Below are 57,268 nucleotides of genomic sequence, written 5' to 3' on the forward strand. Positions count from 1 at the left end.
TCAGTTGTTCAGAATCACGTTTTTGCTTGCCCAGCGGAGCTCGCTCAAATAGTACGGAAGCTTCTTCCCAGTCCACGGCCTTCAACGAGTCACTAAAAGTAAGATGTGAAGTGTCTGCAGGAAAATCATCATTTACCATTGCTACTCCGTAATTACAAGCACCTATCAGTTTAAAGCTCTTTCACATCAAAAAATAGAATTGAGACAAATAGGTCTGCCCCGTAAAATCCTCTTACCCGTGCTTACGTGAAGCCTGCCAGTGGTAGGATGAAGAGAACGTTGTATTGCTGAAACTCTTGCCTGTAATACTGCAACCGCAACTGTTAAAAATTCCATTAAGACCATGGACAGTTCCTCAATGAACCCTGAGGACCTGCTGACTATAGCCAGGCCTGCAGTCATAACACTATAATTTATCAAGGTGAGGGAACCTGGGAGTATGAATCATCCAGAGTAGTAGAATTAGGGGATTTACTCCTTTGCCTGAATGAAGAGGAAATTGTTGAGAGGGAGTACAACAAAAAGAATTCTGTATTCTCATCTATTTTTTGGGGGCGGGTCTGATGGCACCAGAATCAAACGCCTTCGCTACCCGGAACGGTTGCCTTATTGAGAAGATTGTCAGAACTCTATATCCTGCTGCTCATTTCAGAACTCCAGGATATCTCTGGCAGCTCCTTAAATATTTGAAAAACAAATTCCTAAAATTATCAGTTCATAAAATATTTTAAATTATATATTGCTCGATCTTTAATATACCACTTTGGCGGTTTTTGCAAAAACACCCTAATTATAAATAGGATAATGAACCTTAATATGCCTTTTATGGTAATTACAGCAGGGGACGCTATGAATACAAAAGGAGAAGCAGTGGTCTCCATTCGCGATCTAACCATGAGCTATGGTGCCAATCAAGTATTGCGTGGCATCAACCTGAATGTCTTTCAAGGGGAAATCATCGGTTACATTGGACCCAACGGTGCCGGCAAGAGCACCACGGTTAAAATAATATTGGGCCTCATAGATGGTTTTAAGGGGCAGGTTAAAGTCCTGGGGGAGGACATAGCCGGCGGCGGGATTGAATACAAGCGTAAAATCGGCTATGTTCCCGAAACAGCCGAGGTCTATGACACCCTTACCGCCCATGAATACCTCACATTTATCGGGGAAATGTACGGCATGGACTTCAGGCTGGTAGACCGGAAAGCTCAGAAGCTCATGGCCTTATTTGATATTGCCGATGTGTATCATGCCCGCATCGCCTCCTATTCCAAAGGCATGAAGCAAAGGCTGCTAATAATATCCAGCCTCCTGCACAATCCGGACATCCTGTTTTTTGACGAGCCTTTAAGCGGGCTGGACGCCAACAGCGTAATGGTGTTCAAGGAAATCATGACCGACCTGGCCGCCCAGGGTAAAACCATTTTCTATTCCTCGCACATCATGGACGTAGTGGAGAAGATAAGCAGCCGCATAATCCTGATAAATAACGGACAAATAGTGGCCGACGGCTCATTTGATCAATTAAGCCAGAAATGCCGCGAGGGATCCCTGGAAGAAATATTCAACCAGATTACCGGTTTTAACCGGCATAAAGAAATAGCTGATGAATTCATCGCTGTGCTGGGCGAGGCATAGTATCATGAAAGATTTCACCGTATTAAAATTGCTGGACAGATTCTATTTCCTCTTTAAGAAAATGGGGGTTGATTACCCCACCATGCGCCGGATTCTGCAGGTGCAGCTCACCATGGATGAGCGCCGGGTGCCCACCATTCTGACCGATCAAAAAAAGACCCGAAGCGGCAACTTCTTTAAATCATCGCTAATTACATACGGAATTCTGGGGTTTTTTATTGGCCTGTTGATGCTGGTTCCTTTTCCGCTCTTTTATAAAATGAACCTGGCTTTCGGGATTATTATATTTATGGTGATGGCCACCATGATTTCAGACTTTTCCACCGTTCTCCTGGACGTAAAGGATAAAAACATCCTGCTGCCCCGCCCGGTTGACGCCAGAACCATCAATACAGCCAAATTACTGCATATTGTAATCTACCTCTTCACCATTACCATGAGCATTTCAGGGTTGGCTCTACTGGCCGGGCTGTTTAAATATGGGGTGGCCTTCGCTCTAATCTTCATGTTCGAACTGGTGTTGATCTGCTGCCTGGTAGTCTTTTTCACTTCGATTTTGTACATGGCTGTTTTATCCTTCTTTGACGGCGAGAAACTGAAGGATATGATCAATTATATTCAAATACTGCTTTCGGTTTTTATGCTGGTCGGCTACCAGTTCATGGGGCGGATATTCAACCTGACGCGCCTTACCGTCACCTTCCATCCCGCCTGGTGGCATTTCCTCATCCCCACCACCTGGTTCGCCGCCCCTTTCAGCCTATTTATCGAGCGCAACTCCAGCCAGTACTTCACTGCTTTAAGCCTGCTCGCCCTTATCGTCCCGACCGCAGCTACGGTCTTATACATGACCCTGGTTATTCCCTATTTTGAAGGCAAACTGCAAAAATTGAACAGCAGCAGTATGCGCGCTAACAAAGGTGCAGCCATCAGAGAAAAAATACAGCGGGCAGCCGCCAACCTGCTTTGCTTCAGTCGGACGGAAAAGGCTTTTTATCAATTCACCCAGAATATGCTGTCCAATGAAAGAAAACTCAAGCTGCAGCTGTATCCACAGCTGGCTTTCGCCATGGTCATGCCCTTTTTAATGCTGCCCGGAATAATAAGGGGTGGGGTTTCTTGGTCTGACATTTTAGTTGACCTCGCCAACAGCAAACTTTATCTGGCTGTTTACTGGTCCGCTATTTTTCTGGCTTTTACAGCCACCATGATCAGCTCCAGCGAAAATTACAGTGGTGCCTGGATTTACCGGGCTTTGCCAATAGAAAGCCCTGTTCCGCTTTTAAAAGGTTCCTTAAAGGCTTTTATAGTTAAATTTGTCATCCCAATTTACCTGTTGATCGCCTTAATATTCGTCCTCTTATGCGGCTTAAAAATCATCCCCGATCTTATCCTTATATTTATAAATATGATTATGGTCCTGCTCTTTATTTTTAAACTGAACCGCAAGGAACTCCCCTTCTACCGGGATTTTCAAGTCACGCAGGGTATGAACCGGGTGGGGATTATGCTGACTTCAATGCTGGTATGCGGGTTATGCGCCCTTGTTCACCTGCTGCTTACCTATGTCCCTTCCGGGGTAATTCTGAATATTGTCCTGTCGCTGGTTATCGTCATGGTTTTATGGCGCAAAAGCTTCAACATCACCTGGAAGGAAATAATTAAAGACGCCATATGACAGAATATATTGGAGAATATATAGACATTTGATTTTTGAATTTACAGAAAAACTTATACACTACCGTAAGGATTCTAACATCTTTTATATAAAAAATGTAAAGATTCAGAATCTTTTTCATAACCTGATTTAGGGTATTTCACCAAAAAATCACCAAAGTAATGGATACACAGATTTTATTTGAACCTGCATATTTTTGATGTTTTTGAGCTAAAATAACAGTATACTTACACTAAACTGCATAAAATACACAGGTTTTACAACTAAACCTGCGTGTTCTATGAAATGTGAATTTACAGAATTTGCGGTACACTGCCATCCTTACCCCCAAAGAATATGAAGCACTAAAAGCCACTATTCCAAGAGATCAGCATAAAACAATTTTAGATATTTTTTTAATTACAGGTATGCGATACGCGGAGTTTTTGAGGCTCTATGATAATCCTGCCTGGTACGATGAAAAAAGAAATATAATTCATCTCCCGGAAGAGGCACAAAAGAAACACAAAAAAAGGCAATTAGAAAGAACTATTCACCCTCTTCCTTCCATGTTCCATTATCTTCTAAAGGACTTTTGGCAGGCCCGTAAATCTCCCTTAGAAAGTACATGGAAAAGAATCTTCAGAGATGGGCTCTATTTGCAGGCATGAACCCTTATGGACTCTCGGTAAAGTCAAGTAGAAAAACATTGGAATTCTGCTTAATTGCTTCCGGGGTTGTTGAATCAACTGTATGTTTACGTCAGAGACACGATTCATTAACCAGTATGAGACATTATCAGGGTCTTGCCTTTTCAGAGGATGAATAAAAGCTAAGTATGGCTTGAAAGACAAAAGTGCTGCTATAATGCATGGAAGCTGAATATGAAAAAGAGATTATGGAGCCTGAACTTAGGACTGAGTTTATTGAAAAGGCTCAGGAAATCATGAAACAGGAGCCTATAGATGTGGGAACGGTTGAGAACTGGAAAAAGATGCTTGACTGTTGATCTTGCATGTATTGGCTACAAGTAAGGCCAGAAGTTCAAAAAATCGTTGAAAAGCTGGCAAAAAAAGACAAAAAGCAAGTTGAAATCATATTTAGCAAGGTAAACGAGATCCTTCAGGATCCTCATAGGTACAAAAATTTGAGGTCTCCTCTCAATCACTGGAAAGAGTACATATCGATTCTCATTTTGTTTTGCTTTTTTCTGTGAATGAAAAAGAAAAGATTGTCATTCTGGAATATTACGGACATCATGATGATGTATATTGATAATTTTTTTCTTAGAAGCTATTCAGAAACTCTGCAGCTGCAGGGCATTCATTGAGGGGAGATGCCAAGAAAGAGGCTATTGTGTATACGACCACATCACACCAGAGGAACTGAAAGAAAATTACATGAAATACGTTCCAAAGCTTGGAATTAAGATCTGATTTTTTAATGTTGCCGATCTGAGGGGGTGGGGTGACTCAAAAAAACAAGGATTAAAAACTCATGTACTAAACTTAACTACATTTTTAGAAAAGGCCTGAGAAGATACGCCGAGGGGGAGATTTGAACTCCCGAGGGGCTAAGCCCCACAAGCTTTCCAGGCTTGCGCCCTACCGCTAGACTACCTCGGCACAGAGCTTATGGCACGGCTTATACCATAACGGAATAGTGATATATAAATCTTATTCTAGGAATGTATAAGGAAGAAAGAATTTTTAAGTCAGAGAGAAAGAATTTTAGGGGTTAGAGCTGGACATTCCTCTCTTTTTTAGTCCAGCCCTTTGGGTAAGTTCCTGCTTCCATAAGTACACGGATAGGAGAAGCTGCAATACCCGTAGAAGCTTTGAGGATCTCTTCCGTGGTCATTTCAGCCTTTGCAAGCGCAACAAGTTCCCCTTTCAATGTAAAAAGAGCAATCAGCTCTCCTTTAGCCAGATTGGAGTCCAGGCTCGTAATGCCGGGGACTGCCAGAGAAGCGCCTGAACAGATCGCATCCACTGCACTGTCCCGCAGGATAATTTTGGGGAGGTGGGATACAGCCGATTCCATTGGCCGGATAACTCTTCTCAATTCGGATTCATCTCCGTCCTCTTTCCAGAACACATAGGCGTCCTTCAATTCATGGAGAGTGATAAGAGTTTTTTCAGTGAACGGACCTGCTTTAGTCCTGCGGAGTTCCTGCATATGCCCGCCACAGCCCAGGGCAAGCCCTATGTCGTGGCAGAGTTTCCTGATATAAGTCCCTGCCTCACACCCGACACGGAAGAGTACTGACGTGCCCTCAATCTCAAGCACCTCGATATAATAGATTGTCCTTACCCTTATTACCCGTTTAACAGCAGATTTGATGGGAGGCATCTGGTAAATGGGGCCTGTAAATTCTTCGCAGACCTGGCGGACCAGCTTTGGAGGCATTGCCCTGTGAAGTTTCAGATGGCAGATATACTCTTTTCCTGAGAGGCGCAGGGCAGGTACAGCCAGAGTAGCTTTCCCTAGCAGCGTGGGAAGAAGTCCTGTAACCTTGGGGTCAAGCGAGCCTGCATGCCCTGCCGTGTGTACGCCAAGGATAGCTTTTACCCAGGCTGCAACCTCATGGCTTGTAGGTCCGCTGGGCTTGTCAATATTCACCACCCCTTTTTCGATGTATTCGAGAATAGGGCGCTTTTCCGGAGGACAGCCGTATGATGGATTTGTCCAGGCGCCGGACTTCCGGATAAGAGTTCCTTCAACTTCGGATGGCAGTTTGCCGGCGGTTGACATGGTTTTTTCAAAACTCCTGAGTTGTGGTTCTGGATTCAAATATGCAATGCGTAAAGTGGGTGATGCCTAAAGATCGGAAATACTCTTCACGAAAACGCTCTTTAAGTTGGAAATAACTCTCAGATTGGAAATGTTATATCCGAAGTATTCAAGCAAATGTAAAACTCCGTAACAAGCCTGTAATTTCAGGAAGGAACGGCAGTTTTCAGTAAAGGATTTAGAGTAAAGATGTACCTGTATAGCAATCAATAAAGAGCAAACGTCATAATGATCGCAAGATTTAACGGATATATATGATCAGACAGATATCCGGCAAGTAGTAGATGCCAGGTGTAGATACATAATATCAGGGTTAGGCAGATAAAACCCTGTGCTTGGGTTTAATCTGACCTGGCAAATGACCGGTATAAATCAGCGGCTGGTGAAAATTACTCCGGCCCGACAAGAGAGTCGATAGCAACTCTGAGGATATCAAGAGTCTGATACTGGTTCCATTTTTCAGAATCGATAACAATGTCGTAAATAGAGAGGTCTGCAATATCAATCCCGTAATAGTTTTTATACCTGAGGGCTTCGGACTTCTCCCTTTCCACCGTTTTTTTCAGTTCTTCGTCAAAAGATATTGATTTTTCACGCCTCTGGATACGTTTTACCCTTGTCAGCATAGGGGCTTTTATCCAGACTTTAAGTACATTGGGCCTCCCTTCGGCCATATGTCCCGCAAGCCGGCTTTCGAGGATGATATTGTCCTGGCTATGAATGATAGCTTTCTGGTTTTTGTCAATGTCAAGGTCAATGAAGGCATCTCTTTCAGCCAGAGCTCCGAACTCAGACAGGCTCATTCCTCTTTCCCTTGCCATCTTTCTGAAGATTTCGCCAGAGGAGACCAGCTCAAGCTCATAGTACTCAGCCAGGAGCTTTGAGAGGGTTGTTGTCCCGCTTCCGGGAAGCCCGCTCACTGTGATTTGCATTAGACCCCACCGATATTAAGAGCCTTCCTGATAAGCTGGCTGACCCCAAGAGAGGATATAAAATACCAGTAGATCCAGTGCTGGAAGGGACCAAAAGCCGAAGTAGTCAGCAGCTGCTCGCCCCAGAAGGGAAAGACCATGGTAGCAGCTCCGTGCCCGCTAATGTAATAATAAGCCCACATGAAAAGAGGCAGGGAGATGATACTGATATAAGCCATAGGCTTGAACTGCTGCTTGGACATCTTCATCTGGTCTTCCATCATCTCTTTGCGCTGGTCTTCAAGTTTTTTCAGCATATAGGTATTCTGGGAAAGCTGTGCCTCCCTGAACTCTTTCTGGAAAACCTTCATGCGCTCCTGAGTGTTTCTCATGAGCTCCCAGTCAATAGTGTACTTCTGGATAAGGGATGCATAAATGGCAGTGATAGCAGCCATAACTAATAGGACCAGATGGAAGTTCTGCTCCCCGACCAGCGTGAGCACGGGGTCCATTAAAACCCCTACCGCTTCCCCTACAGCCTGCCTGAATTCCTGTCCAAGGATCATTATCCCGAACATAAGGGAAAAACCGAAAGCCAGCAGGAACCGGTCAATTTGCTTTTTTAATGTCTCCGAAACCAAGTTGTCCTCACCATTAAGGTTCAATAAATGTAAGTCTGAAGAATTCAAGTATGGAAGAACCATGATATAAAGTCTTAATAGTAAATAAATTTTGAAATGAATGAGCTAAAGCTTTACTGGATTGAATTAAGACTTCAATGAACTGTGTCTTCACAGGTCTGAAACACCAGTAAACGGCCAGTAAATCAGTTCAGACTGCACGAGCTATTTTAAGACATTACACAGGTTTTTCTGGTTAATAAGTTTCGATGTATATATAAGTTATACTATTCGGAAATGCCAGCAGGGATCAGGTTGTAAATGCCCTTTATTTCGGCCTTTTATACGATCATTACTTCTCAAACGGGTTAGCCACAGATACAGCCCACTGAAATAAAAACATGACTATCAGAAAGTTCCTGATCTGGAGATTCGATATCTGAAAGAACTTACTGAAAGAGCCAGACATGGTAAAATGAGATTTGAAAGAGCAGGCATTTCTGCCAGATTCGAAAGAGCCGATATTTCAACCCGGGATCTTGCTCTCGCGTGAGGCTTCAGGAAAAAATATTGAAGCATAATTTTAAGGTTTCATGCTCAAAACATAGCTTTAAATAATTTCTCATAATTTATCATAAAAAGCTTCGAGGTCTTAGAACAGAGAGCCTGACCTGAAAAAATCAAAATCGATTCATGAAAAAGATCCAGCAGAGCACTTCCAGAATCAAGAAGGAGTTTAAAATGCATCTTCCAAATCCCTATAAACAGCACCCGAAAGTCAGCGAAAAGGCATGGATATCAGAAACTGCAGTAATAATCGGAAATGTAAATATCGAAGATGATGTATTCGTTGGGCCCAATGCAGTCCTCAGGGCAGACGAGCCCGGATCGTCCATAACCGTTCACAGCGGCAGCAATGTACAGGATAATGTTATTGTCCATGCCCTTTCACATTCCGAGGTCCTGATCGGAAAAAATACCTCCCTTGCTCACGGCTGTATCGTACACGGCCCCTGCAGGATAGGAGAAGGCTGCTTCATAGGGTTCGGAGCAGTGGTGTTTGACTGCAATATAGGGAAAGATACGCTTGTCCTCCACAAATCCATTGTCCGCGGAGTAGATGTTTCCTCAGGCAGAATGATACCTGACGGGACCGTAATCACCAGCCAGACCTGTGCAGATGCTCTTGAGGATATCACAAAAGACCTGACCGATTTTAAAAGATCAGTAGTCAGGGCCAATATTGACCTTGTGGAGGGTTATATAAGGCTTGGAGAAGAGGGTTGAAGGCAAAAAGCAAGTTGCCTGTTCAGAAGTGTCAGAAACCTGGAGATATTCAGAGATGGGCTGGAAATATATAGAGACATCCAGAAATATTATAGAGAAAAAAAGGAGTAGTTCGAATCAAAAGGGTCTGATCGGAATTAGAGATATTTTCCCTCCAGTTTTTCCAGAACCTCTTTCCCTTTATCCGTAAGCATGTATTTTTTCCAGGTCGTTTTCTCAGGAGTCAGGCATTCGATCAAACCCATGTCCTCAAGTTCTTTTAAAGCGCGGCTAATATTCTGCGTAGACCTGCTTGCTTCGTGAGCAATATCCGAAGCTCTTACTGCAGTATGTCTTTTCATAGATTCCATCAGTATGAGGCGCCGGTCAACACTAATGACCCATTTTATCAGTTCGTCTATTGAATTTTCAGTCATGTTAAGTCAGATTCTCCAGCAAAAGCTTCCTACTGAGATAAGCAGTCCCATAATATTTAAAATTTAATCACTCTGTTACTTAAAGAGCTGTCAGATAAAGGCAATTCAAGCGATTAAAGAAACTACATATAACGGCACTCAAAGAGTGACCGAATCATAGAGAGTGATAACCAGTCGAGGGAGAATATAATCATGAAATTATATAACTGCCGGTGAAAAATAAAGAGCTGAAAAATGAGAAGTTGAAAAAGCAAGAAACTGAAAAACAGGGTTTCGGGGCTGCTGAAAGGATACTTAAAATGGATTCATCCTGTTCAACCTGTTAATTCAGCCTGTTAATTCAACCTCTACACTAAGTTATCAGCTTGCTACCCTGCCAGCCGGGACAAGTTCATCCAGCAGACTTAGCTGAGTTTACAGGAACCCCGATTACAGGCTTTATCGTGCTCGAAGCCACAACTCCGGGCAGATGGGCAGAGAGTCCGGCAATAGCTTACAATTAGATAAGAAACCAGAATAATCGCTGGCCCAAAAACTTCAGTCTGGAAATATTGACCGTTAGCAAGGGAGCAGAAAACAGAAAATAAAAGCAGAACCAGGAAAACACAAACAAAACAGAAGACAAAAAACAAAGCAAAGAAAAGAAAAAAAATGAAAAAAAATAGAACAAAGTAAAGAGGAGAAGGAATTCAGGCAAACTTTGCCAGAATTGCCTTAATATCCTCAAAGACCTCATCAATGTCCTTTGTACCGTCAAGGGTGACAAGAATGCCTTTTTCTTTATAATAGTTTATAAGTGGCTGGGTCTGCTTTTTGTAGACATCCAGACGGTTCTGGACAGCTTCTGCTTTGTCGTCGGCACGCTGGAAGACTTCGCCACCGCAGATATCACAGATATTGTCTTTCTTTGGCGGGTTGGAAATAACGTGGTAGCTTGCCCCGCACTTGCACATGAGGCGCCCACTTATTCTTCCTACAAGCTCTTCATCAGGAACCTCAAGGTTGAGGACGACATCGATGGGTTTGTTAATTTCCTCAAGGATTGTTTCCAGGGCATCAGCCTGGGGGACAGTCCTCGGGTATCCGTCAAGAATGAAACCCTTTTCGCAGTCTTCCTCTTTCAGGCGGTTTTTAATGATGCCAATAAGTACCTGATCAGGGACAAGTTCTCCTTTGTCCATATATGCCTTGGCTGCAAGTCCCAGTTCTGTTCCTTCTCTAACGTTCGCCCGCAAGATATCCCCTGTGGAAACCTGCGGAATTCCGTAGAAATCAACCAGTTTTTTGGCCTGGGTACCTTTGCCGGCACCCGGGGGCCCGAAGAGTATTATATTCATTCGAAGATCCCCTTTTTTATGTCCTTTATTTGATTTTTTTTACCTTATGATCTCTTTTTCAGTTATCCCTACTAGAGGGTTAAGACGCCTTACTGCTCCCCGAAGAAGGAACGGATCATCGGGTGCATTTCCATCATCTGCTCGGAAGCAATGTCCTCATACAGACGGTACACAATACTTACCGTAAGCAGCAGTCCGGTACCTCCTGCACTTCCTAGAGTACCGAGCAGACTTGCAACCAGAGTAAGGAGTCCTATGAAAGCTCCACCTATTACGGTAACCTTTGGAATATAGCGCTGCATGACTTTTTCAATACTGCTGATGTTCCGCCTGAAACCAGGAATCTGCATTCCCGAATTGAAGATCTTCTGAGCTGTGGGCTTTGCACCCATACCTGTGGTTTCTATCCAGAAGAGAGCAAAGATAATTCCGCCTCCGATCAGCATTATAGCGTCTGTTATGACATGCAGTCCTATCTGCCACGTAGCCGGAGAAGTTGCTCCATAGCTTGCAAAAGACTCACGCACAAGGGATGGAATCCAGTCATAGGGACTGTGTATGGGAGCCATGTAATACATGATCCCGTTCAGGGGCTTTGAGCCGCTGAATTCTCCAAGGAAGTTAATCCCTCTGCTGGAAAGAATGATTCCGACCATCTGTATGTTAGCCTGAAGAGCCCTCACCAGGATCATCGGCAGGACTGATGCATATATTAGTTTGACAGGGAAACGTCCTCTTGCCCCTCTAACCGCACTGTGGGCGAGAGGGATTTCTATTCTTGTACTTTCTACGTAAACCACAAGCAGGAAGATGACAACCGTGCTAAGGAGAGCAAGTATCCCTCCATTGACCAGCAGGAACATTAAACCCTCACCGGATAAGAGGTAGTCTGCCCCCGAATTCTGAGCTATGTAGATCCATTTGGGAATAAGTCCTACAGGAAGTCCGTTTGCAAACTCCCAGTTGAATATACCTGTAACGATTTGCTGGGAGATTCCCGCAACTATGAAAAGCCCGACTCCTGATCCGATACCCCATTTGGAAACAACTTCATCCATGAAGAGGATCAGTGTGCCTCCGATAAAAATCTGGACAAGGAGCAGTAAAGTGATCACTCCCAGACCTACACCAAGAGTAGAAGCAAGCCCCGGATCCGGCTGGATGTATCCGCCAAGAAGCTGCGGTAGAGCCTCCAGAATGATCATGACAAAGACCAGGAACTTCTGAGCACCCTGGAAAAATGACTGATCTCTGGGGTCCGAAAGGTCCAGTTTGATAATATCTGCCCCGACAAGAAGTTGCAGGACAATGGAAGCCGTAACAATTGGCCCTATACCGAGAAGGATTAAAGATCCAGAAGCCCCGGCAAAGAAGGCACGATAAGATTCAAAAAGGTCAATAGAATCCTGAGACATTCCGAAGAGCGGCACATTTGCAAGCGCAAAGTACAGCACCAGAACTCCCAGAGTCCACCAGAGTTTATCCTTGAAGTGGACGTGTTTTTCCGGACTTGCTACTGCAGGTAACTTATTAAAAAACGGTTCTAAGGTATCCCTGAGAGTCATCGATTACACCATTCAAAGTATACATTTATATTTATTTTAAATATTAGAGTATGTTTTACCGTAAAGATAAATGGTATATAGCACATCTAATATAAAAAGTTACTAAAAGAATGAAATAAGTAATGTCAGAGTGACACTACTTATTCGGCATCGATGCAGCTTCCACCAGCATTTTCGATCTTTTCGCGGGCAGAGGCGGAAAACTCCTCTGAAGTGACCACAAGGTTCTTTGTGACACGTCCGCTTCCAAGAACCTTCTCGATTCCGAGATTTTCAAGGTTAATGTGGTATGCCCCGTCCTTAACTTCTGCAAGCCCTTCTTCAACAAGATAGGGAGCAAGTTCGTCGAGCTCTCCAACATTTACTATGGAAACGTCTTTGGATACTTCATCAGGACGCTTGAAACCGTGCTTTCCGTAGCTGTACCCACGCATCATCGCTCTTACGAAGTGGTGTTTGCAGCCACCGGCTTTCCCACGGCCTCCGCGATTTCCGGCCCCACGCCTGTTTTTATGGGTCCCGCCACCGCAGGTCCTGGACCCTCTGAACTTCTTAATATCCATTATAAACCACCTTATCTCATCTTGTGCAGAAGCACGTTGATTTCTTCTTCGTGGTTTCCGAGTACGCCGCCCTGCTGGACTGTCCTCTTAATCCCTGCGTGCCCTTTTCTTGGCGGGTGAAGCCTGAATACAGGCTTCAGTTTGGGGACATCCTTAAGGGAAGCTTTTCCCTCGACAACAGCTTCGGCAAAGGCCTGTATGGAATCATAGTCCGTGTTTTCACGGATATATTCTTCTGTGAGGCGGGTGTCGCCTTCAAGCCTTCCGCGGTTTTCGAGGACTTCTGCAAGGGTCTTTGCATCAATTTTTCCGTATGCAACGTAGTCCTTTACTTTCTGGACCATACCCTTGTAGTGAGGATTTTCCGGCACAAACACGCAGTGGTTAACTTTGTGCAGGCGGAGCATCTTCATGGTGTCCTCAATGGTATAACGTACGTTGACCTGGCCTCTGAGTCTCACAACTGCATACATCTCAGACTTCCTCCTTACAGTACGCAGGCAGCCTTACAACATTCACCTGATTAAGGGCTTCGTAGGTAGCCTTTGCGAAGTTGAGGGTTGACCTGGTAGTTCCGAAGGTCTTGGTCCATACGTCTTTAATACCGGCTTTTTCAAGCACTTTGGTTGCAGTGTTTCCTGCAGCAATCCCGAGACCTCTCGGAGCTGGAATGAGGGTTACACTTACACTGCCTGCCTTCCCTGTAACCTCATAAGGTACGGTGTGCGGCAGTCCACAAGCGCATTCCCAGGAACCGCAGCCTCTGCGGATGTAGGTAATGTTGAGTTTTGCAGCATCAATTGCCTTGCGGATAGCAGGCCCGACCTGTACGTCTTTTGCCTGTCCGAGCCCTACATAGCCGTTTCTGTTTCCTACGATTACGGTTGCTCTGAACTTTACACGGCGTCCTGAGTCAGTCATCCTCTGGACCATGTTGATATCGAGCACCTCATCTTCCAGGTCAGGAAGCAGCATATCAATTATCTGGGGTTCTCTAATAGGCAGGCCTGATTTGATTGCTTCGTCCATGGAAGCAACCTGTCCTTCAACGACCAGCTTTCCAAGCCTGGTTTTCGGAACCCAATCTTGATCGAATGCCATTTAATCACCTTAACTAAATTCAGCAAAGATTTTCTCTTTGGTTGCTTCAAACTGCTCTGGCAGGTCTGAGCTCTCGTCTCTGTATTCGGCTATGTGCTCTCCGCGGATTCTCTCATCCGAGGGGAACACATCGGGGTTGCAGGGGATTTCAAAACCCGAGTCTACAATCCCTTTAAGGGCAGCATAGACTCTTGAACCTGCAGAGGAAGCCTGAAGTCCGATATCCAGAATGCCTCCTTCATAGCCCTTCTGCAAACTCTTCAGCCCGAATAAGAGCCCTGTAAGGTATGCAGCCGTTGTGTTTCCGGTAGCTCCTGTGTAACCGTACTTTGCAAGTTCACTAGAAACGGCTGAGGAATATGTTATATCCCCTTCAGGGGTTGGAGCTATTAACTGGATCTGAACGTTTCTTGCACTCTTTCTGACAACCACACGGTCCTGCCTTGAGAGTAGTAACTTAAGGCGGAGGTGGTAATTAGTGCGCCCTTCTCTTCTTCTTCTAAAAGGAACCTTATATCTTGGTCCTGTTGCCATCTTCAGCTCCTCCAGGTTATTTATTTAACAGTTTTTCGGATTCAAGGTGGGAGTTAAGGTGAGAAACGCTTCTGTATTCTCCGCCTTTTGCCTTTCTGTAGAGTCTGCAGTACACTGACTTGTCAAGTGCTCCGTCTGCACGCAGCTCCTTGAGTCTTCTTCTAAGAGCCCGGATCTTTTTGATCCACAGTTCCTTCTTGGGAGTGCGGGCTCCTTTCTTACCTTTCCTGGAACCATGTCCCTTGCAGTGCCCGTACTTACGCTTGGCAGCAAGAGCTCTGGCTCTGCCTCTGCTAACTCCTTTTACAGGCTTTGCCTTGATGGTGCCTTTCTCAATGAGTCCGCGGATGTCTTCTCTTGTGATTGCGGAAGCGATTTCTTCGGAGGCTTCGGGATTAAGCCATACCCTGTCAAGTCCGCACTCAAGAACTTTGGAAGCCAGCTTCCTCTGGTTGGACAGGTCTGACATTTTACTCACTCCTTCCAGGGTTCAGGACTTTAATCCCGGCTTCTTCAGCTTTTGCAATAATAAGGGCTTTCTTTTTTGCACCTATCTTTCCTGCGATTCTGATAGCTTCGAAAGATGGGTCAACAAGCTCAAGCTCTGCAATGCTGGAAATAAGAACATCAGAATAACCCGAGGGGTGCAGGCCTTTAACCGCTGCAGGACTCCCGTACCCTACCTGGGCAAGAGCTCCTTTCGCAACATACTTTCTGCGCTGCTTACCCTGAGAACCTCTCGGACGCCTCCAGTTGTCATCAAGCCTTTTGAACTTGTGGCTGCAGGTTCTCTTGAACTGGGGTTTCTTTCCTTTCAGAACCTTTCTCAAATTGAATAAGCGCCTGGATTCGGGATCCATATCAAGGGAAACCGGGGTACTTTCAACTTTATTGTCTTCTGCCATCATAACCACCTTCAGGCCTTCTGCACTATGTAGATTCCATCCTGGAAGATCCTCGGATCGAACCTCTTAATCTTGGTCTTTTGTTCTATGTTTGCGGCAGTCTGCCCGACATCTTCCTTGTTGATACCGGAAACGGCAACTTCGTTTCCGCTTACCTTTACCTTTGTCTCACCAAGGATTTTTGCAACTCTTGGCTTCTTTTCTCCAAGGAAGTTCCCGATAACCAGGGTTTTGCCTTCAACCTTTACCTGCATGGGGAAGTGAGCGTACACGATGGTCATCTTGCACTCAAAGCCTTCACTTACGCCTATAATCAGGTTCTTGATATGGGAAGCAAAGGTTCCTACCATGGCTTTCTGCTCTTTCCTTGAAGATTCAGCATCCACGACAACTTCGCCTTCCCTTACCTCTATTCTGATTCCAGGGTACCAGAACATTCTTTCGACAGTTCCTTTAGGACCCCTGGCAGTAAAAACATCCTGAGAGAGAGAGACGGAAACTCCTTCAGGAATCTCTATTGTTCTTGCAATCTCCTTAACCATTTCCTGTTCCCTCCTCAGTATACATAAGCAAGAAGCTGCCCACCAATCTTCTTATCACGAGCATCGTACTGGGACATGACCCCGCTTGAAGTGGTTAGTATAAGGGCACCAAAGTTCTTTGCTGGCAGAAACTGCTTTTCCCAGCGTTCAAAGCTGCCAGTTCCTACTGAATACCGCGGCTTGATTGCACCGCACTTGTTAATTCTTCCCACAAGGGTAATGCTGTAGATTCCGGCTTTTCCATCGTCGATGAACTCGAAATCTCCAATGTAGCCAAGATCCTGCATAACCTTCAGGACGTTGCCGATGTTCTTTGAAGCAGGCCTGACAATACAGGAGCTCTTCCCAATGGCTTCCGCATTTTTAATAGTGGAAAGGGCGTTTGCAAGAGGATCAAGTAATACCATTTTAATCACCTTAAGAATACTTTTCAAAGCCCATCTCGTGGGCAATCTCCCTGAAACAGTGCCTGCAGAGGTAAATGTCGTATTTGCGGACAAGCCCCTGTTTTCTTCCGCACCGCTTGCACTGGTTTACTCCTCTTCCGGACTTATCTATTGTATCTGTCATTTACATGACCTCCACGCCATAACTTTCGTTAAAGAAAGTGATCGCATCATCTACCGTGACCCTGTGGCCAGTCGGGACCTTGCGGGTTGCAATTCTCCTCTTGCAGATCCTTTCTCCAGGGCGCTTGAGTACGACAGTTACGTCCATTCCGAAAACCCCGATGTTAGGGTCATATCTCATACCCGGAAAGTCAGTGTGTTCTTCAATTCCGAAAGAGACATTCCCGAGAGAATCGAACTGAGATCTGCTAAGGGTCTTTTCGATGATCCCTAAAGAGGTCTCAAGGAACTCCTGAGCTTTCTGACCCCTGAGGGTTACCTTGCAACCTATGGGCTCATTTTTCTTGATTGAGAATGCAGGAAGAGTCCTTTTGGCAAAGCACCTAACAACCTCCTGCCCTGTAATGGCCCGGAGGATTTCTTCGGCGTTTACAAGGTGCTGACCACTTTCTCCAACACCCATGTGGACGATTACTTTCTCAACTATGGGAATGCGCATAGGATTACTCAAAGTATCTCACCACCAAGCCGGATTTCAGGTTTGTCCTTGCCAATAACGATTACGTAGTCTTCGATTGTTTCGAAATCGGTGTCTCCGGAAATCATTACCGTATTGTGCCTTGAACTCTTAACTTCCCTGATCTCCATAATCTTTCCGGTTTCGCCCGAGTGCTGGCCGCCTATAACCATTGCAAGGTTGCCGACCTCAAACTTCAGGTGCTTTACTACCTGCTTGTCAGGAATGGAAAGGATCAGAGAGTCCTTTGTCCCGTACTCGTTAGAGCCGAGGATGTTGGTTCCGTCGTTAAGGTTAAGCTGTACTTTTCCTCCTTTGACGGTTGTCTTATTGTTGATCCTGCACAGCTTGTTTACATTGGTTTCGTTGAGCTTGTGGAGGGTAAGACGTCCTTTCTCATCCTGGAGCATCCTGTATGCTTCATTTACGAGTGGAAGTGTAATTACGTCAAAGAGACCTACCGGGAATCTGAGGTCTTTCCTGGGAATTCCGTCAACAAGGACTTTTCCTTCGGAGAGAATCCTCTTACCTTCTCTGTTGTTGTCAACAAGTTTGAGAACGTCCCGGATTATGAGTCCGAGCGGAAGACTGCGTGCCTGGCTGTGAGGCCCCGGGCGGGTAGTGGAGATCCACTTGTTACCTTTCTTCCCGACCTTCCAGCTCTTCGGAACTGATAATCTTTTCTGGTGTGTCACAAAATCACCTGCCTCACTTCTTAATGCTTGACGCTCTGCGCCCGTCTTTCGTTTCCAGCTTTGTGATCATAACATTGGAGGGGTTAATGGGCCTTGGAACTTCGGTGCCGTCCACTTTTGTGGAAATGACTCCGTCCACAGAAATCGTGCCGTCCAAAAGGGATACGGACTGGACTTTTCCTTCAGTGCCCTTGAAGTCTCCGCGCATGACCTTTACTGTGTCGCCAGTGATGACTGCAGCACTTCTTGTGCCGTACTGCTTGGCAAGTTCTTCACTGAGCCTTGCACCCATGAATTTCTGTCTGATATGGAGAGGTGCGGTGTATCTTGCCTTTCTCTGTTTCCTGGGCTGTTTGGATACCATTGCAATCACCTCAGACAATGATGGATGCGGTTGTCCCGATCTTCGGGTACCTTTCGGCAACTTCCCTGGCAACAGGGCCTTTTATATCCGTGCCTTTGGGGATTCCTTCTTCATCCGTGATTACCATTGCATTGTCTTCAAATGCGACATGAAGACCGTCAGGACGGCGGAACTCCTGTTTCTGGCGAACCACGACTGCAAGGAGAACCTGTTTCCTCATTTCGGGTGTGCCTTTCTTTACGGACACAACGCACATGTCACCAATTCCTGCGCAGGGCATTCTGTTCTTGACGCCTCTGTACTTCTTGACAGAGATAATCTCGACTACTTTTGCCCCTGTGTTGTCCACACAAGCGATCTGGGCGCCTGCATTGAGTGCTCTTGGGATGTTTGAGCGTATGCCTTTCATTTGGGCACCTCTGCTTTGACGACAACGTAGGATTTGGTTTTGCTTATAGGTCTGCATTCTGCAATCGTGACAATGTCACCGACTTTTGCGGATATGCAGGCTGGATTATGTGCATGAATCTTCGAGCGTCTCTTTTCATATCTCTGATATTTCGACACCATTTTCATGTATTGCCTTTCGATGACTACCGTGTTGTCCATTTTGCTGCTGACCACGGTACCCACAAGGATCTGTCCTCTTACCGGGAGTGTTCCGTGGAAGGGACAGTATGCATCGTCACATTCCTCTGATGGCGCCGGTATATTTAATCCAATATCTCTTGCCATGAATTTAGCCCCATTTACGTAGCTTTTTAATGTTCTTGATCCGATTTTCGGGTTGTGAGAGCAGCAGGTTTCCCTGAATTTTAACGAATGTATCGGATCTGCGGCCTTTTTCTGAGAGCTCGGCAGGGATCCGGAAGACAAATTCCGAATCCGCCTTGGGAATCTTCAGTTTCCGGGACTCTGAGTTTTCTATCACAAGCATATTTTTCGTCTCGTCGATGACTCTGCCCCGGATTCCTATTAATGATGGATTAGTGGAATTAATCACCTTAATTTCGAGCCCTATCAGTTCATGAAAGATAAGAGTCGAAGGTAGAATTTCCACTTTAGATCTCATTTAGCTCGTGCTGAATTGTCTTTATCCGGGCAATCGTTCTCCTGATTTCTCCGATCCTGCCAGGGTTTTCCGGAGCTCCACCGGCTGAGGTGAGAGCCCTTTCCCTTACAAGTTCGTTATTCAGGTTTTCGAGTTCGTCGGCCCGTTCTTCAATTGTCATGGTCCGGATTTCGCTGGTCCTGAGAATTGCCATTATTCCTTAGCCTCCTTGTGGACTCTTGCCATGGGGTGCCAGTAGTCGTGGCTCTCATGCTTATGCTGCCAGACGCCGTTGACTTGCCTGCGGACTTCCTCTGAGCCTTCTACATAAACAAGTTCTGCTTCTTCAAAGTCTTCAGAGGTTTCAGCCTGGAATTCTTCTTCGGCTTCTTCAGGCTCTGCAACTTCAGCTTCTTCTACGGGTGCCGATGCAGGGGCTGCTGCAGGAGCAGGAGCTTTTGCCTTTGCGGCTTCCTTCTTAGGAGCTTCGACAGGTTTCTCAGCCTGTTTCTCGGCAGGCTTTTCAATGGGTTCTACAACTTCTGATAATTCCCTGACTTTATATGAGTCTGGCAGGACAACGCCAGGCTGAATGATCCTGACTTTGCAGCCAAGGGTTCCAAGCTTTTTGATTGCTACTGCAAACCCTTCGTCAACAACTTCTTCTACAGGGTTTCCAGAATGCTTTATGTATCCGTCAACGAATTTCTCGACTCTTGACCTTGCTCCGGTAAGCTTTCCGGAGATTACGACTTCACATCCAAGAGCACCTGCATTCATGACTGCTCTGAGGGTGTTGTGTCCGGCTTTCCTGAAGTACCAGCCCCTCTCAATGGAAGCTGCAAGCCTGGATGCCATCATCTGGGCATTAAGTTCAGGTCTCTTAACTTCCTGAGCGTCAATCTGCGGGTTTTCGAGGTTGTATTTGGTTGCAACGTCACGGGTAAGTTTTCTGATGACCTTCCCGGCTTTCCCGATTACCATTCCCGGCTTTTCGGAGTAGATAATAATCTGGGTGCCCATGGGGGTCCTGTTAAGCTCCATGCCGCCATATCCAGCTCTGTTAAGCTGTTCTGCAAAATATTCGTCCATGGAGGCTTTAACATACCCGTCATTGACGAACTTTCTCTCTATTGCCATTTAGCGCACCTCGGAGAGGATCATCTCGATGTTTACAGTTTCCGTGTCTTTGGGCGTTGCCCTTCCTCTGGCCCTAGGCATGAACCCGTGAATTACTCTTCCGCGCTGAATTGCAGCGTGGGTAATGTACATATTTGCGGGCTCAAGACCCTTGTACTCGGCATTGCTTTCTGCATTTTTAAGGACTTTTAAGATCTCTTTTGAAGCGCTGATAGGGTACCTTCCTGCAGCCATGGGACCTTTTCTGTGACCGGTTCCTTCATGGTGTCTTTTGAAGGGTACTGCCTGCTTCATGGCAATTACGTCCTCGAGGAACTTCCTTGCTTCAGAGGCTTTCATGCCCTTAATCTTGCAGCAGACTTCACGGGACTTTTTAGGAGAAATGTGAAGTTCAGAACCCATTGCTTTAGAGGTAGTTTCAGGGTCTCCGTTGACTGAGTAATTGATTCTTGCCATTCCCTTTCACCTCATTTCAGCGGTACGAACTTGCTTGAACGGGTTGCTCCCACACCGGCACTGCCGTGGTTAACTTTTGATCTTGTAGGTGCGAATTCTCCGAAGCGGTGCCCGATCATTTCGGGCTGAAGCTCTACACTAACAAACTCTTTCCCGTTGTGGATTTCGATAGCTGTTCCGATCATTTCGGGAAGGATGATCATATCCCTGTGGTGGGTTCTGACCTTCTTTCCTTCCTTGAACTCGTGCAGGACTTTCTTCTGCCCGTCGGTAAACCCGCGCTTAATGCTCCTGCGCTCTCTTGAAGGCAGAAGTTCTGCAAACTCTTCAAGACTCAGCTCCTGAAGTTCTGAGACGGTCTTCCCGCGGTAGGTATACTCACCCTTTCTCTTCGGTAACCTTGATGATGCTTTTTTTGCCATAACGAATACACCTCATCAGCGCTTCATTCCGGTCCTTCTCGCTGCAATCAGTCCGACCTTTCTTCCGGGCGGGGCGTTTCTGCTAACCGTGGTTGGCTTACCCGGGTGTTTCCAGGCACCTCCACCGAACGGGTGATCACGCGGGTTCATGGCAACAGCTGAAACCCTCGGATACTTTGCAGCTCTCGTTTTCATTTTGTGGTATTTCTTTCCGGCTTTGAGCCAAGGCCTATCCACTCTGCCGCCGCCTGCAACAATCCCAACAACTGCCCTGCACTTAGGATTGAGCCATTTGATGTTCCCTGAGGGCATGGACACTGCAGTCCTGTTCGGTTCGTGGGTTACAACGGTTGCGTATACTCCGGAGGAACGGACAAATTTGCCGCCGTCGTTTGGCTTTGATTCAATGTTGCAAATAAAGAAACCTTCAGGCACATTTCCGATAGGGACAATGTTCCCCGGCTTAACCTCGGCGTCGTCTCCGCATTCGATGATGTTCCCCACTGAGATGCCTTCGGAAGCAAGGAGGAAAAGTTCTTCTCCATTTTCAAAGGCAACCTTTGCGATCGGGGCTGAACGGGCAGGGTCGTGCTCGATGTCAATTACTTCTCCCAGAAGGGAGGTATTTTCATCAACACGAGGGTGCCTGAGATCTGCTTTGAACTTGTGAGAAGGAGCTCTGTAAGTTGGAGTGCCTCTACCCCTGTTCTGTGATATAATTCTTTTACCCATGGATCACACCTCACATAAGTCCTATTCGGGTTGCAATCTCATGTGCCGCTTCAGGTTCTTCAAAGGCAAGGACTGCTTTTTTTGTACCCTTCATTGTGGTCATGGTCCGCACGGATTTTACTTTGAACCCGTACAGTTTCTCAACATCTTCTACGATCTGCTTTTTATTTGACCTGGTGTCAACGATGAACTGGAGCTTGTTTTCATCAAGCAGCATCATCGCTTTTTCAGTAACAAATGGATAATTGATAGAACTCATTGGAATGCGCCCTCCAGTTTTCCAATTGCAGACTCTGTCCAGACAGTAAGGCGACCTGCATGCGTACCCGGTGCGAGCAGTTCGGCATTCAGTGAGTCTACTGTTACTACGTCTACTCCGGGAAGGTTTCTTGCAGCTTTCAGAATAGGAGAGGTTTCTCCTGCAACAATCAGGACGCTCTTTTTGTGCTTGTATTTCCTGCCCCTGAGTTTCCCGCGGCCGGCTCTGATGTGCCTTCCGTATTTTGCCCTGAGGACATCCTCATACAGGCCTGCAGCTTCGAGGAACTCGATTACCTGCTTTGTCCGCTCAAGGTTTTCAAGGTCGTTTACTGCGACAATCGGAAGCTCGGCTTCAAAGATGTGCCCCCTCAGGCTTACGAGGGTAGGGTCTATGGTTGCTGCGATTGCCGAGCGGATCGCATAGCGACGCTCTTTTGTATTTACCTTCTCGCTCCTGTCAGCTTCCGGCTTTGGTGGGTGAGCTCTTCTTCCACCTTTTGCGTGCGGGACTCTGGCAGCTCTGCTGCTGTTTACGAGCCTTGGGACATGGGATACGCCCCTTCCGGAACCCCAGCCTCTTGCCGAAGTTTCCATACCTGCATAGAGGCGGGGGCCGTAGGGCTGAAGCCTGTTTGCCTGGGCTGCGAGCACTGCCTTTTTAATTAGGTCAGGGCGGAAATCTACGTCAAACACTGCAGGGAGTTCGATTTCCCCGACAGTTTTTCCTGTAAGGTCTATGGTTTTTGCTGTAGCCATCTTAGATCACCCCTGCTTGGATTCCCTGCTTATGTACAGGATATTGGGTTCGCCAAGGTCGGCTTTCTTTGCCCTGATCGGATCTCTTAGCCTTATAAGCCTCTTGGAGGGTCCTGGGACACTGCCTTTGATCAGGATATAGTCGCCGCGGACAAGGCCGTAGTTAATGAACCCGCCTTCAGGAGTCACTTCTTCCCCGTCAGCCCCGATCTTGAGGATGCGCTTGTTAAACTCAGTCCTCTGGTGGTATCCCATCTGACCCATCTGCGGGACTCTCCATGAGACACGAGACGGGTTGAAAGAACCAAGGGTACCTATCTGCCTGAGGCTTCCCTGCCTGGAGTGCTTGCCTTTCTGCAACTGAATGCCCCAGCGCTTTACAGGACCCTGGGTGCCTTTACCAATGGTAATTGCGGCTGTGTCAACAACTGTTCCGTTCTTGAAAACATCGGTGACGCTTACAAGAGTGCCGAGGATTGACTTTGCGTATTCGAATTTGGTGCCGAGGTCTCTTGCACTGATCCCGGATTCCATAATGTCCGGTACCTTTTTTGGGACACCTGTAAGGCTCTTCGGAAGAGTGTAGACAACTGCCTTAATGTCGCTTACCCTACCTTCTTCGATCAGTTTTCCGATATTTTCAAGAGCTTCAGCCTGGTTGTCTGATGCCGGAATGGGAATCCTGCGCTTGAGTTCAGGATCAAGGTCTGCTGCCCATACCTCAGCGATTGCCTTTTCCCCGGTGCTGTCTTCTGCGTAAGCCCTGACAGCTGCGACCCTTATTGCAGGAGTTTCGATTACGGTCACAGGCACTGAGATTTCCATACCCTGGGTAAGGCTGTTCTTTATATCATCAACCATGATCACGTGGGTCATACCCACCTTATAACCTGCAAAACTCTGCAGCTTTGGCTCACCTATCGCTTCCGGCCAGGCTCTGAACCTTGGAATGTGGCTCTTAGCCCTCTTGCGCGGACTGAATGCAAGGGAACCTCGTTTTGGTCGGTGTATGCTTGCCATATTTCTACTCCGTAAACTTCAATTGAAATACCAGCCCCTCCGGTCAGAACAACATGAGTGACAAAAGAGAAATGCTATGGATTCCCCGAACGCTACCAGGTGGGGGAGGGATGTCGTTCAGACCTGCCGGCTTAGACAGCCTCGAGCAGACCGGAGCTCTATGCTCCCGGTACCCTACATTCCTTCAGGCATCTGCAGATATTCGGCTCCCTTCTGTTCCTGCCTCTGCAGGAAACCTATGATTGAAGGACCGACCTTACGATCCTGGCAGACCCAAATCCAGGCACTTTGCCCTGATTTGAAACATATAGCAATCTGATTTTGAAACTTCAGTATTCAGTAACCTGATCTCTAACTCAGTTAACCTGATTTGAAACTTCAGTATTCAGCAACTGCAACCGCAACTCATCGAAAAACTGAAACAGTTTCGTGCGATTTTAGACGCCTCAGAGGCGCCAAAAGCGGGCGTTTCAAAGCATTGGCCCTTGACACTCATGTTGATCCGACTTTTCTCACTGGTTTATATTCAGTGCAGGAAATTCAACCGTAAAAACGGAAGAAAGCCCTTACTTCCGGAGATTTCCGGGAGTTTAGCATTAAGCATCACATTGATCTGATTAAACGCTTCAAGCATGAAAATGCCTGAAACTTCACATCTCTGATGTACTTTGCCTTTAAAGGGCATATCTAATATATAAAGCCTTTGCAGAGGATGAGGAAAAATAAGAAAGAAGAATCAACGGCAGTAGAAGAATAAATTAAAAAGTTAAAGGCTGCTAACTATCCTTACCTGAGTATTCACAGGAACCTGAGGAATGCCAGAGAACTCCGGGAATACACAGGTGGAGGTACCCTATATAACACCTATATAATATACATTGAGGACAACAAACCTTTTCTATTACAGCCCTGAATTGAGCCCGGAAGCACAATCCCTGAAAAAGATAATTAGAGTTTTCCGGATGAAGCAACACAGGAAAATCTCAGGATTCTGCCTGCTTTTCTTCAGAAGCCTTTTTTACAATTCTCGGGATTTTCCTGCCCCTGAAACTGATTCCGCCTGCAAGTGCCACACCCTCTGTTTTTCGGACTAATTCGGCATAACTGCTGTCAAGGCTGGCTATGATTGTTCTCCCTGCTACCATTTCAATCCGCCCCCCTATTCCCAGAATCACTTTCAGGATTCCCTGAATCTGAAAGACAGTAGCATTTTCTGTAACCTTTATGAGATAAGTTTCAAACGGCATTGAAAAAACCTGCAAATCAAAGTTTGGGCCTGGAAATAGTACTGGTTCGCAGCTGGGTCTCCGGCGCCTGTTTTGATACTTTAATGTTGACAGGTACCGACAGGTTAACTGCAGAGCCCGCCGTCGGATTCTGACTTATAACTGTGCCTGCAGCAGCTTTTGAGATAGCTTCCGAAATGTTTCCAACCTTTACTCCCTGTGCTCCGAGTAAAGAGACTGCTTTTTCAAGAGGCATCCCGATAAGATCAGGAACCGGTTTAGTTAAGAGTTCAGCATGCGTTCGGACCTGAGGCTCTGCAGAGGTTTTTACCTGAGATGCTGCATGTACACTTGCAGAAGTCTCACCGGAGACCTTGAATGTGATTTCGGGAGAATTATTCAAAGGTTTTTCAATAACTACTCCAGTTCTTCCTGCTGAAACTACGAGATCAATTTTTGAGTTTTCTTCCACTTCAAGCCCGGGTTTGAGGCTCTGGGTAAGGACAATTCCCAATTTTTCTCTCGATAACTGCTCTTTTACATTGCCGAGCTGAAGTCCGGACTTTTCTATTACCTGTTTTGCGCTTTCAAGCTCAAGCCCGAGCAGGTTTGGGACTGTGAGAATCGTTACAGAAACTGTCAGGACAATTGCGGAGTTAACTTCGACTTCCGAACCCGGAGTGAGGCTTTGAGCAAGAACTGTACCAGGGGTTTTGTCTGAAGGCTTTTCTTTAATCCCTTCAAGCCTGAGCCGCGATTTTTCAATAAGGGTTTTTGCGGCTTCAAGCCCGAGTCCTGAAAAGTTAGGGACTTTCACGGAAAGGATTTTCGAAATTATAAGGTCAACAACCGCCCCCGGTTCTGCAAGGGAGCTCCCCGAGGGAAGCTGGCCGATTACTATGCCCTGTAGTATGTTGCTCTCTTTTTCAAGAACCTCTCCAGCCTTAAAGCCCGCTTCCAGCAGTTTATTTTCAGCTTCTTCTTTTGAGAGCCCTACCAGGTCCGGGACTTCTTTATAGGAGGTAATATCCGACTTTTCGGGAACCGCCTTTAAAGAGAACTCTATTGTGCTGAGGTTCTCCGGGCTGATGATGTCATCGGCTTTTGGCATCTGGAACCTCAGTTCCTCACCTTCGAGAGCAATATTGGTCTTCAGGGTCACGTTCATACTGCTGACAAGATACTTTGGGCCCGACTGCACTTTCTTAAGCCCTTTATCCATTTCCGCAAGCGAGGATGCAAAAGAGTTGACAAGATTTGAAGACGAGATAACAGGCCTGCTTTTCTGCAATATGGAAATTCTGGATTCAAGTTCTGCTTTCTCATTTGAGAGCTTTGTCACCTGCGCTGCAAGGCTGTGTTTTTCCTGTTCAAGGATAAGTTTTTCTCCAAGCAGCTTGTCCAGGTTTTCTTTATAAGCAAGGGCTTCTTTCTGAATGGATTGAAACTCGACTTCCGTATTATTTAGTTTAGTCAGAATGCTGGCATAACTGCTGGCATCTATTGTCCCTGCTTTCCTGAAGGCTTCCAGGCTGCTCCTGATATCACTTAAATTTGTCATTCCATTCCTCCCGAAAGAGCATTTCCTGAAAAGGGCATTATCCCTCCCTTACCTTTGAAGAGGCAGGTATGGACACTATTTTTGCTTTGATGCAGCTTGAACCCTGCACATCGTAACTATAGAGGGAGTTGTACGAGGCATTGAGGGGAGAGGCGTTGAGGACAGGCCTGTATCCTCTGATCTGGTTTTTAGAGTCCCTTTCCTCCTCAAGTTTCACAGTAAGCGACATTTTGAGTTCAAGGTCTACCTCAGGGATATGATACCATGCGGCCTGAATGTCATATTCGCTGAGGGCTTTTTCTTCTTCAATCTCTATCTGGGTCTTTATAGAGTTCAGGTCAAGAGCCCGCTGTGTTTCAGCAATGGAACGCCCGACTTCCCCCAGAAGCCTGGAAAGAGGGGTAATAAGCACTTCTCCAATTTCTTCCCCGTCATTAGCCACAATAATAACTCCTTTAAATAAGTTTTGGATGAACACAAAAACACGGCAGTACAGCCAGCCTGTAAAAAGGGTATTTCAGAGCCGTACTTGCCGCGAATGTAGTCAGATTCCTTTTTAATTAAAAGGGTCTGCCGATAGTAAGAAATATTTTTATTGAAGGCTTCAGTTAGGACTGGCTGAGGCAGTAGCCTTAACTGTTACCTTGGGAATTGTCCTCTCAGGGGCAGGAACGGGCCTGAGGGTTGTCCTCAGCAGGCTTGTGCCTTCTTCCTTGAAAGAATACTTTGAACTATATTTTGCGTTAAAAGTGGAGGTGTAGGCAACAGATGTTGTATTTTCAAAGCTCCCTTTGCTTTTTCCGAAGAGGATTTTTGCAAGCCCTCCTGACTCCATACTGCCAGTGACCTTTGACTGGTTACTTAACTTGAATTCACTTCCATAAGTAAGCTCTGTTGAAGACTCTCTCATCATGGTGATTGTCATCTTAACTTCGATAATCGATTCCGTAAATTCGTAGAAACGAGGCTCAAGCCCGTAAGTCAGAAGAGACATTGGCTTGTCATTGGTAACTACATTGCTTGCAGTAACATTGCCGTCAGCATCCGTAGTCTCTTCAATATACATTACAACGCTTCCGGCATCAAGCTCGGTTGCTGCAAGAGTCTGAGCAACCTGCACAGAATTCATATCCAGAGCCATCTGCCCTTCTGCAATCGCAAGGGCCATTTCTCGAATCATGTCCCCAAAGGGAACGTTCAATAGTTCCTGACCGACGTTTACCATATTATTTTCCCCTTAAATCAAATAAAACTGAGTGAAAAAATTAAGAGTATAAGAATATAAAAACTTTGCGAGAAAATTGATACACAATAGGAATTAATAGAAAATACTACTCCGACATTAATTAAACGTTCATGAAGATTACAAGCTATAAAATTAAGAAGAGAAAACTTTATTAATAAAAAAGAAAGTTTAATTTAAAAAATATAAGAAGATTAAAGGAATAGATTATATTGCTTACAGGGGGACAGTATAAAATTATGCATGTATCCCGGATGGAACTTTCTCTCTCTTCACCCTTCCCTGAGCTGCTGAAAGGCACTCAAGTGTACAGTAGATTGCCTTTTCCTCCACCTTTTTCAGGACTATAAACTCTCTCCCACAAATCGGACAGGTTTTTCTTACATACTCCATTAAAGATCACCCACTTATCTTGACTAATTTTATTAATATTAACGGACAGCAATTACGTATTATATTCTCTTATAAGGAATTAAAGGTATATAAGAACATTTTTACTCATTATTACATATATATTAACTCTATATGCCACCTTAATTTTCTATTTAGTGAATTTTACTCCAACCCACTATTTAATCGTAAAATACGATTGTACATAGCTACATATTAGATGAGTAAATAACCTTAGGAAAGATAGTTCCTGAAGATTAATACTTAAGAAGTGAGAGAGTTATTGATAACTTTCAAGGTTCTTAAACGTTTGGAGAAAATATAATAAATAAAAAAGAAAAACAAAAAAAATTAAAGGAAAGAAGAATTGTGGGATGAATTACAGTTCTTCTTTCTTACGTCCGAAAACGAAAATCAATCCAATTATTGAAGCTATGGGGAGGGCGATAGCTGGGAATTCAGGAAACCCTATTACATTTATATTTACTTCAATGATTATCGCATACTGTCAACAGTCATTCCACATATACCCTTCTACAATCCCCGGCAGCATCGTCAAATGAATTGATATTGATGTAAAACGATAATGGTTAGCCCAAGTTAACCGTTAAGAGCTTAGGTGATGCATCAAGATAAATTGGCGCACCTTCGAGAACCGTGCCATTGTCATCAACTTTTTCAATGAGCTTATCCTAAAACTCAGAATCTACTTCTCAAATCCTACACCCTGAATAATCAATCAAGTTCCTGATCCCAAAAACAATTATGGACATTGTTAATAAATAAAAGTGAAATGGCTTTTGGGATAAAATATTTTTGGGATAAAATACTTTTGGGATAAAATACTTTTGGGATAAGCTTAATTTCAATTTAATACTAGTTTTGGGATAGACTTACAGAACACTTAAAGCAGCATATATAATTATCCAACTGAATAATAACAATAATGGAAAAATTCCCATGTTTAAAGAATTATCTAAAAACTCCTCCCAGCAGTTTGACCCTGAGAGTACATACCTAAAACCAAGGAGTAAACTCAGCGCTACTAGAGCCATATTATGATAGTCTGGAAGACCTACCAGATTCATAGAAATTGTGTTTGATAATATATTATCGATTATGATTGTAAACATGAGATATCAACTCTTGTAAAATTAAATGTCATATCCATCTAACGTGGTGTTTTTACATGAAAAAGGCTCGTAACATGCAGATAACCTAAAATTTATTTGATACTTAATTTTGTTTCTATTTATCTGATCGTAACTGATTGGAACATCGGTTTTCTCGATACAAGATCCATTCAAAGGAAACTAAATAGATTCCCCAAGTGAGGGAAAACTCCGAAAGAAAATACACTTATAAACCCATGTACCAATGCAATGAAAGGAAGACTTCTTGTTCTCTGGAACGTGTACCCTAGTAAAAGGCCTACAAAAAAAGCGTAGAAAATTTCATAGAGAGCCCCGTAGCCGAAGTTCATGAGCCCAAAAATTAAGCTTGAAAGGATCAGACCATTCCATGATCCAAATACTTCCTCAAGGCTTGTCTGAAGGACTGACCTGAAAAGGAGTTCTTCAGTAAACCCGACAAAGAAAATCATTACTGCTGCAAGCAGTAAGATGTTGACTAAAGAAAGATCCGGAATCAACGGGGTTGCTTGTACGATAAACGCTTCAGCTTGTCCCAGAGTAAAGCCGATAAAAATCGCGGCAGGAAGATAGTACCATAAATTTCTGAAACTCAGTCCTAAGCGTTCATTTGTAGGATTTTGGAGATTTATAACAATAGTCAGAGGTATTATCATTGGAGCGTAGATGAATACAAACGATAGAAGAGGTATTTCAGGAAACATCGGCACTGAAAAGTTCATAAGGCGGAGAATCGGAAGTAACAAGAAAGCCTGATAGATGTTCCGAACCTTCTGCTCTTTTACGAATATGGATACCAGAGATATAACTACCAGTATACCTACATATAGTAAGAGAGCAACTTTAACATTTCCGGAATAAATCAATGATTCGGGAAGAATAATTAGAGTAAGAAGGATACTTGCAAGGACTTTTTTACTCTGATATTTTGAATTTCTATGTTGTATATCTGGATTTTCTGTTGATTTCCTGAGAATTGCGGTTTCTTCACCATAACTAGTCACAATTAGTTTTTCCATATTTACTCCGACTCCGATACTTTTATCCAGAGATGAAGATCACTACAAGGGATATTCACAGTTATTGTTATATTCTGAAGATATGTATTAAAAAATACTCGTGCGTATACATTATAAATATAATAGTTTATGATATTCAACACTGGAATAATATTTTTATGACTACTTACAAACTTTTATTCTGGCCATATAATAATTTTCGAAAATTGAAAAATAATCGTTGTTTTCTACAAAAAATTAACATTACTTGATTTATATTTATTATTCTGAAATAATAATAACTTTTCTAATTTCAGGATAAAGATATTCATTACTCTCGTCTTTAAGCCATTTTTGATTCGGAAATCCTCATTAGTAAATCTCTTTTGTGATTATAAACCAGTTGGGTTTTCTTCCTTCAGAATGGTTATATTTTTTAGAGAATAGTTATGAGAAATACTATCCCTAAAGCTCTTGCTCTTAATATTAACTAATATAGTGAATCATGCATGTTTAAAGAAATTCAAACATAGTTTAGAAAATATTACATAAACGTAATAATATATTTAGTAGAAGATATCACTTATTAACACTTGTCTTCAATAAATAGTTATGGATGTATATCAATTTAAAAGCATTTCAGTTTAATAGATATTTATTCTTTATGAAATAAAGTAATATCCAAAACTATTTATATTTATAGATTCAATTCGCAAATTGATCTAATAAACATGGGAATGTTAAGAAGATATTTGCAGATCTTGCTATTTTTTAGCTAAGATTTCATTATAAAATGATTGATCATAGGTGTGTTATAATTTGGATATAGTTGTTCCGAATTTATTTGGTTGGGTTGCGTTTTTCAATTCAGGCCGAACTCGAGTAAAGCGTTGTGCTCAAGTTGTTGGTGAATGAACATGTATGAGGAGGGTCTACCGGAGACTGCAGTTATTCTTCCTGCTTTTAATCGAGAATTGGAAATAGGGACAATCGTGCTTATCGCCAAACAATATGCAGACCGGGTCATCGTTGTGAATAATGGCAGTTCAGACCAGTGTTCAGAGGTGGCAGAATTCGCTGGGGCTGAAGTAGTTCAGGATTTTACTGGCACAAACAAAAATTTCTCGCTGAAAAAAGGTATTAAAGCTGCAGAAGGTGCCGATATTCTGGTCACAATGGATATGGATGTTTGTAGAGATCCGAAATTAATCCCGAAAATGATTAAGCCTATTAAAGAAGGAAATTTTGACCTGGTAGCAGGAACATGTATTAGCAGGCACAAGAGAAATCATGAGAATGTCCTTTTGGTAAAAAATAAAAAGACAGAAGAAAGTCCTGTGGGGTTTCTCGTATTTTCGAAAGAGTGTCTTAAAGAACTGGATCTTTCTGACGTGTACCTTAATTCCATTCGTTCTATTATGTCTGTATGTGAAAGGAAGAAAATCAGGGCTCACCATATAGACCTTCAGGAAGACCATGAAAAAAATCTCTTCAAATCTTATAGAATAGGAGTTGTGGTACCGGCTTATAATGAAGAGCTTTTGATCCAAGAAACTATCGAAGGAGTTCCGGATTATGTGGATAGGATATACGTAATAAATGATTGTAGCTCCGATAGGACAGGGGAGATCATTGACAAGATGACAGATCCGAGAGTAGTGCCAATACATCATAAAGTCAATAAAGGTGTTGGAGCGGCTATAGTAAACGGGTATAAGTACGCTCTGGCAGACGAAATGGATCTGGTTGCGGTTATGGCAGGAGACAACCAGATGGATCCTTCCCAGTTACCAAGGCTTCTATTCCCTATCATTGAAGGAAAAGCAGACTACACAAAAGGAAATCGTCTCCTTTCAAAGGAAATGAGAAAAGGCATGAGCGCCTGGCGAGCTTTTGGCAATGGAATCCTGTCTTTAATTACAAAAATCGGAAGTGGTTACTGGCATATTACAGACCCGCAAAATGGCTATACAGCAATATCGCGAGAAGCACTTGAGGCGCTTGACCTGGATTCAGTCTACACTTACTATGGCTACTGCAACGATCTCCTTATAAAACTTAACGCTCTTGGCTTACAAACAATAGATGTACCAATGCCTGCACGTTATGGCAGGGAAACATCCACTATCAGATATGGAGCATATATAAGAAAAGTTGCCCCCATGATTTTTAGAGGTTTTTTGTGGAGGCTGAAAATGAAGTATATAGTTCTTGACTTCCACCCTCTGGTTCTTTTTTATATTGCGAGTATGGTACTTGTACCTACCGGATTTTTTTTCGGACTATGGATTGTTCTACAAAAGTTAGTCTTCCACAATCCGGTTTCGGCAAATTATCCACTTCTCGATGTATTTATTTCGCTCATGGGTATGCAGTTACTTCTCTTTGCTATGTTCTTTGACATGCAGGTGAATAAAATAACAAATGGAAAAAACAGTCTCAATTCATATTAACTTGTATTAGTGGGATAGTTTCGTGCTCTTCCAGCGAGTTGAGAATTCAACAAGAGCTATGTTCTTCAGAAAAATACTGAGATTTAGTACATTTGATAGAACGAAAAATAAGCAAAAAATAAGAGCTTGATCTGGATGTCCAAGAGTAAAATTATGAGTATGAGAGAGCATGTGTCAAAGTTTACAGTTGAATATCCCACATCAATTGAATATTCTCCATGTAAGCCGAAAATCGTGATTGGTGGTTATTGATGCTAAATATAGAAAACCACGATTTTACGACTCATAAATTCCTCCAACTCTGTGAAGCAATATCACCTAGTTACACTACAGTAACGATGACAGAATACATTTGCAACCAGCACCCTGAAAGATTCGTGCTGTTGCGGCATGACGTTGACAGGATGCCTGGACGTGCCCTGGCCACTGCTCAGATTGAACACGAACTCGGTATCAAGGCAACATATTATTTCAGGACGAGCGAAAATGTATTCAAACCCGATATTATTCGTCAGATAAGAGATATGGGACATGAGATTGGTTACCATTACGAAACCTTAAGCGAGGCTAAAGGAGACAAAAAAAAAGCCTTCGAGCTTTTTAAGTCACATCTGGATGATTTCAGAAATGTCTGTGATGTAAAAACGATCTGTATGCATGGAAAACCTCTTTCGAAGTATGACAACCGTGAACTTTGGAACGAACATGATTATAGGGACCTTGGACTAATAGGTGAAGCCTACCTTTCTGTAGGAGATGATCTCAACTATTTTTCAGATACAGGAAGAACCTGGGGATTTGGAAATAATTTGAGGGATTATATCCCCGGCAAAACTGAGAAGGTTTTTGCTAATAGTACTGATGATCTCATTGAATTGATTAAGAGCAACGAATTTAATAATTTTTATATTCTGGCACACCCTGAAAGATGGACTTCAAGCGCTCTCGGATGGGGTATTTATTATTCAACAGATCTCGCAGTCAATTTAGGAAAAAACATTTTAATGCGATTCAGTGAAGAGAACCAGACTGCTCAGATTATGAAAAATAATAGTTTATCAATTACCATTGACATTGAAGACTGGTACCATATTCCTTCAGTTTGCGGGTCAAGTTTTTCTGTTTACAAAAACGTAAGCGAATTTTTTGAAAAATGGAACGGAAGATATGATTACTTAAGTGAACCGACAAAGAGAACACTTGATCTTCTGGATGAATTTAAAGTAACTGCCACATTCTTTATTGTAGCAGATGTTGCAAAGCACTACCCCGGTCTAATTGAATCTATTGCTGAAAGGGGACATGAAATTGCGTGCCATGGCGCGGATCATACATGCATTCTTGATCCAAAAACAAAAGTACCTCTTACTACTGCTGAAGAGTTTGAAAAAACAACCTTAGAAGCAAAGAGACTACTTGAAAAGATATCCGGAAAAGAGGTGATTGGATATAGGGCACCAAACGCCGTGGTCACGGGATGGATGCTCGACTCACTGGAAAAACTTGGATTCAAGTATGATTCGTCTGTTGCTTTAAATTCGCTGTATAATAAATCTGATTCTTCTCTGAAAGGTGTCTCCTCGGTTCCCTATTATCCAGCTGCAGGTAGCCTGGAACCTTCCAAAAGCAGGGGTTTTGTTGAGTTTCCCTGGGCTTATTACGATATGGGAATAAAGATTCCAACTTATGGAGGACCAACATTACGATTTCTTGGTTCTAAGTTAATACTCCAAGGACTCAAGCAGAGCTTAAAAAGAGGACACACGATTTTTTATTTTCATCCTATTGACATTTCAGAGGAGAAGTTTCCAGCTATTGGAAATAAGAGGCCTTTATACTGGATAATAAAAGGGAAAATTGTCGAAGAAAGGATTCGCTATTTGTTTAAAAAATTAGAAGGTGTCAAGAAAGTTCCTCTTCGAGATAGGGTAGGTGACTATTGCAGTGTTTGAAGTAAAGTTTTAGGAATCAAAAAGTAAACGAACAGGAACAGAATTAATCTTTGTTTTGAGATCTTATTTCCGTGCTTGTTCTTGAAAAACTCTAGAATATAGTAAATGAAAAAATGACAACCAAATTATGGATCTTTCTATTATCCAAACATGGGAAAAAAGCGCGATAATATTAATCCACCAAGCAAGAGAGGGGGAAACCGTAGTGCTAAACTGTCATAATCTTGATTTCACTCTTGACAAATTTCGTCAACTATGTTCAGTAATCGCGGACAAGTACATTTCTGTTACCATGAATGAATACGTGACTGCAGATAATAACCTTCCCAAGCGCTTTGTATTGATGCGGCACGACGTAGATAGGTTGGCAAAAAATGCACTGAAAACGGCAAGAATAGAAGAGGAATTTGGTATACGAGCAACTTATTACTTCAGAACCAGCAAGAAAGCCTTTGTTCCAGAGATCATACAGGAGATTGAGGGAATGGGACATGAAGTTGGATACCACTATGAGGTTTTGAGCACTGCTAAAGGTGACTACGAAAAAGCCATTCAGTTGTTCGAGAATGACGTTAACAAATTCAGAAGCATCTGTAACCTCAAAACAATTTGCATGCATGGTGCAGTATTATCAAAATATGACAATAGAGATCTCTGGAAATCCTATGATTTTAGAGACTTTGGAATTCTTGGAGAAGCTTATCTATCTGCCGGGGAAAATCTCAATTACTTTACTGATACGGGAAGAGGTTGGAACTCAAGGAATAATATGAGAGACTTTCTCCAGAATAAAAATGAACAAATTTCTGCGGATACAACTGATGATCTCATTAAATTGGCTGAGAGCAGTGAAATCAATAACTTCTATATTTCACTCCATCCAGATCGATGGAAGTCAAATATTACAAACTGGAGTTTGTTCTGGTTATATGATTTTGTACTTAATTCGGGGAAGAAGGTCGTGATGGCGGTGAGACAATAGTGAATATCACATTTAATGTAGATGACAAAAAATGGGATGAATATGTAAAAAATCACCCTTTTGGAAACATATTCCAAACAACGGCAATGTATGGCGTATATAAAAACACGAAAAAATATTCCCCGATTAAACTTTGTTCTGTTAATGAAGCCACAGGTGAAATCGATGGTGTGTTACTTGGAGTAACAATGCGTGAAATGACGGGCATATTGGGAAAAGGTATTTTAGGCGAATTCTCTACGCGATCCATAATCTCTGGTGGCCCTCTTGTATCGGACAACTCAATAGATACGTTGTCAAAAATGATATTCGAACATGATAAAATGGTTCAAAAAAAATCACTTTATACAGAAATATGGAATTTGCATGAGATGAAATCTCTATTAGATAACGTAAAAGAGTATAATTACGAGGACCATCTAAACTTTTTAATAAACCTGGAGGTATCAGAAGAAGATCTCTGGAGGCAGATTCATAAATCGAAAAGAAAAACTATTAATCGTGCAATAAAAGCAGGTGTGGTGATTGAAGAAATTAATCATAGAAAAATGATACCGACTTTTTACGATTTACTGAAAGAAACATACAAAAGAGTAAAAGTACCACTTTCGGATATAACCTTATTTGAGTCGGCTTTCGACCAGCTTGTGCCAAAGAACATGGCAAAATTCTTTTTGGCAAAATATGATGATACATACATCGGTTGTAGAGCGGTTTTAACTTACAATAACTGGATTCACGACTGGTACGCCGGAGCCTTAGACACTGCATTATCACTCTATCCTAATGATTGTTTGGTATGGCATGTTCTCAAATGGGGGACAGAGCACAATTACAAAATGTTTGACTTTGGAGGTGCTGGTAAACCAGATGTGGAGTACGGTCCGAGAGAATTCAAAAGAAGATTTGGCGGAAATTTAGTCAATTATGGTAGATACTCTCACATTCATTCCCCTATAAAAATTAAAATTACGGACATCGGATTTCAACTATACCAGAAATATTCTTTATAAAAAGGTGTTATTTTATTATGAAAATAGTAGTTGACATAAATCATCCAGCACATGTACATGCCCTGAAAAATTTTGTGTGGGAAATGGAAAAAAGGGGACATGAGATGTTAATTACTGCCAGTAAAAAGGAAATGACATTTGAATTACTGGAGAATTACGATTTTGATTATGTAAATCTTGGTAGCTATGGAAATAATTTACTTCAAAAATTAGTTAATATACCTATTCTCGATTTAAAAATGTATAAAGAGGTGAGAGGTTTCAAGCCCGAAGTGTTTGTAGGGCTAGGTTCGATTAGAGCAGCTCACACTTCTTTTTTATTGCATAAAAAATGCATCTTGCTTGAAGACACGGAACACAGCACAGAACAGATTAAGTTATACTTGCCTTTTGCCGATGCTGTTTTAACGCCAGGTTGTTTCAGAGGAAATCTTGGAAAAAAGCAGGTCAGATACAATGGGTACCATGAACTGGCATATTTGCACCCTAACTATTTCACTCCAGATCCGGAAATCCTTAAAGAACTTGGACTAAAAGAGGATTCCGTATTTTCAGTTTTAAGATTTGTATCCTGGGGTGCAAGCCATGACGTTGGCCATCACGGTATACAAAACAAAATCGAATTTGTGAAAGAGCTTGAAAAATATGGTCGTGTGTTAATTACTTCTGAAGGTAGATTGGACGAGGTACTGGAGCAGTATCGCATTAAAGTTTCACCAGAAAAGTTACACCACTTACTATATTATGCAAGCCTGTATGTCGGAGATGGAGGAACAACAGCAGTTGAAAGTGCAATTTTGGGCACTCCCTCTATTTATGTTTCAACTCTTGTTGGAACAATGGGCAATTTCATTGAACTTGAAGAAAAGTATGGATTGTTGTTAAATTACAGTGACTCAAATAAAGCCATAGAAAAGGCAATTGAGTTGATCCAAAGCCCAAATATCAAGGAGTGCTGGAAAGAAAAGAGAGAAATGTTGTTAAGAGATAAGGTCGACGTCACATCATTCATTGTAAGATTTGTTGAGGATTATTTGACTAATTGAGAATTATAAAGGAGAAAAGAAGTAAAAAACTTGTAGGAAGTTAACGGTAAGTAAGTGGTGTTTATGAGATTTGGGGTTCTTGGATCAAATAACATTTATGTTAGAGAAACTACTGCTGAGATTTCTAATTTTTTTCATGTTGATGCAATTATTTTAAAAAAGAAAGAGGAAAAATGTAACATTGATTCAGAGAAAAAAATAAATTTAAAGTTTATTGATAGCAAATCTTTGTTTTCGTTATTAAGACTACCTTTTGCAATAAAAAAGACCAGTAGACGTGTTGATGGATTTATTGTTCATTACATGAATCTTTATTTTGCATTATTAATTGCATCTAGAATTATAATAAACAAACCCATAGCTTATCTATGCTATGGTAGTGATGTTCATGGATCAAAAATTGGAAACTGGTTCGTAAAAAAAGCACTTAAAAATGTTGATTTAATTTTTGTGGAAGTTCCTTCTCAAAAAGATTATCTGCATAATTTTTTTGGAGTTCCATATGATAAGTTAGAATCTTCCAAGATTGTGTTTCCGGTAGATCCTTCTTTTAAAAGATATGATGATTCACAAAAGGAAATTATAAGGAAAAAATGGAATTTGGACTCAAAATATGTAATATTTTCCCCTCGTACTGCAGATGGACTTTATAATCATCACATTCTGGTTAAAGCAGTAAGCTTCCTTGAGGATGATTTAAAGAAAGATATACAAATCGTAATTACCGGATATACTGGAGCAGGAAATAGAGATTATCTGAATAGATTAATTGAAATTGGAAAAGAAAATAATGTTTGTATGGTTAATTTGGATAAATTTCTGACACCTCAAGAAATGGCTGAAATTTATAATATTTCATCGATTAACGTAAATATTCCGAAACATGACCAATTAGCTAGATCTATAATGGAAGGTTGCCTGTGTGGATGCATACCTTTATTAAATGTAGAAATACCAGCTTATCATGATTTATTTAAAAATGAAGAAAATTGTGTTTTTGTAGAACCCGAACCAGAAGCTGTTGCTACAAAAATAGAATGGATACTTAAAAACGGAGATAAATTAGAAGAACATTTTTTTGCAGAGAACATTAAAATATTTTTGAGGTACCAGAACACTAAGCAAATTTATCAATATCTGACAGCAAGAATTGAAAAAATAGTCCGTTAAAAAAGAACTAAACTGAAGTGAAACCCTATACAATAATCTTCGCAATTAATAAGTTTATTTATCTGACATATTAAGTTATTTTCCAGGTATTTTCCTATAATAAAGGTGAAAAAAATGAAGATACTAGTAACTGGTGGTGCTGGATTTATCGGATCTCATTTGTGTGAGAAATATACAAAAAATGGAGATACAGTTTTGTGTTTGGATAACTTCATAAATGGAAGTCTGACAAATATAAGACATCTCCTGAATTATCGAAATTTTAAACTAATAAACGGTGATATCCAAAACTATGATCTTTTAGAGAAAATAATGAGAGATGTAGACGTCGTATTTCATTTAGCTGCGCAAATTCATGTGGATAGGTCTATTGTTGAACCAAAATTGACCTATGATATCAATGTACTGGGGACTCAAAACATCCTTGAAGCCGCCAGAATTCACGACGTAAATAGAGTGATACATGCATCTACAAGTGAGGTATATGGATCTGCAAAGTATTCTCCAATGGATGAAGATCATCAGCTTCTCGCACCACATCCATACGGAGCTAGCAAAATCGCTGCCGACAGAATGTGTTATGCTTACATAAACACTTATGGTATGGACATATGTATCGCCAGGCCTTTCAATATATATGGCCCAAGACAGAAAGATTCCGGATACGGCGGTGCAATTTCGATATTTACAAAAAGGGTTTTGAGTGGTTTACCTCCAATTATTTATGGAGATGGAAATCAAACAAGAGACTATACTTTTGTAGGCGATATTGTTAGAGCTTATGATTCAATATTAAATCACAGTAATCCAATAAAAGAGCCTGTTAATTTTGGCACAGGTGCAGAGTTCAGGATTGTAGATATCGCAAACAAAATTATTCAACTTTGTGATAGTGATTTAAAACCGGTTTTCGTTGAGCCCAGACCTGGAGAAGTTCAAAGGCTAATCGCAGATACCACCAGAGCTCAAAAAATACTTGGATGGAGGGCAGAATACACACTTGAAGAAGGTCTGAAAGAATTCATAAACTGGTACAAAAATTACAAATCAGAAGAATGGGCCAAACCAAGGTGAGTAAAAACATGAGAACAGAATTTTTGCCATATTGTCAGCCTTCAATTAACGATGAAGAGATTGAAAGCGTGCTGGATTCACTAAGATCTGGATGGCTTACAATGGGCCCTAAAACAATTGAATTTGAAAACCTAATTGCAAAGTACACCGGAGCAAAACATGCAATTGCTGTAAGCTCCTGTACTGCTGCACTACATTTGTCCCTTCTTGCATGTGGAATTGGAAAGAATGATGAGGTAATAACCACACCTTATACATTTGCATCAACAGGCAATGTTATTGTACAGGTTGGAGCAAAACCCGTATTTGTTGACGTGAGAAAAGATACTTACAACATCGATCCTGAAAAAATAGAGGATGCTATTACCCCTAATACCAAAGCAATAATCCCAGTTCATTTTGCAGGTCAATCTTGTGATATGCATGAGATAATGAAAATTGCAGAAAAAAACAATCTGTTTGTGATCGAGGATGCAGCACATGCAATTGGCTCAGAATATCACGGAAAAAAAATCGGATGCATTGGAGATTTCACATGTTTTAGCTTTTACCCTACCAAAAACATGACAACAGGAGAAGGAGGGGCAATAACAACAAATAATGATGAATTTGTTGATAAATTGAAAAGTCTGAGACTTCATGGGATAAGTAAAGATGCCTGGAAGAGATATTCAAATCAGGGAAACTGGTATTATGAAATTGAAGATTGCGGCTGGAAGTACAATATGACAGATCTCCAGGCTGCATTAGGAATTCCTCAAATTAAAAAATTAGATACTTTTTGTGATATTAGGAAAAAATACGCTGATATTTATACTAAGAGCCTATGTAGAATTGAGGGAATTATTACTCCATATGAAGATTTAGATGCAAAACATGTTTATCATTTGTATCCCCTGTTACTAGAAAAATATAACAGAGCCAAATTCATAGAAGAAATGGGTAAAAGAAATATTTCATGCAGTGTGCATTTCATACCTCTCCATCTTCATCCCTTCTATAAAAATCAGTTTGGATTCAAAAAAGGAGATTTCCCAAATGCAGAATGGCTTTACGAACGTGAAGTTTCGTTACCTTTATACCCTAAAATGAAGATCGAAGATGTAAGATCTGTTATCGAGGCGGTTGAGGATATAATATTTTCATGAATCTATATACATTATAAGATTCCAGAGAAATTTATTGCTCCGGTGTTAAGCCTTATATAAATATCTGTAAATTTTTGGCTTTGTAAAAATCCTCTGTTTATTGTTTATGGATTATTTCAACATCTTGAAGGTAACATGTTCAACCTGAAACTAAGCAAAATGATGAAAGATATCCAATGGTCTTTTATCAGTCTTGCTACGACATCTCTCACACACTTTCTTCTTAGAGTCTTACTTGGTAGGGAACTGGGACCCTCAGGACTTGGCTTATATACATTAGTATTTACCATTTACATGTTTGGCACGCAGTTTGCAACATTTGGAATCAATTCAGCCATGACCAAATACATAGCTGAACATAATGAAAACCTGTCAAAAATAAAGGAATTTTTTTCATCCGGCATTATTGGATCCATCGTAAGCGGATCTGTAATGGGGATGCTGCTATATTTCCTCTCCGGTGTTGTTTCTACATTTATTTTCCATCAACTTGAAATGACAGACCTTTTGAAGCTTACAGCATTCTGCTTCCCCTTTATCGCCATGCAAAAAACTGTTATTGGAACTTTGAATGGCCTGAGGGAGATGAAATTGTATGCAATTCTTAACATTGCCCAGAGTTTATTGATAATGGTCGTATCTTTTGCTATGGTAGTAGTTCTTAATATGGGAGTCATAGGTGCAGTACTTGGCTTCGTAATTCCAACAATACTTGTAGGTCTACTCTCTCTTATATTTATCAGAAACTTATTTGTGGCACCAACAAAACTTATGACTACAGTTTTTAGAGAGATTTCATGGTTCGGATTCTATGTTGTCCTTGCAAACTCCATAGGAATGATCAATACACAAGTTGACACCCTGATGATAGGCTATTTCATGAAAGAGACTGATGTCGGGTATTATGCGGTTGCTATCATGCTTGTGCAAGGAATAACATTATTACCTCAAGCAGTACAGGCAGTAACAACACCTTCAATCGCAACATATTACGGAAAAGGAGACTTTAACAATATCCAGCGACTCATCAAAAATACTATGTTAAAGGTATCTGCGGTTATAGGATGTGTTTCACTTGTTCTGGCAATTTTCGGCAGGTTTTTGATTCCTCTTATATTTAAAGAAGAATTTTTGCCTGCTTATTTACCAATGCTTACATTATTAATTGGATATTCTGTCTATGCAGCTTATGCATCTATAGGAGGTTGCCTTGCAAGCGTTGGCAAAGTTCGGATTATTTTCAGGATCGATGCAATATGTGCCGGCTTAAACACATTGTTAAATATCATGCTAATACCAAGATTCGGACTCCTTGGAGCTGCAAGCGCCACATCCATAGCATTGATATTTACTGCCTTGACTAATTTATACTATATCAGGAGATATAGCACAGAAAAAACAAATCAAATTAATAATGATTCCAATAGTCTCAAAAGTAACATAGTTTGAGAAAACTTATTTCATTTTTTAGACAAATCACTAAAAACATAAGGAGAATATTTAATGTTATTTAAAGAAATAGCGCCGATAATCATATTATTTACCTTAATAGTCTCGGCGCTAATTGCAATTAGAATTAAAAGATCAAATGTCTCCACTATAGATGGATTGTTTGCCATCTTTGGGGCAGTATTGGGATTATTGGTAACTTTCTTAAATTTAATTTACAGCAATAATTATCTAATCACAATCGGGCCTCTTCTTACAATTGCATCCCTTCTATATCTAAGATATAGAACCAGATTACTAGCAGGTGACATAGATGTAGACCTTTATCTCAGTAACCGAATATTAAAGATTATCCAAACTGTTTACTGGATTTGCATTTTTGTTGCACTAATAAGTTATTATCAGGCAGAACCTTATTACCGCCCTCCACTATTCTTTTTCAGTATATCAATAGCTGTAGGCTGTTTAGGAGTGGAGATTCTGTCACGCACCTATGAAGAAAATATCCAACTCTATACTTTATTCTCCAGGATATTTATAATGTCATTTATCCTGAGATTTAGTGCCTATTTTATATCTCCTTACCCAGTTGGTTCCGATCCATGGGCGCACTCCGACTTAATAAAAGATATTTCCATCTATGGAACCAGTTATTTACCCCAAATAAATGAATATTATAGCAATTATCCAGTAATGCACCTTTATGCCTCTATTGCAGGCCTTCTCGGAAATTTGACTACAAAAGGCGCAATTTTTATCATAGGAGCAGTTCTTATATTTAGTACCATTTTTGTATATTTAATTATTAAAAAAATCACAAACAATGTTCATATTGCTTTATTCTCAATGCTACTTATAAATTTTTCAGATTTCCACATTCAATGGAGCATCCAAGTAATAGCTATGAGCTTTGGAATTGCTATATACGCGATGACGATTTATCTTTTACTTGAGCAAAGGGAGAAAATAAGCACTCAATATAAAATATTCACGATATTATCTATATGCATCCTCATCTGGACCCATACGATATCATCTTTTGTTTTTTTAGTAACAGTGTTTTCGTTATATGTAAGTTCATATATTTATGAGAGCATTTATATAACTAAAAATTACTATCCCAAGTTATTAGCAAACGCTACCCTTTGCGCATTCACTTTAATAATGTTATCCTACCATTGGATTGACCCAAAATACCCTTTTTTAGAAGAAGTAATGAGAGGACTTGCCGCTTCATTAGCGCAGGAAGCAGAATTCTTAGGAAGAAACACGATTTCAAACCTGGAAGATTCCTGGTCCTCTATCCTTGATATTTTTGGTTTTCTCATTCTGATTCTTTTTGGAGTTATTGGAAGCTTGCATAGCCTATCAAAAGAGCATCAAAATAAAACAAAAGTGCGTTTAGTTTTCACAATTGTTGTACTGTTCGCAATCTTCTTTATATTTCCTGTAATGGGAATCAGGAATATTGTACCGTACAGATGGCCAGCATTTATATACCTTATCTTGGTTTTATTTTCTGGGATTGGGATCTTCAAATTTGTTAGCATTGTTAGAGGCAAATATCATAAAGTTATTTTTGTCTCTATACTGCTGATAGTATTCTCATTTTTCATGATGACGAACTCTTTTACAAACATGGATTCTCCTGTTTATGGAAAGGATCTTAATCAAAACATGATATGGACTGAATCTGAAATAAAAATGTTTACAGATCTCAATAATTCTTACGATGGTCTTATAATCTCAGATCTTCAAACACGTGAAATGCCATTCCAAACATACATAAAAAGAGATATAGTGACAGATTATTTAACAACTCCCAATGGAGATCTAGATTGGGACTATATGGGAGATAAAATGCTAATTTGGAGAAAAAGTAGTTTAGACAGACCTGTACAAGTTAATGGATATAAAAATCCCGATATGTTACTCGGGCTTTCGTTTAAAGACAACCTCGATAATAATTATCATAGTGTATATGACAGTGGAAGCGCAAAAGCATATTCAGGTCTTAGTGCCGAGTTTTGGGACATAAATGAGTGATTCCCTATTCTCGGCGTATTAAACTTCAGGCTTTCAATCCTTAAGGGAGTTAGAAACACTGGCAGTAGAAAATCGCCGAGAATTGAGAATTATTCACCGTCGCTGACACTTGTACTTTCTGTAATATTTAGATAGTTTCCGGCACTGTTATTCCATACATTATTGGTTTCGAGAGACACAGTGTACATAGATATGTCATAAATATTTATACCGTGACCTGATCCTGAAATCAGTCTTCCGGGTAATGTGTTTGTTACAATGTTATCTCGTATGATGGTGTTATATGTATATTTCGGCGGTACTAACCAAACATTTTTCATAGAAATTCCGTCATGATAACAGCCATCAATGAAATTATTTTCAATAGTAGTGTTATTGAAACCCTGTACATTGATACCTCCCCCAAAATAAGTGGATAAGCCCATGTGCTGACCGCATCCGGAAATTATGTTGTGGTGAATATATACATTCTGTGCGCCTGAAGGAACCGGGTAAGAGTTGTAGCCGTTTACCAGAATACCAGCCAGATTGGTATTGCTGATGTTGTTGCCATAAATCTCTATATCATCCATGGCAGGAACTGAAACCGTTTTCTGAATTTCTACGCCACATCCGCCTGTAGGGATTCCTGAATCAATTTTATTATCATGAATAGAGATATGATTGGAATCTGTTATAGTAATTCCATCATTTGTACGAGGGATGAATGTGTTGTTATAGATATTTGCATTAGAGACTTTGGTCAGGTAAACACCGTTGTGGCAACAGCGATAAAATCTGTTATTATATATGTCTATGTTACCGCTACCTTCTGTATATACTCTGTTAAGCACACGAATTCCATCATTACTGCTATTATGAATATACATATCCCTAACAGTAACATTTGTACACCCATCTAAAAGCATCACTGTATAATAATGCTCTCCCCTAGGAACAGGTTGAGCCTGTACATTCCCATCAATTTCAAATCCTTGAATTGTGATCTCGTGAGCTGACTCTTTTCGAGGTTGTATAATTCCCTTATGTGCAGGCCATCCCGCATCGTCAACGAGCTTGATAACTGCATTGGAGTCTCCTTCGAGAATCGTATTGTTGCCTATCAAGAGGGTATCATTAATTACATATGTGAAAGGTCCTTTGAGATGGACAGTTGTATAGTCAGAGTTCTCTGCCACCAATTCAAGGGCCTGATTTATCTGTATATGATCATCTTTCCCATCGCAGTTAAAGTCACCATCTCCATCCCCTGCAACATAAACGGTTCCTACTGCTGGAAAATAAAAGACTGTTATGATATAGATAATTATCAAAAGGATTAAAACTGAAGTGTAGTATTTTGTTTTTGAATTACCACTAATACTCATTGAGTTTTCCCTCTCGTTTTAGTATCATACCCACTTTAATTCTTTACTTCAAAAAATTTTCGGGTTTACGTTCTTCTGCCAATCCTTAACTTGTAGCCTTCTCTTAGTTAGTCATATCTGAAATTCTTTTTTATTTATTAATGAAGTAAATAATAGTCACCAAAAAGTACACCTCATTTATAACTGCACTTCAATTAAAGCCTTAAAAAACCTTAAGTTTATGAGGGAGACGCACAATTCTCTTGGAACTATGTTTGAGCTTATTCTAAAGCCATTCTTACTCTCGATCATTTACTCCCCAGAACCCGCTCCATAATCTGGAACTTAATAAATAATTCGAAGTATAAAATTTAAGATATGAGTTTTAAGTTTTAGGATGGAACTCATTATGTAAGTTCTGCTTGTTTAATAAGTGAAGATCCAAATGAAAATTGTTACCTAAATATTAAATGTTTTTGATTTGAAGTCTGGAAAACAAATACTTAAGAGAGAAAAAAATGAGTTTTTCAGAAAATTAATCCCTAATATTAAATCTGTTCACTTGAATCTTTTTCCCTAGAAGATGACTAAATATAGTTTCTAAAGTTTTTTGATAGATTTTACCAGATATTCGGTGTGAATCCAAATAAAAAAACATGATAGGAAATTATTGATCAAATGTAAGAAACGAGCATACTTCTCTTGTTTTGAGTAAACAGAGAAGAATTGTTACAATCATGACATTTAATAGCTTGTCTTTACAAGCAAAAATTAGTTCAAAAAAATTTAACTAAAAAATTAACGCACAGAGAGAGGTCCTTTCTGTGCGCCTCGTTTTGATTCACTTCTCAATACTTGAGTAACGTAGAAATTTATTGTTTTAATTTCATATTCAGTACGGGTCTCTGGTTTTCGTTTTCGACTTCGGAACTGTAAAATGCAATATAGTTGTTGCTCTCACTACGAGCTTTTATCAGAAATCCCGTATTCTCATATTTTCCACTGGTATATTCTTTTACAAGATCAGTTATGTCAAGCTCGTAATACTTGTTGTCAGGAAGAGTACTGCCTTTAATGGTAAATGTAGCATAAGGAGTGCTACCCTGAGAGACACCGTTTTTATCATACCAGTCTCCTCCGGCATTAGTCCACGCAACACCATTATTCTTTTTATTCCAGCTTACGTAGCTTGGATTCCAGGCAGAAGCAGGCCTGTAAACCTCAATCACGGTATCTTCTGGCCTTGAAGTTCCTTCAGGATAGTACCAGAAGAGGGAAAGAGTTGCATTACTGATCTCTGAACCTGCGTGTTCACTCAGATTAAACCACATAACGTCCCTGTACCTGCCGACACTATTTATGCTTCCCACGTCGATATAAGAATGACTTGGTAAAACTGTATCAGGGGAAGCTTCTCTAAGGCGGTTATCGTTTACACTATTAAGAGTTACATTTACAATGTTTGCAGGTACAGTCACTGAAGACGCTTTCTTTGTTATGTTAAGCTTTGGCTTCTGGTTTTCACTTTCTGCTTCAGAACTGTAGAATGCAATATAGTTGTTGTTTTCACTACGGGCTTTTATAAAGAAACCTGTGTTTGCATACTTACCACTGGTATACTCTTTTACTAGATCAGTTACATTCAGCTGGTAATACTTGTTGTCAGGAAGGGTACTGCCTTTAATGGTAAATGTAGCATAAGGAGTGCTACCCTGAGAGACACCGTTTTTATCGTACCAGTCTCCTCCGGCATTAGTCCATGCAACACCGTTATTCTTTTTATTCCAGCTTACATAATTTGGATTCCATGTTGAAGCTGGCCTGTAAATCTCTATTATAGTGTCCTGGGATCTTGAAGTTCCTTCAGGATAGTACCAGTAGAGGGAAAGAGTTGCGCTACTGATCTCTGAACCTGCATACTCACTCACGTTAAACCACATAACATCCCTGTATCTGCCGACATCGCTTAAGCTTCCCACATCAATATAAGGATTGCTCGGTAAAACAGTTTCAGGGGAAGCTTCCCTGAGACGGTTATCATGCATTTCGTTCAGGGACATAGTGCTTTCACTTTTAACTGCAGTTATTCTCGTAGTGACCGAGTCCTTGAGCTTTCCGTCACTTACTTCAAAGGTTACACTGTAAGTTCCTTCTTGACCTGATGACGGGGTCCAGCTGAATAGTCTGGAATTTCCGTCAAATTTTGCTCCAGTTGGAAGGCTCGAAGCTGAGTATGTAAGACTATCTCCGTCTTCGTCCGAAGCGGTTACTGTAAAGCTAAGACTTTTTCCTATTTCAACTGTAGCAGCAGGGACAGAGTTCATTTTAGGCGCGTGGTTTGTTGTCGTAGTTCCTGATCCTGACTTTGAAGCATAGTTAGTGTTTCCGAATGCTCCGATATTAATTCTGTCCCCGTTATTTTCGGGTTCTTTAGAGTAATCCGATGTTGGGAATCCTGCATCAATACAGGGGGAACTTACAGCATCAGTTACCCAACTGTTACCATTCCATCGTCCTGCTTTTGATTTAAGATGGTAATCAGTCGAGGATGCAAAAAGAGGATCGAGATGTATGTCTGTTGAGCCTGCCGATAAACCTGAGTAACTTCCTTTTGCATTGTTCCAGACATCATTATACTGAAGGGTAGCTGTATATTTTGTGGACGCTATACGGATACCGTACCCTGCACTTGAATCAGCAGAACCGGTATTACAATTTATAATTATGTTATTTCTAATTACTGTATTGTACGTATACGATGGAGAAGTCTGATAGATATCTTTCATCAAAATACCATCATGATAACAGCCATCTATTACGTTATTTTCAATAAGCGTATTATGGAATCCCTCAACACCTATTCCACCTCCCCAATAACTACCCATGTTCACATGCTTTCCACACTTGGTTATGATGTTGTGATGCACATATACATCTCTTGCAGCAGTGGGAACAGTATAAGAATTATAACCGTGAACCAGGATGCCAACCATATTGGTATTACTGATCTTATTGTACGAAATCTCGATATCGTTCATGTACGGTGAGTTTGTGGTTCTCTGAATCTGGATACCACAGCCACCTGTAGGGGTACCTGGATCAATTACGTTATCATGAATAGAAATATGATTTGAGTCTGTTATAGTAATTCCATCATTTGTGCGAGAAATAATCGTGTTATTATAGATATTTGCATTGGAAACTTTGGTCAGGTAAACACCATTATGGCAACAGCGGTAGATTTTATTATTATATACATTTATGTTTCCGCGCCCCTCTGTATATGCACTATTCAGCACCCTGATACCGTCATTCGTACCTTCGTGAATGTACATATTTCTAACAGTAATATTATAACAACCATCTAAAAGCATTATTGTATAATAACTTGCCCCGGTAGATACGGACTGGCTGCCACTGTTCCCGTCAATTTCAAAACCCTGAATTGTAATGTCGTGAACTCCACTTGAAAGAGGCTCAATTAGTCCGTTATACCTTGCCCATCCAGCATTACTAGTCAGCTTAACTACGGCATTTGAATCTCCTTCAAGGATTGTATTACTGCCTATCAAAAGGCTGTCATCAATTACATACGTGAAAGGTCCTTTAAGGTGTACAGTTGTATATGCCGAGTTTTCTGCCACGAATTTAAGGGCCTGGTTTATCTGTATATGATCATCTTTTCCATCACAGTTATAGTCCCCACTCCCATCTCCTGCAACATAAACTACCGGTGCTTTACTGGCTGAAGTTGCCGGAATGGTTGCAAGAATAAGGCAAATTGCTAGGAAAAATATTGTAACTTTCCTGTTTAACATCTCAATCACCCTGTAACTATCCAAATTATTTTGTTAAACGAGGTCGTGCCAGAGCATTGTCCAAGTTAATAAAGAAATTAAGAATTCACAGTTTGTGCACAGTTTGTGCCAATTTTTCCCTTAGATTTGGGTCATTTGAATGGATTTCGCAGATAGTATCCACTATCCGGAAATTTAGCACTTTATTTTAAAATTTATATATTAATGATTCGCGACTATCGGTCAGTATATTGAGTAAAATCAATAACTCTCATGCACTTTTGTCTCCTCTTCTCCCTCTACTCCCCCCGGTTTAAACTTATGAATGGGTTTTATATCTAGTATACCATTCAACCGTTTGAGGCTTAAAAGAGGCCGAAAGTTTTCTTTAATTAGAGGCTACTGCACAGCGTTTACCGAGTAAATCGATAACTCGAGCATGTCTAAAATGTAACTAACGAGTACGTTTAGTAGCTTTTACGTTCCTATAAGTCCCCCCTTACTTTAAGTAAAGCTAGTAATTCACAAGTACTCATCTATATTTTCCATGAAGTATTTGCTACTATACTGAACTAAATTATGAATATAGTTTCGGATTAGATATAGGAAATAACTTCAAAACACTGATTGTCTATATAAGCCAAGACGATGAGATTTCCACTCCCTCGGAATCATTTTCATCGTAAGTTAGGATTATACAGATATATAACTCTTCAAATAATTCGATGCATTTTTCTTCAAGTCCTTACCTTACTCTGATTATGCAGGATTACATTAGGAATTAATTCCTGTTCTTAATTTCCTGCCTAACTAATTAACAGTTTTTATACTGTATATAATTACTTGACTATAATCTTTAGGAATGAATCAAAATTCTCGAATTTAATGAAAATTATACTTGAAACATAACCATCGTTTAATGTTATAATTTCAGGAAATCAGGTTCTCTTAGAACTTTTATTTCAATATTGATTTTTATTTTGAGATATTTCTGGGATTCAGTTAAGATTTTTAGCTGAAATTACTTTCTTACAGTCTCCTGTTAAACTCAATTTTCCTAGAAATTTACTGATGTTCAATAAGGAAAATAATATTCTATGGGAATCCATAGAACATTATCAATTTCATGGAAAGACAGAATGCTAAATTTCTAATTTTTGCATAACATATATTTTATGATAAGCTTAAAGAAAAAATCGAGATAGGGAATAAGTGATGAGTTTATGCATACTGTCTATTAGAACCACTAAAAAAGAATTGAAACTAATATAGACGGATACCAATAATATAAAAATAAAGAAATATTCGCTAGCGGAATCGACTATAAATAGGATTGAACAAAAACGACATGTATATAAAATTAAAACTCAAATTGAAATCAATCACTTGTGGTAAAACCATCTATAAAAATTAATCATAAGAAATTAACAAATTATTATTGGAAGGATCTTAAGTAAAAAGCTTAGGATCTTTACCACAGCAGATAAAACTAGACAAAAATAGAAATTTATCAGTCATCTCTGTAAAGAAAGCGAGAAATTGAATAGGTGAAAAAATGAATTTCAGTGAAATTTATTATTACTGTGTTTCAATTGTTATGATTGCTGGTGTACAAACTGCTTCTACACTTAATTTGAACATAGATCAAAACACGACCGGAAGAATTACGATCAGTTACCAAGCTTCAAATCCAATATTTGGCGGATAAAATAATACAGAAATAGATGTTTCATATTGTTCTCAAAGATTAATTAGTTTTCCAAGGTTGTCTTTCATATCCAACAGTTTTGACTCAAGTTCTCCTTCTTTCTGAGTAATAAGTTCTTTAATCTACTGAAAACCAAAAAATCTTTTTCATTGAAAATTTTTCGATTTCATTGACATTAATAAATCCAGCGTTAACTTAGGGTTACATTACATCTAAAGCGTAGAATAGTATTCCTATGAAGTTCCTTTTTTTAATTTGATTTCCTGCTTTATAATCAGGTTCCTTTTGTTCTATAAATGAAGTTCATCACAAAAATTAACAAGTATTTTACGAATATTGTTTTGGAGTTCAACATATCAAAATCTCACTATTTATTTTTCAAAATGAAATAAGTTTATTGTCGTGGATTAGGTTGGAGGTGTTAAAGAAACAATTGAGAAAGCATTCTAACTGAATTTATTGTGTCTATGATAGATATGGAACTGTTTTTTGTGTAACAATAATGGCTTCACGATCTTCAATACTCTTTTGATCACCTTCATTTGTAAAAAATGAACTTCAGAAATAAAAAGATTTAAAATAACTATACAAGTAGTAGACATTAAATACTTTCAAAACCTATTAATTTTTAGGTTAATATATATTCAATAAAGTGTTTTGATATGCCCTACCCAGTTGCACATGTCCTGTTCTTTGTATTCTGTGTCAGTGCAGTAGCAGTCTACGCCACTTTTAGCTCAATTTTTCGCAGGGAACTTTCATCCAGGGATCTAACAGGGCTTTTATTGCTGCTATTTGTAGGCAGTGCAGGTACGCTGCTTCCGGATATTATGATAGTTTATAATCTGCCTTTTAAAGGTAGTTTCGAACACTGCTGGGCAGGCCCGATAGCGACACACTCATTTCTATTCAGTTCTACTGCAATCCTGTTCGGAACACTTGTTGGATACGTTGCATACAGGCAGTTTGGAAAAGCGATATACATGGGTCTTTTTGCAGAAGCTGCTTTTCTTACCCATTTATTGCTTGATGATATAGGAGAAGGTGGTACTGAGTACTTATACCCGATATACAATGGAAAGGTCAGCGTATTTTCACTGATGGACGTAGGCTTTCAGGAAATCGGGCTTTTGCGTTATATAATAGCATCTTTTATATCGGTTTTTTTTGTTTGCTCCATAATAATGATGGCTCTGGTTGCCCTGGATCACCTTGGTTTTGAGTTCAAACATAGACCAGAAAAATAATCTTTTTCTTCAGCTTTCACCTCATTATTTCTCATTTCATTTTTTTTTAAAAATCTACCAAAGCATAAGCTAACTGGTGAAAGCAGTACGCTTAAGTGTTAAGATTTGAGGATAAAAAAATAGAAGAAAGAATTTAAACATTTAAAGATAAGGTATAAAAAATATAAATATTCGGAAAGACAGCAGGAGCTATTAAAATCAGGTTTGAAGTTCGCCTACACCTTCGAGCTTTTTAATAACTCTAGCCGGATAACCCAGAGCAAGGCTGTTTGGAGAAATATCCCGGGTAACTACGGATCCGATGCCTATGATGGAGTTTTCTCCGATCTCGACTCCCTGGGTGATAATACATCCGGGATTCACAGAAACTCCGCGCCCTATTTTTATAGGAGCCATGGTCCTCGGATATGCCTGTCTTGTGGTCAGGCTGCCTCTTGTATGGGCAGACAGTATACACCGATCACCGATTTCTGCATAATCTCCTATTGTGATTAATTCCGGATGAATCCGATCAAAAACAACATTGTAACCGACATATACATTTTTCCCAATATTTACACCCCGCATTCTATGAAATTTTGCCCTCCAGGAAGGAACCGGAGCATTTGATGCAAGTAGTTCTAAAAGCCAGTTCTTAAAATACTTGAATCCAAACAGGATTTTATTACTATGATAATGATCGGCTACTTCCCCAAAAGCGACTTTATCTCTATTAGATATCATAACATTACCTTCACAACTTTGCGGTGAAAAACGTAATTATTCCACCAATTTCGCCAATGAATACCTCTTTCATGCAGTCGGTCTTTATTACATAAACTAGTACTGATAGTGTAATTGAGTTTGAAATAAACTTTTTGTCAGCTTTTATTCCTGGTTAAAAGCTTTAAAAGCATCGATTTTTTTATCTCCACAGCATCACTGGGACAAAGTTCACGGCAACAATAACACTGGATGCATTTTTCCTGGTTGATTTTTAATGTACTGCCTGCTTCTTCAATGGCATGCACCGAGCAATTCAAAACACAGGCTTTACAAAGCTTACAGTTTGAAGTATTAATGAAGGGTTTTACAGTTAACTGAGTCCGAAGTATTCTCATAAGAACAGACGGAACATAAGCAGTAATTCCACCTTCCGGTCTTTTGAACATTACCTTTACCTCGTCCAGAGGTGTGCCGACAACTTCCGGATGCTCAGTTCCAAACCCTCTTGAAAGTGCGGCTTTGTTTGTAGGAACCTTTATGGGATCGATTCCTATGAGCTCAGATGCCACAATATCAAGGGCTACGCAGTCGTAACTTGCCATGATAACGCCTGTGGAGATAGGTGTGCCGTTAGAAGGACCATTCCCCTCCATTCCAACCACACCGTCCATAACTGAAAGATGAGGCTTGACAACAGAATAAATATCAACAACTGCATTCCCAAAACGGTCACGATCTTCCAGAGCATGTGCCTGCTTTCTGATTTTTTGAGGGACAGTCCCAAAAAAGTTTTTGACAGCCCCGGTATAGAGTGTCAATTCGTGAGTTTTGAGTTTCGGAAGTGAGATTATCACATCAGCCTCAAGGACTGATTTTGCAATGTACAGGTGTGGAAACTGTCTGGCACCAGGAACATCAACCCCGGTATACCCTGAAGTCTCAAAGTTTATTAGCTCTGCCCCGTAGCAGGAGGCGACTTCTTCAATTCCCGATGCTTTGAGTGCCTGCGAAGTGCTCGTAGACCCAGGTCTTACAATCCCTGACCCGTCGCCTATAACTGGTATACCCCCTGCCTCTGAGACCAGTTCACACATAGCAGAGACTACTGCCGGATGTGTTGTGACAGCATCCTCTGGAGGCCGAATGGCAAGCACATTGGGCTTAAGCAGTACTCGGCTGCCAGGAGATATAATCTTCTCAAGGCCGCCTATCAGGTTGAGTGATTCTCTGATTGCATCTTTTGCTTTCGAGTAATCGCTGCATCGAACAATAGAAACCCTTGTATTCATAATCACACATTTGTATGTTAAAGAAGTTTATGTAATTATAATTACTCTATTTACTCCATATCTGAAAAAACGCTATCTTCTTTACTGGCCGGAAAGGATGAGATGATAGTATCATCCTGATAGAAGAAAAATTCAAGAGGTTCTGATTCAGAGAAAAAGGAAAATCTAAGGGGTAAAGCTGAATCAACTCCACCTGTGACCTCTTAAAATTGCTCCTTTTTTATTAAATCTTACAACCCGATCGGGCTGTAACTCCGGATCAAACATCAGCTAATATTTTCAAGAAATTTTTATATCCAGTTCAAGCTTCTTTGCAGCTTCTTCTATCAGTGGCCGCGAGAGTTCCTGGTTAATTTTTTCAAGCCCCTCTTCCCTGGACATTTCCCCGCTCCGGACAAGTCCTGCTATATCAAAAGTGTATGGATGGAACCCATATTTATCCAGATGGTTATAGCAGGCGAAAGCGTTCAATGTACAGTTCGTTGAATTACTGTCATTGATGCCGGGTTGTTCCCATCCAACCTTCAAAAGCGTATCCAGCACTTTATCTTCGCTGTATTCCCATAAACAGAGTGGGTGCAGGATACTTAGAGCAGTATCTTCTTTGTTTTCGATAATCTCTTTTTTGAGAAGGAATAACTCATCCTTATCGTCGACACCTATTTTTTCAAGCTGCTTTTCAAAAAGATTCCTTGACCATAGTAGGAAATTACGTGAGAGGTTAATTATAGGATTTGGAGACTGTCCGCCTGTGAAAGCAAAGACAATAAAAGGTGCCTTCTGAACAATAGCCTGTTCTATCAGTTTCTGTTTGATGATAGTTATACAGATATTGCATATATCACTTGCCCGATATTTAGCGAACTTGGGAAACGCATCATAAGACTCAGCCGCTTTTCGGAATGTGTTGTAGAGAATTTTCTTTTCCATTGTCAACATAAAATAATCGGAACCTGTGATCTCACAGATCTTTCTGGCGTTTTTTACTGCGCCTTCGGAGATGAACCCATTATCAAACTGGACAGCAAGCACTTTCAGGAAAGGATAATCTTGTTTGAGCTTGTAAAGTGTATATGAGGAGTCTTTTCCTCCAGACAGGGCATAAATAACATCATATTTACCTTTTCCTCCATAGTCCTCAAAAAGTTTTTTAATTTTTGCCAGATATTCATCCTTTTCCTGTGAGGATAAAGGAGTATATGTCTCACAAAAATGACAGAGCTCAGTTTCTGTATTAATGTTTATACCTGGAATATCCGAATCCAGAATACACTTTTTACATACTAGCTTTGACACGTTTGTATTCCTCCATGATGGATCGGTTGGATATTTTCCCGTTCTCGCTAGATGGGAAATGATCAATCAACAGTATTTCTCTTGGGCACAGGCAATCAGGAAGGTTTTTCCGACGAAATGCGAACAGAGTTTCGATTTCTGTCCCTTCTGCAGGATTTCCTAAAGAAGGACTTTTACTGATAGTTGTCCAAGACTGAACCTGGGAAATTCGATTGGCAAAGGGACTGAGATATTTTCTGACCTGTATATGGCCAGGAGTAATTTTGCATATTGTATACCAGATTCTGCCAGTATCGCAAATCTACAATGCTTGAAATCCTTGAGGTATGAAGCAATTGCATTTATACCGTTTTCGAGACAGCTACAGGAAATTGAGTTTTTACCTTCTTCCAGGGCAATGTTTTGAGGAGTTTTTCTGGCACGTTCTGTAATATGCGCATCAGTTTCCATACATTTTCACTTCTTTTACTTTACCAGTTTATGTATCATATTACTGATTCCCTGTAGCGTGTCAAAATTTTCAGGTGTCAACATGTCTTCTGGAATTTCGATAGAGTATTTCTCAGTGATGTAATCAATCAATTCAAGCAGACCAATAGAATCTATAATGCCGTTTTGAGTAAGAGAATCACTATCTTCCAAGTGAGTTTCCTTATCCATAAAAGAATTAGCCTTCAAATAATCAATTATACACTCTTTTATCTGTTCCATGTTTTATACTCTCCGTCACTTTTACTTAGTGGGCCATAGACGGTCGTAATTGCACTCAATAAAATTAATTCTATATTAATTCAATGTATTTCTATAATTAAAAGATAAACCTAGATTTTTAATTGTAAAGTATTTTTATACTGTCAAGTTTGTGGAACATATTTAGTATAGATTACAATTAGAGAGTACATTCATGATAAAAAAGTGGGAAGTTATAATATTTAAAAGTTTAACTTTCCTCAACTTTTCTCCTTCCCATCTCAAAAGCCCTGACATTAATCTCGATAGTCTTCTGTGGCACAAGTGCCTTTACACTCTCAAGAAGGGCATCTTTCGGGATGGGCAGGTAGCCAGAAACTGCCCCGACCATTGCGACATTCATTGCAAGCCTGCTCCCGGCTTCATAAGCCAGCTC

64 protein-coding genes, 1 tRNA gene and 1 pseudogene (2 of these 66 cut by a window edge) are annotated in these 57,268 nt (G+C 40.8%); 17 read left to right on the forward strand and 49 right to left on the reverse strand.

Annotated elements, in window-relative coordinates; all coding sequences use genetic code 11:
* Both MSHOH_RS17070 and MSHOH_RS24075 read right to left on the reverse strand, forming a co-directional pair.
* On the reverse strand, window positions 1–139 hold the start of the coding sequence (locus tag MSHOH_RS17070) for a GNAT family N-acetyltransferase (protein ID WP_082089399.1). It extends 317 nt beyond the left edge of the window; only the first 139 of its 456 coding nucleotides appear in the window; its start codon is at window positions 137–139; its stop codon lies off the left edge, out of view.
* Window positions 140–186: 47 nt separating this feature from the next.
* Complete coding sequence (locus MSHOH_RS24075) at window positions 187–420, reverse strand: hypothetical protein (protein WP_158024228.1); 234 nt, start codon at window positions 418–420, stop codon at window positions 187–189.
* A gap of 429 nt (window positions 421–849) precedes the next feature.
* Here MSHOH_RS24075 and MSHOH_RS17075 point away from each other — a divergent pair, with 429 nt between their 5' ends.
* The 4 genes from MSHOH_RS17075 (at window position 850) to MSHOH_RS23070 (ending at window position 4,304) form a co-directional block, all read left to right on the forward strand.
* Window positions 850–1,638 (forward strand): ABC transporter ATP-binding protein, encoded by a 789-nt coding sequence (locus MSHOH_RS17075; RefSeq protein WP_048143594.1) that lies wholly within the window; start codon window positions 850–852, stop codon window positions 1,636–1,638.
* A 4-nt stretch (window positions 1,639–1,642) separates the two neighbouring features.
* Window positions 1,643–3,316, forward strand: coding sequence for a hypothetical protein (locus MSHOH_RS17080; RefSeq protein ID WP_048141480.1), 1,674 nt, complete (start codon window positions 1,643–1,645; stop codon window positions 3,314–3,316).
* A gap of 407 nt (window positions 3,317–3,723) precedes the next feature.
* Window positions 3,724–3,966 carry a hypothetical protein gene (locus tag MSHOH_RS17085; protein WP_338037901.1) on the forward strand — a complete coding sequence of 81 codons (243 nt, stop codon included), beginning with the start codon at window positions 3,724–3,726 and terminating at the stop codon, window positions 3,964–3,966.
* A gap of 200 nt (window positions 3,967–4,166) precedes the next feature.
* Window positions 4,167–4,304: a DUF2683 family protein gene (locus MSHOH_RS23070; protein WP_158024230.1), complete on the forward strand. Its 138-nt coding sequence runs from the start codon at window positions 4,167–4,169 to the stop codon at window positions 4,302–4,304.
* A 533-nt stretch (window positions 4,305–4,837) separates the two neighbouring features.
* On the opposite strand, the gene MSHOH_RS17100 is transcribed toward MSHOH_RS23070, so the two are convergent.
* The 4 genes from MSHOH_RS17100 to MSHOH_RS17115 form a co-directional block, all read right to left on the reverse strand.
* Window positions 4,838–4,920 (reverse strand) — tRNA-Ser (locus tag MSHOH_RS17100).
* 112 nt (window positions 4,921–5,032) lie between these two features.
* Window positions 5,033–6,049 (reverse strand): RNA-guided pseudouridylation complex pseudouridine synthase subunit Cbf5, encoded by a 1,017-nt coding sequence (locus MSHOH_RS17105; protein ID WP_048141481.1) that lies wholly within the window; start codon window positions 6,047–6,049, stop codon window positions 5,033–5,035.
* 428 nt (window positions 6,050–6,477) lie between these two features.
* Complete coding sequence (cmk, locus tag MSHOH_RS17110) at window positions 6,478–7,020, reverse strand: (d)CMP kinase (RefSeq protein ID WP_048141483.1); 543 nt, start codon at window positions 7,018–7,020, stop codon at window positions 6,478–6,480.
* Window positions 7,020–7,640 (reverse strand): DUF106 domain-containing protein, encoded by a 621-nt coding sequence (locus tag MSHOH_RS17115; RefSeq protein ID WP_048141485.1) that lies wholly within the window; start codon window positions 7,638–7,640, stop codon window positions 7,020–7,022. Before MSHOH_RS17115 ends, cmk begins: the two co-directional genes overlap by 1 nt.
* Before the next feature lie 672 nt (window positions 7,641–8,312).
* Between MSHOH_RS17115 and MSHOH_RS17120 the strand changes: the two genes are divergently transcribed.
* A complete protein-coding gene (locus tag MSHOH_RS17120; RefSeq protein WP_239451035.1) occupies window positions 8,313–8,906 on the forward strand; it encodes a gamma carbonic anhydrase family protein in 594 nt (197 codons plus the stop codon).
* 137 nt (window positions 8,907–9,043) lie between these two features.
* On the opposite strand, the gene MSHOH_RS17125 is transcribed toward MSHOH_RS17120, so the two are convergent.
* From MSHOH_RS17125 to rpl3p, 27 genes and pseudogenes are all read right to left on the reverse strand, one after another.
* Window positions 9,044–9,322: an HVO_A0114 family putative DNA-binding protein gene (locus tag MSHOH_RS17125; protein ID WP_048141487.1), complete on the reverse strand. Its 279-nt coding sequence runs from the start codon at window positions 9,320–9,322 to the stop codon at window positions 9,044–9,046.
* Window positions 9,323–9,716: 394 nt separating this feature from the next.
* Window positions 9,717–9,815: pseudogene (locus MSHOH_RS23075) on the reverse strand (AIR carboxylase family protein); the annotation flags it as partial.
* Window positions 9,816–10,011: 196 nt separating this feature from the next.
* On the reverse strand, window positions 10,012–10,659 hold the full coding sequence (locus MSHOH_RS17130; RefSeq protein WP_048141489.1) for an adenylate kinase: 648 nt from the start codon (window positions 10,657–10,659) through the stop codon (window positions 10,012–10,014).
* Window positions 10,660–10,748: 89 nt separating this feature from the next.
* Window positions 10,749–12,224, reverse strand: a complete 1,476-nt coding sequence (secY, locus tag MSHOH_RS17135; protein ID WP_048141491.1) for a preprotein translocase subunit SecY — start codon at window positions 12,222–12,224, stop codon at window positions 10,749–10,751.
* Between the two features lie 140 nt (window positions 12,225–12,364).
* Window positions 12,365–12,787 (reverse strand): uL15m family ribosomal protein, encoded by a 423-nt coding sequence (locus MSHOH_RS17140; RefSeq protein WP_048141493.1) that lies wholly within the window; start codon window positions 12,785–12,787, stop codon window positions 12,365–12,367.
* Window positions 12,788–12,798: 11 nt separating this feature from the next.
* A complete protein-coding gene (locus tag MSHOH_RS17145) occupies window positions 12,799–13,260 on the reverse strand; it encodes a 50S ribosomal protein L30 (protein ID WP_048141495.1) in 462 nt (153 codons plus the stop codon).
* Between the two features lies 1 nt (window position 13,261).
* Window positions 13,262–13,888, reverse strand: coding sequence for a 30S ribosomal protein S5 (locus MSHOH_RS17150; RefSeq protein WP_048141497.1), 627 nt, complete (start codon window positions 13,886–13,888; stop codon window positions 13,262–13,264).
* Between the two features lie 9 nt (window positions 13,889–13,897).
* A complete protein-coding gene (locus MSHOH_RS17155) occupies window positions 13,898–14,422 on the reverse strand; it encodes a 50S ribosomal protein L18 (RefSeq protein WP_048141499.1) in 525 nt (174 codons plus the stop codon).
* 16 nt (window positions 14,423–14,438) lie between these two features.
* On the reverse strand, window positions 14,439–14,891 hold the full coding sequence (locus tag MSHOH_RS17160) for a 50S ribosomal protein L19e (RefSeq protein WP_048141501.1): 453 nt from the start codon (window positions 14,889–14,891) through the stop codon (window positions 14,439–14,441).
* Between the two features lies 1 nt (window position 14,892).
* The gene (locus MSHOH_RS17165; RefSeq protein WP_048143596.1) at window positions 14,893–15,327 is read right to left on the reverse strand and encodes a 50S ribosomal protein L32e; all 435 of its coding nucleotides are present in this window, start codon (window positions 15,325–15,327) and stop codon (window positions 14,893–14,895) included.
* Window positions 15,328–15,338: 11 nt separating this feature from the next.
* Window positions 15,339–15,869, reverse strand: a complete 531-nt coding sequence (locus tag MSHOH_RS17170; RefSeq protein WP_048141503.1) for a 50S ribosomal protein L6 — start codon at window positions 15,867–15,869, stop codon at window positions 15,339–15,341.
* Window positions 15,870–15,883: 14 nt separating this feature from the next.
* The gene (locus tag MSHOH_RS17175; protein ID WP_048143597.1) at window positions 15,884–16,276 is read right to left on the reverse strand and encodes a 30S ribosomal protein S8; all 393 of its coding nucleotides are present in this window, start codon (window positions 16,274–16,276) and stop codon (window positions 15,884–15,886) included.
* 10 nt (window positions 16,277–16,286) lie between these two features.
* The gene (locus tag MSHOH_RS17180) at window positions 16,287–16,439 is read right to left on the reverse strand and encodes a 30S ribosomal protein S14 (RefSeq protein WP_048141505.1); all 153 of its coding nucleotides are present in this window, start codon (window positions 16,437–16,439) and stop codon (window positions 16,287–16,289) included.
* A complete protein-coding gene (locus MSHOH_RS17185) occupies window positions 16,440–16,937 on the reverse strand; it encodes a 50S ribosomal protein L5 (RefSeq protein ID WP_048143598.1) in 498 nt (165 codons plus the stop codon).
* Between the two features lie 8 nt (window positions 16,938–16,945).
* Complete coding sequence (locus tag MSHOH_RS17190) at window positions 16,946–17,650, reverse strand: 30S ribosomal protein S4e (protein ID WP_048141507.1); 705 nt, start codon at window positions 17,648–17,650, stop codon at window positions 16,946–16,948.
* A gap of 13 nt (window positions 17,651–17,663) precedes the next feature.
* Window positions 17,664–18,014, reverse strand: coding sequence for a 50S ribosomal protein L24 (rplX, locus tag MSHOH_RS17195; protein ID WP_048141508.1), 351 nt, complete (start codon window positions 18,012–18,014; stop codon window positions 17,664–17,666).
* A 10-nt stretch (window positions 18,015–18,024) separates the two neighbouring features.
* Window positions 18,025–18,423, reverse strand: coding sequence for a 50S ribosomal protein L14 (gene rpl14p, locus MSHOH_RS17200; RefSeq protein WP_048141510.1), 399 nt, complete (start codon window positions 18,421–18,423; stop codon window positions 18,025–18,027).
* The gene (locus MSHOH_RS17205) at window positions 18,420–18,749 is read right to left on the reverse strand and encodes a 30S ribosomal protein S17 (RefSeq protein WP_011021110.1); all 330 of its coding nucleotides are present in this window, start codon (window positions 18,747–18,749) and stop codon (window positions 18,420–18,422) included. The genes rpl14p and MSHOH_RS17205 overlap by 4 nt, the downstream gene beginning before the upstream one ends.
* Window positions 18,750–18,753: 4 nt before the next feature.
* Window positions 18,754–19,086: a ribonuclease P protein component 1 gene (gene rnp1, locus MSHOH_RS17210; RefSeq protein ID WP_048141512.1), complete on the reverse strand. Its 333-nt coding sequence runs from the start codon at window positions 19,084–19,086 to the stop codon at window positions 18,754–18,756.
* Window positions 19,076–19,279: a 50S ribosomal protein L29 gene (gene rpmC, locus MSHOH_RS17215; protein WP_011021108.1), complete on the reverse strand. Its 204-nt coding sequence runs from the start codon at window positions 19,277–19,279 to the stop codon at window positions 19,076–19,078. The genes rnp1 and rpmC overlap by 11 nt, the downstream gene beginning before the upstream one ends.
* The gene (locus MSHOH_RS17220) at window positions 19,279–20,205 is read right to left on the reverse strand and encodes a 30S ribosomal protein S3 (RefSeq protein WP_048141514.1); all 927 of its coding nucleotides are present in this window, start codon (window positions 20,203–20,205) and stop codon (window positions 19,279–19,281) included. The genes rpmC and MSHOH_RS17220 overlap by 1 nt, the downstream gene beginning before the upstream one ends.
* Window positions 20,206–20,661: a 50S ribosomal protein L22 gene (locus tag MSHOH_RS17225; protein ID WP_048141516.1), complete on the reverse strand. Its 456-nt coding sequence runs from the start codon at window positions 20,659–20,661 to the stop codon at window positions 20,206–20,208.
* Window positions 20,662–20,672: 11 nt separating this feature from the next.
* Window positions 20,673–21,083, reverse strand: coding sequence for a 30S ribosomal protein S19 (locus MSHOH_RS17230; protein ID WP_048141517.1), 411 nt, complete (start codon window positions 21,081–21,083; stop codon window positions 20,673–20,675).
* 15 nt (window positions 21,084–21,098) lie between these two features.
* On the reverse strand, window positions 21,099–21,815 hold the full coding sequence (locus tag MSHOH_RS17235) for a 50S ribosomal protein L2 (RefSeq protein WP_048141519.1): 717 nt from the start codon (window positions 21,813–21,815) through the stop codon (window positions 21,099–21,101).
* Window positions 21,816–21,825: 10 nt separating this feature from the next.
* A complete protein-coding gene (locus MSHOH_RS17240; RefSeq protein WP_048040975.1) occupies window positions 21,826–22,074 on the reverse strand; it encodes a 50S ribosomal protein L23 in 249 nt (82 codons plus the stop codon).
* The gene (gene rpl4p, locus MSHOH_RS17245) at window positions 22,071–22,832 is read right to left on the reverse strand and encodes a 50S ribosomal protein L4 (RefSeq protein WP_048141521.1); all 762 of its coding nucleotides are present in this window, start codon (window positions 22,830–22,832) and stop codon (window positions 22,071–22,073) included. Before rpl4p ends, MSHOH_RS17240 begins: the two co-directional genes overlap by 4 nt.
* Window positions 22,833–22,838: 6 nt before the next feature.
* On the reverse strand, window positions 22,839–23,852 hold the full coding sequence (gene rpl3p / locus MSHOH_RS17250; protein ID WP_048141523.1) for a 50S ribosomal protein L3: 1,014 nt from the start codon (window positions 23,850–23,852) through the stop codon (window positions 22,839–22,841).
* Window positions 23,853–23,962: 110 nt separating this feature from the next.
* Between rpl3p and MSHOH_RS25755 the strand changes: the two genes are divergently transcribed.
* Window positions 23,963–24,094, forward strand: coding sequence for a hypothetical protein (locus MSHOH_RS25755; protein WP_275425537.1), 132 nt, complete (start codon window positions 23,963–23,965; stop codon window positions 24,092–24,094).
* A 284-nt stretch (window positions 24,095–24,378) separates the two neighbouring features.
* On the opposite strand, the gene MSHOH_RS24415 is transcribed toward MSHOH_RS25755, so the two are convergent.
* The 8 genes from MSHOH_RS24415 to MSHOH_RS17275 form a co-directional block, all read right to left on the reverse strand.
* A complete protein-coding gene (locus tag MSHOH_RS24415; RefSeq protein WP_162197652.1) occupies window positions 24,379–24,537 on the reverse strand; it encodes a hypothetical protein in 159 nt (52 codons plus the stop codon).
* A gap of 298 nt (window positions 24,538–24,835) precedes the next feature.
* Window positions 24,836–25,099, reverse strand: a complete 264-nt coding sequence (locus MSHOH_RS17255; protein WP_048141525.1) for a hypothetical protein — start codon at window positions 25,097–25,099, stop codon at window positions 24,836–24,838.
* Window positions 25,100–25,115: 16 nt separating this feature from the next.
* A complete protein-coding gene (locus MSHOH_RS17260; protein WP_239451036.1) occupies window positions 25,116–26,639 on the reverse strand; it encodes a PASTA domain-containing protein in 1,524 nt (507 codons plus the stop codon).
* Between the two features lie 37 nt (window positions 26,640–26,676).
* Window positions 26,677–27,081: a hypothetical protein gene (locus MSHOH_RS17265; RefSeq protein ID WP_048141527.1), complete on the reverse strand. Its 405-nt coding sequence runs from the start codon at window positions 27,079–27,081 to the stop codon at window positions 26,677–26,679.
* 162 nt (window positions 27,082–27,243) lie between these two features.
* Complete coding sequence (locus tag MSHOH_RS17270; protein WP_048141529.1) at window positions 27,244–27,864, reverse strand: hypothetical protein; 621 nt, start codon at window positions 27,862–27,864, stop codon at window positions 27,244–27,246.
* Window positions 27,865–28,119: 255 nt separating this feature from the next.
* Window positions 28,120–28,275 carry a hypothetical protein gene (locus tag MSHOH_RS24775; protein WP_204245347.1) on the reverse strand — a complete coding sequence of 52 codons (156 nt, stop codon included), beginning with the start codon at window positions 28,273–28,275 and terminating at the stop codon, window positions 28,120–28,122.
* 376 nt (window positions 28,276–28,651) lie between these two features.
* The gene (locus MSHOH_RS25760; protein ID WP_082089507.1) at window positions 28,652–28,771 is read right to left on the reverse strand and encodes a PEF-CTERM sorting domain-containing protein; all 120 of its coding nucleotides are present in this window, start codon (window positions 28,769–28,771) and stop codon (window positions 28,652–28,654) included.
* Between the two features lie 804 nt (window positions 28,772–29,575).
* The gene (locus MSHOH_RS17275; RefSeq protein WP_048141531.1) at window positions 29,576–30,442 is read right to left on the reverse strand and encodes a CPBP family intramembrane glutamic endopeptidase; all 867 of its coding nucleotides are present in this window, start codon (window positions 30,440–30,442) and stop codon (window positions 29,576–29,578) included.
* Window positions 30,443–31,338: 896 nt separating this feature from the next.
* Between MSHOH_RS17275 and MSHOH_RS17280 the strand changes: the two genes are divergently transcribed.
* The 10 genes from MSHOH_RS17280 (at window position 31,339) to MSHOH_RS17330 (ending at window position 44,754) form a co-directional block, all read left to right on the forward strand.
* Window positions 31,339–32,874, forward strand: a complete 1,536-nt coding sequence (locus MSHOH_RS17280; RefSeq protein WP_048141532.1) for a glycosyltransferase family 2 protein — start codon at window positions 31,339–31,341, stop codon at window positions 32,872–32,874.
* Between the two features lie 251 nt (window positions 32,875–33,125).
* On the forward strand, window positions 33,126–34,826 hold the full coding sequence (locus MSHOH_RS23085; RefSeq protein WP_082089400.1) for a polysaccharide deacetylase family protein: 1,701 nt from the start codon (window positions 33,126–33,128) through the stop codon (window positions 34,824–34,826).
* 292 nt (window positions 34,827–35,118) lie between these two features.
* A complete protein-coding gene (locus tag MSHOH_RS17295; protein ID WP_239451037.1) occupies window positions 35,119–35,808 on the forward strand; it encodes a polysaccharide deacetylase family protein in 690 nt (229 codons plus the stop codon).
* Window positions 35,808–36,821 carry a lipid II:glycine glycyltransferase FemX gene (locus tag MSHOH_RS17300; RefSeq protein WP_082089401.1) on the forward strand — a complete coding sequence of 338 codons (1,014 nt, stop codon included), beginning with the start codon at window positions 35,808–35,810 and terminating at the stop codon, window positions 36,819–36,821. The genes MSHOH_RS17295 and MSHOH_RS17300 overlap by 1 nt, the downstream gene beginning before the upstream one ends.
* Window positions 36,822–36,838: 17 nt before the next feature.
* Window positions 36,839–37,867 carry a DUF354 domain-containing protein gene (locus MSHOH_RS17305; protein ID WP_048141536.1) on the forward strand — a complete coding sequence of 343 codons (1,029 nt, stop codon included), beginning with the start codon at window positions 36,839–36,841 and terminating at the stop codon, window positions 37,865–37,867.
* Between the two features lie 63 nt (window positions 37,868–37,930).
* Window positions 37,931–39,037 carry a glycosyltransferase gene (locus MSHOH_RS17310; RefSeq protein ID WP_048141537.1) on the forward strand — a complete coding sequence of 369 codons (1,107 nt, stop codon included), beginning with the start codon at window positions 37,931–37,933 and terminating at the stop codon, window positions 39,035–39,037.
* A 114-nt stretch (window positions 39,038–39,151) separates the two neighbouring features.
* Window positions 39,152–40,111 (forward strand): dTDP-glucose 4,6-dehydratase, encoded by a 960-nt coding sequence (locus tag MSHOH_RS17315; protein ID WP_048141540.1) that lies wholly within the window; start codon window positions 39,152–39,154, stop codon window positions 40,109–40,111.
* Between the two features lie 8 nt (window positions 40,112–40,119).
* Window positions 40,120–41,259, forward strand: coding sequence for a DegT/DnrJ/EryC1/StrS family aminotransferase (locus tag MSHOH_RS17320; protein WP_082089402.1), 1,140 nt, complete (start codon window positions 40,120–40,122; stop codon window positions 41,257–41,259).
* A gap of 135 nt (window positions 41,260–41,394) precedes the next feature.
* Window positions 41,395–42,708, forward strand: a complete 1,314-nt coding sequence (locus MSHOH_RS17325) for a flippase (protein WP_048141544.1) — start codon at window positions 41,395–41,397, stop codon at window positions 42,706–42,708.
* 54 nt (window positions 42,709–42,762) lie between these two features.
* The gene (locus MSHOH_RS17330) at window positions 42,763–44,754 is read left to right on the forward strand and encodes a hypothetical protein (RefSeq protein WP_048141545.1); all 1,992 of its coding nucleotides are present in this window, start codon (window positions 42,763–42,765) and stop codon (window positions 44,752–44,754) included.
* Window positions 44,755–44,843: 89 nt separating this feature from the next.
* Here MSHOH_RS17330 and MSHOH_RS17335 read toward each other — a convergent pair whose 3' ends face one another.
* Window positions 44,844–46,121, reverse strand: coding sequence for a right-handed parallel beta-helix repeat-containing protein (locus tag MSHOH_RS17335; RefSeq protein ID WP_052730910.1), 1,278 nt, complete (start codon window positions 46,119–46,121; stop codon window positions 44,844–44,846).
* An 851-nt stretch (window positions 46,122–46,972) separates the two neighbouring features.
* A complete protein-coding gene (locus tag MSHOH_RS17340) occupies window positions 46,973–49,918 on the reverse strand; it encodes a disaggregatase related repeat-containing protein (protein WP_048141546.1) in 2,946 nt (981 codons plus the stop codon).
* Window positions 49,919–52,267: 2,349 nt separating this feature from the next.
* Between MSHOH_RS17340 and MSHOH_RS17345 the strand changes: the two genes are divergently transcribed.
* Entirely contained in the window at window positions 52,268–52,852 is a 585-nt protein-coding gene (locus tag MSHOH_RS17345; protein WP_048141548.1) for a metal-dependent hydrolase, read from the forward strand.
* A 198-nt stretch (window positions 52,853–53,050) separates the two neighbouring features.
* Here MSHOH_RS17345 and MSHOH_RS17350 read toward each other — a convergent pair whose 3' ends face one another.
* The 6 genes from MSHOH_RS17350 to MSHOH_RS17375 all read right to left on the reverse strand — a co-directional run.
* Entirely contained in the window at window positions 53,051–53,575 is a 525-nt protein-coding gene (locus MSHOH_RS17350) for an acyltransferase (protein WP_048141550.1), read from the reverse strand.
* A gap of 137 nt (window positions 53,576–53,712) precedes the next feature.
* Entirely contained in the window at window positions 53,713–54,846 is a 1,134-nt protein-coding gene (locus MSHOH_RS17355; protein WP_048141551.1) for a DUF362 domain-containing protein, read from the reverse strand.
* 279 nt (window positions 54,847–55,125) lie between these two features.
* On the reverse strand, window positions 55,126–56,142 hold the full coding sequence (locus MSHOH_RS17360) for an adenine nucleotide alpha hydrolase family protein (protein ID WP_048141553.1): 1,017 nt from the start codon (window positions 56,140–56,142) through the stop codon (window positions 55,126–55,128).
* 159 nt (window positions 56,143–56,301) lie between these two features.
* Entirely contained in the window at window positions 56,302–56,592 is a 291-nt protein-coding gene (locus tag MSHOH_RS17365) for an AMP-binding protein (RefSeq protein ID WP_048141555.1), read from the reverse strand.
* Between the two features lie 15 nt (window positions 56,593–56,607).
* Window positions 56,608–56,853: an acyl carrier protein gene (locus MSHOH_RS17370; RefSeq protein ID WP_048141557.1), complete on the reverse strand. Its 246-nt coding sequence runs from the start codon at window positions 56,851–56,853 to the stop codon at window positions 56,608–56,610.
* 229 nt (window positions 56,854–57,082) lie between these two features.
* Window positions 57,083–57,268, reverse strand: partial view of an indolepyruvate oxidoreductase subunit beta gene (locus MSHOH_RS17375; protein WP_048141560.1) — the 3' portion only. Its footprint extends 417 nt past the window's final position; 186 of the gene's 603 nt are visible here — the last part of the coding sequence; its start codon lies beyond the right edge, outside the window; it ends in the stop codon at window positions 57,083–57,085.

The sequence above is a fragment of the Methanosarcina horonobensis HB-1 = JCM 15518 genome, from assembly GCF_000970285.1.
In the GTDB taxonomy this organism is placed as follows: Archaea; Halobacteriota; Methanosarcinia; order Methanosarcinales; family Methanosarcinaceae; genus Methanosarcina; species Methanosarcina horonobensis.

Coding starts and splice junctions, on each gene's coding strand:
- MSHOH_RS17315 (WP_048141540.1), top strand. CDS start 39,152: ATGAAGATACTAGTAACTGGTGGTGCTGGATTTATCGGATCTCATTTG.
- MSHOH_RS17350 (WP_048141550.1), bottom strand. CDS start 53,575: ATGATATCTAATAGAGATAAAGTCGCTTTTGGGGAAGTAGCCGATCAT.
- MSHOH_RS17235 (WP_048141519.1), bottom strand. CDS start 21,815: ATGGGTAAAAGAATTATATCACAGAACAGGGGTAGAGGCACTCCAACT.
- MSHOH_RS17305 (WP_048141536.1), top strand. CDS start 36,839: ATGAAAATAGTAGTTGACATAAATCATCCAGCACATGTACATGCCCTG.
- MSHOH_RS25755 (WP_275425537.1), top strand. CDS start 23,963: ATGTCGTTCAGACCTGCCGGCTTAGACAGCCTCGAGCAGACCGGAGCT.
- rpl4p (WP_048141521.1), bottom strand. CDS start 22,832: ATGGCTACAGCAAAAACCATAGACCTTACAGGAAAAACTGTCGGGGAA.
- MSHOH_RS17165 (WP_048143596.1), bottom strand. CDS start 15,327: ATGGCAGAAGACAATAAAGTTGAAAGTACCCCGGTTTCCCTTGATATG.
- MSHOH_RS17310 (WP_048141537.1), top strand. CDS start 37,931: ATGAGATTTGGGGTTCTTGGATCAAATAACATTTATGTTAGAGAAACT.
- MSHOH_RS17295 (WP_239451037.1), top strand. CDS start 35,119: ATGAATGAATACGTGACTGCAGATAATAACCTTCCCAAGCGCTTTGTA.
- MSHOH_RS17140 (WP_048141493.1), bottom strand. CDS start 12,787: ATGGATATTAAGAAGTTCAGAGGGTCCAGGACCTGCGGTGGCGGGACC.
- MSHOH_RS17080 (WP_048141480.1), top strand. CDS start 1,643: ATGAAAGATTTCACCGTATTAAAATTGCTGGACAGATTCTATTTCCTC.
- MSHOH_RS17170 (WP_048141503.1), bottom strand. CDS start 15,869: ATGGTTAAGGAGATTGCAAGAACAATAGAGATTCCTGAAGGAGTTTCC.
- MSHOH_RS17365 (WP_048141555.1), bottom strand. CDS start 56,592: ATGGAAACTGATGCGCATATTACAGAACGTGCCAGAAAAACTCCTCAA.
- MSHOH_RS17075 (WP_048143594.1), top strand. CDS start 850: ATGAATACAAAAGGAGAAGCAGTGGTCTCCATTCGCGATCTAACCATG.
- rpl3p (WP_048141523.1), bottom strand. CDS start 23,852: ATGGCAAGCATACACCGACCAAAACGAGGTTCCCTTGCATTCAGTCCG.
- MSHOH_RS17320 (WP_082089402.1), top strand. CDS start 40,120: ATGAGAACAGAATTTTTGCCATATTGTCAGCCTTCAATTAACGATGAA.
- MSHOH_RS17145 (WP_048141495.1), bottom strand. CDS start 13,260: ATGTATGCAGTTGTGAGACTCAGAGGCCAGGTCAACGTACGTTATACC.
- MSHOH_RS17130 (WP_048141489.1), bottom strand. CDS start 10,659: ATGAATATAATACTCTTCGGGCCCCCGGGTGCCGGCAAAGGTACCCAG.
- MSHOH_RS17370 (WP_048141557.1), bottom strand. CDS start 56,853: ATGGAACAGATAAAAGAGTGTATAATTGATTATTTGAAGGCTAATTCT.
- MSHOH_RS17355 (WP_048141551.1), bottom strand. CDS start 54,846: ATGAATACAAGGGTTTCTATTGTTCGATGCAGCGATTACTCGAAAGCA.
- MSHOH_RS17175 (WP_048143597.1), bottom strand. CDS start 16,276: ATGGTATTACTTGATCCTCTTGCAAACGCCCTTTCCACTATTAAAAAT.
- MSHOH_RS17155 (WP_048141499.1), bottom strand. CDS start 14,422: ATGGCAACAGGACCAAGATATAAGGTTCCTTTTAGAAGAAGAAGAGAA.
- MSHOH_RS24775 (WP_204245347.1), bottom strand. CDS start 28,275: ATGGAGTATGTAAGAAAAACCTGTCCGATTTGTGGGAGAGAGTTTATA.
- MSHOH_RS23085 (WP_082089400.1), top strand. CDS start 33,126: ATGCTAAATATAGAAAACCACGATTTTACGACTCATAAATTCCTCCAA.
- MSHOH_RS17225 (WP_048141516.1), bottom strand. CDS start 20,661: ATGGCAAGAATCAATTACTCAGTCAACGGAGACCCTGAAACTACCTCT.
- rpl14p (WP_048141510.1), bottom strand. CDS start 18,423: ATGAAAGGCATACGCTCAAACATCCCAAGAGCACTCAATGCAGGCGCC.
- cmk (WP_048141483.1), bottom strand. CDS start 7,020: ATGCAAATCACAGTGAGCGGGCTTCCCGGAAGCGGGACAACAACCCTC.
- rnp1 (WP_048141512.1), bottom strand. CDS start 19,086: ATGAGATCTAAAGTGGAAATTCTACCTTCGACTCTTATCTTTCATGAA.
- MSHOH_RS17185 (WP_048143598.1), bottom strand. CDS start 16,937: ATGCGCATTCCCATAGTTGAGAAAGTAATCGTCCACATGGGTGTTGGA.
- MSHOH_RS17280 (WP_048141532.1), top strand. CDS start 31,339: ATGTATGAGGAGGGTCTACCGGAGACTGCAGTTATTCTTCCTGCTTTT.
- secY (WP_048141491.1), bottom strand. CDS start 12,224: ATGACTCTCAGGGATACCTTAGAACCGTTTTTTAATAAGTTACCTGCA.
- MSHOH_RS17255 (WP_048141525.1), bottom strand. CDS start 25,099: ATGCCGTTTGAAACTTATCTCATAAAGGTTACAGAAAATGCTACTGTC.
- rplX (WP_048141508.1), bottom strand. CDS start 18,014: ATGGTATCCAAACAGCCCAGGAAACAGAGAAAGGCAAGATACACCGCA.
- MSHOH_RS17085 (WP_338037901.1), top strand. CDS start 3,724: ATGCGATACGCGGAGTTTTTGAGGCTCTATGATAATCCTGCCTGGTAC.
- MSHOH_RS17180 (WP_048141505.1), bottom strand. CDS start 16,439: ATGACAGATACAATAGATAAGTCCGGAAGAGGAGTAAACCAGTGCAAG.
- MSHOH_RS23070 (WP_158024230.1), top strand. CDS start 4,167: ATGGAAGCTGAATATGAAAAAGAGATTATGGAGCCTGAACTTAGGACT.
- MSHOH_RS17125 (WP_048141487.1), bottom strand. CDS start 9,322: ATGACTGAAAATTCAATAGACGAACTGATAAAATGGGTCATTAGTGTT.
- MSHOH_RS17105 (WP_048141481.1), bottom strand. CDS start 6,049: ATGTCAACCGCCGGCAAACTGCCATCCGAAGTTGAAGGAACTCTTATC.
- MSHOH_RS17220 (WP_048141514.1), bottom strand. CDS start 20,205: ATGGCAATAGAGAGAAAGTTCGTCAATGACGGGTATGTTAAAGCCTCC.
- MSHOH_RS17345 (WP_048141548.1), top strand. CDS start 52,268: ATGCCCTACCCAGTTGCACATGTCCTGTTCTTTGTATTCTGTGTCAGT.
- MSHOH_RS17230 (WP_048141517.1), bottom strand. CDS start 21,083: ATGGCAAAAAAAGCATCATCAAGGTTACCGAAGAGAAAGGGTGAGTAT.
- MSHOH_RS17270 (WP_048141529.1), bottom strand. CDS start 27,864: ATGGTAAACGTCGGTCAGGAACTATTGAACGTTCCCTTTGGGGACATG.
- rpmC (WP_011021108.1), bottom strand. CDS start 19,279: ATGGCAATTCTCAGGACCAGCGAAATCCGGACCATGACAATTGAAGAA.
- MSHOH_RS17240 (WP_048040975.1), bottom strand. CDS start 22,074: ATGAGTTCTATCAATTATCCATTTGTTACTGAAAAAGCGATGATGCTG.
- MSHOH_RS17205 (WP_011021110.1), bottom strand. CDS start 18,749: ATGGCAAGAGATATTGGATTAAATATACCGGCGCCATCAGAGGAATGT.
- MSHOH_RS17160 (WP_048141501.1), bottom strand. CDS start 14,891: ATGTCAGACCTGTCCAACCAGAGGAAGCTGGCTTCCAAAGTTCTTGAG.
- MSHOH_RS17340 (WP_048141546.1), bottom strand. CDS start 49,918: ATGTTAAACAGGAAAGTTACAATATTTTTCCTAGCAATTTGCCTTATT.
- MSHOH_RS17120 (WP_239451035.1), top strand. CDS start 8,313: ATGAAAAAGATCCAGCAGAGCACTTCCAGAATCAAGAAGGAGTTTAAA.
- MSHOH_RS17260 (WP_239451036.1), bottom strand. CDS start 26,639: ATGACAAATTTAAGTGATATCAGGAGCAGCCTGGAAGCCTTCAGGAAA.
- MSHOH_RS24415 (WP_162197652.1), bottom strand. CDS start 24,537: ATGCCCTTTAAAGGCAAAGTACATCAGAGATGTGAAGTTTCAGGCATT.
- MSHOH_RS17330 (WP_048141545.1), top strand. CDS start 42,763: ATGTTATTTAAAGAAATAGCGCCGATAATCATATTATTTACCTTAATA.
- MSHOH_RS17325 (WP_048141544.1), top strand. CDS start 41,395: ATGTTCAACCTGAAACTAAGCAAAATGATGAAAGATATCCAATGGTCT.
- MSHOH_RS17150 (WP_048141497.1), bottom strand. CDS start 13,888: ATGGCATTCGATCAAGATTGGGTTCCGAAAACCAGGCTTGGAAAGCTG.
- MSHOH_RS17335 (WP_052730910.1), bottom strand. CDS start 46,121: ATGAGTATTAGTGGTAATTCAAAAACAAAATACTACACTTCAGTTTTA.
- MSHOH_RS17275 (WP_048141531.1), bottom strand. CDS start 30,442: ATGGAAAAACTAATTGTGACTAGTTATGGTGAAGAAACCGCAATTCTC.